Here is a 54,921-nt window from a genome sequence, read left to right on the forward strand (position 1 = left end):
CGGCGAGACCGGCAAAAAGCCCTGTACTGGTACCGCCGGGCGGCCGGACATGGCGATACCGACGCGATGACCAACCTCGGTCATGCCTACTATCTGGGCACCGGTGTGCAAAAAAACCTGAACCACGCCATCCAGTACTACCTGATGGCGGCGGAAAAGGGCCATGCCAAAGCCCGGTATCTGCTAGGGGACGCCTATGAGACAGGGCACGGCACCGCAAGGGATTGCGAGCGTGCCCTCTTCTGGTACAAAAAAGCGGCCGAAAACGGCGAGATCATGGCGATGGACCGGCTCTCCAAAATCTATGGGACCGGCTTGTGCGATCAGGCCGAAAACCCTGAAGAAAGCATGAAGTGGCTGAAAAAGTCCGGCGCCATCAAACGCGACATTCTGAAACATTCCGCCCAAAAGAAGTGACGCGCCAGCCAACACCGGTGTGCGTCAACCCGGTATCCTGAACTGGGATATCCGCCACCCTTTTGTCCTCGCAACTCAATGCCGGCATCATCCGGGCAAAAGGAAAAGGCGACCCGTACACAGCGGCCATGTATGGAGTGCCGCTGGGATTGATGGCGCTTTTGAACATCCCGTTCAAGGCGCCGGTTTCCATCCAGACCCCGCAGGAACTGAAAGCCTGGCTTCAGTCGGTAATGGTCGATTTCGGGGTGGGCACGTTGCAGCAGACGGGGGTCAATAACGCGATTAAAGGCCGTAAAGATTTGGATCAGGAGGATCAAAGGTCTTTTCAGTAATTATCGTTTTATCTTGACCGGACAAAACAGGACTAGCCATAATGGTCTGGCCTTGTTTTCTTATCCTCAAATGATGAAACCCTGTTTCAAAAACCATTTTGTATTTTCCCTTTTTCTCTTTTTTTTGTGCGGTCAGGTCATTGCTGACCATCTTGAAGAAGGAAACAGACTTTTTGATAGCGGGAAATATCAGGAATCCATGAGTTATCTCATGAAACCGGATACCGTCACTCATCCGAAAGCGATGACTCTGATCGGATACATGTATGATGAAGGTCTCGGTGTTGAGAAAAATCCCGAAACAGCCAACACGTGGTATCTGAAAGCAGCTGAACTCGGTTCTCCTGTTGCTCAGTTCAATCTGGGATTATCGTATGAATACGGGAGCGGGACACCAAAAAACATGGCTGAAGCCGTCAAATGGTTCAGAAAAGCGGCTGAGCAAAAATATGCCAAAGCTGAATCGAAGATGTGGTATTTGACAGTAACTGGTAATGGAGTCAAAAAAGATTATCATGAAGCGATGAAATGGTACCGTCGTGCAGCCGAACATGGCGACCACGGTGCTTATGCCGATATCGGCCTTTTTTACGACAAGGGAGAAGGCGTCAGAAAAGACCCGAACCGGGCTGTTCAATACTATATTCTGGGGGCGGAAAAAGGCAACGGCAGAGCCCAGCTTTTTCTGGCGGACTCTTATGCCAAGGGCAACGGCATCCGGCAGGACAATGAACGCGCGCTCTACTGGTATCGGGAAGCGGCAAAAAACGGCAATGTCATGGCCATGCAAGAACTGGCGGCCATTTACGCCAAAGGCCGGTTGGGCGTTCGGAAAAATGAAGCGGAATCGCAACGCTGGCTTGAAATGGCACGGGAAAAGGAAACGCACTCGTAACGGTCCTGTCTCGCCCTTTTACCCGGAAATGAACGTTTCCTTTAAACGCGCTTCCTGATGAAATCCCTTCTTAAAGTCCTCTTTTTGCTTTTTTTCCTGACGGGGTCTTCCCTGTCGCTGGCTGATAATGTCAAGGAAGGCAATCGGTTATATAACGCAGGAAGATATGAAGAAGCCATGCGCTACTGTCTGAAACCGGATTTTCGGAATTTCCGGATGCCTGAGCGTCATCGGGCCGGGCATTTTTCCGCCTTTGCCGGCGGAAGACGGCTCTCTGGCCCTGCCGGTGCCGCGGCATCCGTTCGTTCCGTTGGCAGCCGGTAACGGCGGCTTTTTCCGGGCAAACGGAAGCCTGTGCCTTTGGCGCGGCGTCATTGCGCCGCTTCGGTCTCGCCTTTTTCCGTGCGCGCTTTTTCTCCCGCATCCACGTCGGCCCAGTATTCACGGGCGATTTTGAAGAGGACGGGCGAGAGCAGGAGCAGGGCGATCAGATTCGGAATCGCCATCAGCGCGTTCAAGGTATCGGCAACCAGCCAGAGCGCGCCCAGATCAATGAACGGCAGGGTGCCGACCGGAATTAACAGCACCCAGATCATGCGGAAGGGCGTAATCGCCCGCACGCCGAAAAGATATTGCGTGCATTTTTCACTGTAAAAACTCCAGCCGATAATCGTGGTCAGCGCAAAGAGCGCCAGTCCGATACTGACGATGTACTGGCCGACTCCGGGCAAGGCGTTTTCAAAGGCGACAGCCGACATGGCCGCGCCGTTCTTGCCGCTTTGCCATGCGCCGGTAATGATAATGACCAGTCCGGTGATCGTACAGATGACGATGGTATCCAGAAAAACGCCGAGCATGGCAATCGTCCCTTGCCGGGGCGCGCTGTCGGTCTTGGCGGTGGCGTGCGCGATCGGCGAGCTGCCCATGCCCGCTTCGTTGGAAAAAATGCCGCGCGCAATGCCGAAACGCATGGCGGCCCAGACGGAAGCCCCGGCAAACCCTCCGGCCGCCGAAACCGGTGTGAAAGCGCTTTCGACGATCAGCGCGATCGCCGAGGGAATTTCCGAGCAGTTGAGAACCAGAATGAGGAGACCGGCGGCGAAATAGCAGATCGCCATGAACGGAACGAGCCGCCCGGCCACTTCGCCGATCCGTTTGATGCCGCCGAGCAGGACAAGACCGACCAGAACCGCCGTCACAATGCCGGTCAGGATCGGATCAATGCCGAAGGTATGGCTCATGGCGTCGGCGACCGAATTGGACTGGACGGTGTTGCCGATGCCGAAACCGGCGAACATGCCGAAACCGGCAAAAAGGAAAGCGAGCCATTTCCATTTTTTCCCGAGGCCGTCCCGGATATAGTACATGGGGCCGCCGATATAATTGCCGAGGGAATCGCGTTCCCGGAAGCGCACCGCCAGAACCGCTTCGGAAAACTTGGTCGCCATGCCGGCAAGGGCAATAAGCCACATCCAGAAAAGCGCGCCGGGGCCGCCGAAAAAGATAGCGGTCGCCACACCGGCGATATTGCCGGTGCCGACAGTTGCGGACATGGCGGTCATCAGGGCGTTGAAAGGGGAAATGTCGCCGGCCTCATTGTTTTTCCGCCGGCCGCGCCACATCATTTTGAAGGCATAGGGAATGCGGCGCTGCGTCATGAAACGGTAACCGATCGTCAGGAAAAAGCCGGTGCCGGCCAGAAGCGGCAACAGAATCGGGCCGCTGACGATGTTGTTGAATTGCTTGACCAGTCCGATGAATCCGTCCATCCCTGTTTGACGCTCCCTGTGCCTGTTTTGGAAAACTGCGGGAGAAACTTCCGCATGCCCGTTTTTCGCAAAAGCCTGTTTTGCAAAAAAGAAATCATTGTAACAAGTTGAAGGGTAAAAGGGGGGATTTCAAACCGGGCAAGCGCAAGGGGAGACGCGTCAATATCCTGAAAACGGTGAAATTTGCCCTGTCCGGCGAACGGTCTTTCCGCAGGGGGAGACCCTTGTTCGGGCCGCCGGCGACTGTCCCGCTGTCTCCGCCGGAGACGCAGCCCCCCGCCGTTTCCGGTTAACGCTTTTCGCCGTTTCCGGCTTGAAAGACGAAAACGGGGTGGCAAAACGCGTTTTCCTGACCGCGCCGGGGATGAGGGCAGGGAGAGGCAAGCTGTCCCCATCCCCTTGTCGCCAAAACCGGGCGGCCCTGAATTGACCGGCCTGTACCGGACAGAACATCGCCCGCAGAAAAACAGGCGGATCCGGCGCCTTAGACCCGACAGGCGATGCGCACGGCATACCGGCGAGGGCGGCTTTCCGGACAACGCGTGAAATATCGCCCCGGCGTTTGCCGTCAGGACGTCCAATGCAGGACAGACAGAGCCGGACAGGGCCTGGGAAACCGAGGCGGATTTTACGCCAGAAACCAAAACCGGCCGTCGGGACAGAAAACCGGCCGGGCTTCCGAAGCGGAAGCGGCCCCGCGCAAGGGAACGGCCAGCCGGAACGCCTTTCATGCCGGCAAGGAAGCGGAACGGGAAAGCGCTTCCGAACGCGCCGGATCCGGGGAGACGGTTCGAAAAACGGAGAGGACGGTAAAACCCGGTATGGCGAACCGCCTTGCCGTTGAAAAAAGGGAAGACGGCGCCGGACTGGCCGGATATGTCTGCCGGGAAACCGGCGCTCCCGTATCGGAAACCGGCACAAAAACAGCCGTTTTGCGGCGTTCCATTAATGTCGCTCCTGAAAACCGTTTTTGCGTTCTCCGCGGTTTTGCCGTCCGGTCTTCAGACCGCCCCCAAAGCCGGCCTGCGCGGAAAACGCCTGTTTTGCCGTGTTTGTCCCGAAAAACGAACCCCTTGCGGGAGCCGGATACGGCCTTTCCGCCTTTGCCGTTTGCCGGTGAAAGACATGGCTTACCGGCGTTCTTCTGCCGGATGCGGTTTTTCCAGACGCGTAATCCGCACGGTAAGAATACGACGGCCATCCATTTCCGTCACTTCAAAGCGGAAACCGCCGTATTCAAACGACTGTCCCGTTTGCGGAACCGACCCGAACCGCTCCAGCAGGAAACCGTTCAATGTCGTGTATTCCTGCTCTTCATCGACTAATCCATCCATTTCCAGCGTTTGCTCGACGCTGTACAGGTCGGTCGCGCCGTCAATGTCCCAGACGCCGTCTTCCACTTCCTTGACCGACAGCTGCTCGTCCTCATCGGGGAATTCCCCGGCAATCGCTTCCAGAATGTCGATCGGCGTGACCAGCCCCTCGATGGAACCGTATTCATCGACAACCAGCGCCATCTGGCCGCGCGACGTCTTGAAAAGGTCCATCGCCTGAAGAACGCCGACCGATTCCGGCATGACAATGGCTTCGCGAATGCTGTCGTCATTGATTTTGCCGTAAATGTGCAGATCGTCCATCAGATCCTGCGCCCGGGCAATGCCGCGGACATTGTCCAGTTGGGAACGCGCGATCGGAAAGAAACTGTGCGGCGTATGGCGGAGCTGCTCCTGGATTTTTTCGGCCTCGTCGTCCAGATCGACCCAGGAGACGTCGTTTCGCGGCGTCATGATCGACCGGATCGACCGTTCGCCCAGCGTCAGCACCCCGGAAACCATATTGCGCTCTTCCTCGCCGAAAGCGGGCATTTCGTCGATTACCGTTTTTTCTTCCGGTTCCAGTTCGCGCGGTTCGGTACGGGTTTTCCCGCCCAAAAGCCTTAAAACCGCGTCGGCCGTGCGGTCTCGCAGCGGAATCTGCGCCATGTGCTTCATGAAATTGTGCTGCGCGATCTGGTTGAACAGTTCAATCAGCACCGAGAAGCCGATACAGGCGTACAGATAGCCCTTCGGAATGTGGAAGCCGACCGATTCGGCAATCAGCGACAGGCCGATCATCAGGAGAAAAGCCAGACACAGCACGACAACCGTCGGATGCTTGCTGACGAACTCGGTCAGGGGGCGCGAGGCCCAGGCCATAATGCAAACGGCAATGACCACCGCGGCCATCATGACCGGCAAATGGGTGACGATCCCGACGGCGGTAATGACCGAGTCAAGCGAGAAAATGGCGTCCAGCACGACGATCTGCGTCACCACCATCCAGAAACTCGGGACGATTCGCTGCTCGTCCTGATGGGGCGGGCGTCCTTCCAGCCGCTCATGCAGTTCCATCGTTGCCTTAAACAGCAGGAAAACGCCGCCGATCAGCAAAATGAGATCGCGGCCGGAAAAGGAAAAGGTATAAATGAAGATGATTGGCCGGGTCAGCGTAACCATCCATGAAAGAAGCGAAAGCATGCCCAGCCGCATGAGCATGGCGAGCACCAGGCCGGTCAGGCGGGCGTGATTGCGTTCTTTGGGGGGGAGCTTGTCGGCCAAAATGGCGATAAAAACGAGATTGTCGATACCCAGGACGACTTCCAGGACGACCAGAGTCAAAAGACCGATCCAGATTGCCGGATCAAAAAGCCATTCCATAGATCAATGTAGAGTTGTCATAACGAAATACATTATCGCAAAAAACGGGGGAGTGTGCCCGGAATATTTGTTTTTTTCTTCAAAATCCGGCTATTTTTCATTAAAACAATGACAAAATCGTTTAAATTCCAATAAAACGATAAAAACGGCAAGGCAGGCCGGAAAAGTCCGCCCTGCGGAAAGGGGCATGGAAAACCCGTGAAAAAACAGGCCGCGGGCCATGCCGCGACAACGGGCAGATTAGATTTCGCTGAATTGTCGCACATTCCGGCTTTTCGCGTTTTCAGCCCTTGCCGGTCGCTATTTCCCGTACGGCACATTCGTTCGCGCGCGGCTGACGGTTTTGCATCGGCCGCGGGAAGACAGCTTGCGGTATGGGCGGCTCTGGCCTGCCGCACACGCGAAAACCGCCAGCGCTTGAATGCCGGCAGTGAAAAATGCTCTAATGCGAGACAGGCACAGGCATGGTGCGGGCAAAAGGCCGCGAGCGGCCGCGGGAAAACGCCCGGTCTTTGTTCCGGCCGGCTCGTTTCAATCGGTCAAACGGCCGGGAAAACAGGACAAGGGCATGACAGAAGAAAAAAACAGGCATGTAAAAACACTCATCGAACAGTTCGGCCTCACGCCGCATCCGGAAGGCGGACACTACCGGGAAACCTATCGCAGCGAGGGAACGATCCCGGCCAGAGCGCTTCCCCCGGCCTTTAAAGGCGACCGGCACTATTCCAGCGCCATCATTTTTCTGCTGGGACAAGGCGATGTTTCCAGGCTGCACCGTATCCGTTCCGACGAAATATGGCATTTCTATGGCGGAGGCCCGCTCCGGCTGGCCATGATTTCGCCCGATGGCACGGCCAGCGAAGTCGTTTTGGGCAGCGATATCGCGGCGGGGCACCATGTCCAGTATGCCGTTCCGGCCGGCGTCTGGTTCGGCGCGAAGCCCTGTGCGGGCGCCGGTTTTTCTCTGGTCGGCTGTACCGTTGCGCCCGGCTTCGATTTCGCCGATTTCGAGCTGGGGGAAAAAGAAGCCCTGAAAGCGGCTTTTCCCAAAGCGTTGGCCTGCATTGAAACGTTTGGCTGACAGGCCAGGCCGGCGGCAGGCGAAGTGACAGGCCGCCTCAGGGCCGGTCGCCCCGTTTGCCGGGAAAGCGCCCGGAAAACCGGAAAAAAAGCCTCACCGCCATCCCTCCTTTTCAGGCAGGACGGGAAAGACCGAAAACCCGAAAAATCCCGTTGGCGAAAACGGCAGCCCGGCCCCCGATGTTGCCGCAGGCCGATGCTCCAGCGACTTCATCGCCCTGACGCCGGAAGAGGCCTTGCGGATTGCCCCCGCCGCCTTCCCGACAATCGGCGAAGACCCGCCGGAACCCGCTTTGCCACAGGGATTGTGGCAATCGTCATCCGGCGGACCCTGTCCCGGACAACGGAAAAAAGGAGGGCGGCCCGGCGTGTGAACGCATTGGCTGAAAAAGCGAAAACATGGAATACGGCGACAATGGACGCGTGAACCGGGGAAAAATACCCCGGAAACCCGGTTTTTTGCCTGTTCGCGATGCCTCCATGCGTCCGCTTTTGCCGGCATGCGAAGCGGTATTTGAAAAACAGGGCCCGGCACAATCGGCTTGCCGGGATTGCCCGGCGGCTCCCAAAGGCGTCGTCTGCCGTGCCGACCCGGCGCGATAGGCCGGTTTGTCTTTCCGTTTTGGCCCCGATTGGCCGGGGTTTCGTCCGAAACCGGCGCAGACGCGGAAAAACCCGTGACAAACTGGCATAATACCGTTTTGCCGGCCAAAGCCGGTCTGGCCGGCAAAGGCCCTTTTTGAAAGAAAACGCATGAAAAGAATCGATCTGGAAAACTGGAGCGGGCGCGGCATGTTCCGCCAGTTCGCCGGTATGGATGTGCCTTTTTTTTCCGTTACCGTGCCGCTGGACATCACTTTCCTGCTGGAAAAGGCCAGGGCGGAAAACCTGCCGTTTTTCGGACTGTCCCTCTTTGCAATCGCCCGTGCCCTCAATGCCGTCGAAGCCTTGCGCTACCGCCTGCTTCCGGACGGGGAAATCGTCCTGTACGAAAAAATCGATCCGGTTTATCTGGCCCTGCGGGAAGACGAGGCCATCACGGCTGTGCGCGTGCCGTTTGCCAATGATTTCGCCGCCTTCGACGCAGCGCGCCGGGAAGCGGAAAAAAGAACACTGGCGATGCCCGAACCCTGGTTTTACCGGGGAGACGAACGGGACGTCTTCTTCCTCTCGGCCGTACCCTGGTTTTCCTTTTCCGGCATGAGCCATCCCATCATGCTTGGCAAAAAATACGATTCCATTGTCCGGCTGACGCTCGGAAAATACCGCTGGCAGGACGGAAAAGCCATCATGTCCCTCGATATCCAGAGCCATCACGGCTTTGTGGACGGTTTCCGGCTGGCGCAATTCTTCAGGGAAATCGAACGCTTCGGGCAGGAAAACTGACGGGCTTTTGGCGGCATACCCGCCGAAAGAAACGGCAATCGGCCTCTGCCTTGTGCCATTTGTCCGGAAAAAACGCAGAGATGGTCAGGGAAAGAACTGAAAAAAGCCGGAGGAAAAGCGAAACAAACGGCGACTCTTCCGTGATGGCAAACAGGTCAGGCCGACAAAAACCGGGCTTTTCGCCGGACAGGAAAGCGGCTTCAACGCTTTCCTTGCGCCTGTTTCGCCCCGGTAGTCCGGCGCCGGGTTTCCTCACAGCCTTTTTTGGACGCCAGACCGGCCTTGACGCAGACCGTTCCCCGCTCTTTCACGACGCCGATACGCCCGTTTCCGGCCGCTTTCCTGTCCCCGTACAGGGCTTTTTCGTTGCCCTGTTTCATGCCTGTCCGGGTGCATATCTTCTAACGCGCCCACCCCGGAATCGGCCGGCGCCGGCCCCGCCGTTCCTGTCAGTTTCCAAACCTTTTCCGGTCTGTTGCGGCAAACGCTTTTTTCGCTGAAATGAGACGGAAAAAGCGTTTTACAAGCTGTCCGAAGTCGGGATTCGCGGTATCATGAGCTGTCGGGAAAAGCCGTTTATGGCTAAATCCGGAAAGGCCTTTAAAGCGTAGCGGAAGGCCGGCAACAGCCGGATACCGACAGGACAAAACTGGAATAAACCGGAATGTTTGAGGAAGAGACATGAAAATTGAACAGGCGGATGCGCTTCTGGAAGAATGGTACGACTGGTCGCAGCAGTGGCGGCCTCATCTTGGCATGCCCTCTGCCGCGCCTTATTGCCGGGAAGTACGGCCGTGCGGGGAATATGAAGAGGACGACGAAGAACAGAGTGAATGGGCCTTTAACCGTACCCTCATGGAAACGGTCGATTATTGCGTGAACAGCCTGCCGCCCGATTACAGCCGGGCTATCGGACTGGAAATGCGCAAACGCCGCGGCGCGGCGCGGGAATGGAAAAGCGGCTGTACCGGCGTCAGCTACAAAAGAGCCGTCATGGCGCTTTTGCCGAAAATGGCGGAACGGTATCTGGTCTGAACGGCCGGCGAAAGGGCGAGGCCGCTTTGGCAAGGAAGCGGCCATCCGGCGACGGACAGGAAACCGTCTGTTTTTTACAAGTAAGCGCGCGTTGACCTGACTCAATTTATGTGCAACAATTTGTATATACAATTTTTCATGTAAGTAAAATATGAAGAACTTGGTTATATCTCAAAAGATAGAAAGCAAACTCGCGGAAAAACACCAGGTTCGACCAAGTGAAGTCCGGCAGTGTTTTGAAAACAGGGAAGCCGGTTTCCTGGAAGATGACAGAGAAGACAACAAAACGGATCCTCCAACAAAATGGTTCATATCCTGTACAAACCGGGGCAGAAAATGAAAAGTTGTTTTTGTTTTCAAAAAAGGAAAAGTTTTCCTGAAAACGGCCTATCCTCCTAATTCTGATGAAATCAGTATATACAATCAAAAGGCTTGAAGAAGGGCGCTTATAAAGAGGAGCGTACTCATGAGTACAAAAAAGAAAATTAAAGGGACATGCGAAGCCTGGGAAGACGGATTTCTTGGACGCGAAGCAGAGCATGCAGTAAAAATCAGCAAAGAGAAAGAAAACGACATTGAAGAAGCGCTGGGAATGAAAATGATTTCCATCCGGCTTCCGGCAGATCTCATTCAGGCATTCAAAGACATTTCTGAATTCCGGGGTGTTTCGGGTTATCAACCCCTGATGCGAGATGCGCTGAAACGTTTTGCCGACTCGGAAATGAAAATTATCCTGGCTGAATTGGCTGAAGAAAAGAGAAAAAGCCCCTCGAAAAAAGCGGCGTAGGCATTCAGCCTCCCATAAAAAGCCGGAGCATTCCGGCTTTTTATTTTCGGAAAAATGCGCAACATAGCTGACAGAAAAAAAAATATCATTAAAATAATGACTGTGGTGGTTCCGCTCGCCCGGAGATGTTGAAAGATAGCCGGATATGTCCGGTTCGGGACAAAAACGGCGCGATAGCGGCCATGACGAAAATGTCCGGGTTGCCGCCTTTTCTTCTGTTTCGGCTGGCGGTCCGGACAAATCGAAGCCTCGCGTTTGCGGGGCTTTTTTTTATGGCCGTCGCCTTTTGAAGAGCGCCGTGCAGAACCGCCACACGGGTGGCCGGCCCGCGCCTTGCGGGGAGGCCGGCTCACTTCGCAAACCGGCAGCCCTGCCTTTGGCAGGGCTTTTTTTGTGTGAAGGTGACCGATGTCCGATCGGAAATATCCGAAGAAAGACCGGGATGAAAAAGAAGCCGTATTCGACTGGATCTGGAAACTCGACGATGCGTTTTATGAAAGCGACCGATTGAAGCGCTATCGCCGGAGAGCCTGGAAAAGAGACCGGTACGGGCTTGGAAAAAAATCAAATCGAATGGATGGAAACGATGAATATACAAAAGGAATTTGAAAACCGGGTCAGGGCATGTTGCGAAGACCGCGTTTATGCCAATACAGCGCCGGCCGGGGCGGAAAAACCCTATCTGACCTACTTCCGCCTGTCGGCTTCGCCCGCCACGCTGGACATGGAAGGCCAGACCGCCATGACCCAAACCGTGTTGCAGGCGGAAGCCTGCGCCGATACCTATGACACGGCCGTGACGCTTTCAGACAGCGTGAAATCCGCGTTGAACGGATGGGAACGCGAATACCGCATCCGGCTGGAAAAGGATGTTTTTGAAGTCGAGACCGGTTTGCATCATATTGTCATGGAAATTTCCGTCTGGCATGCCTAGGCGGGCGGAACGCTTTGTGACAATCTGGTTTTTTGTTGCCGCCTTCGGGCGGTTTTTTTATTTCAGGAGACATTTATATGGCAAGTACCGCAATTTCCGCACAAGGTTCCAGTATCGCAATCAACACCGCCGAATCCGGCGAAGCCGTCTGGACCAAAATCAAAAACGTGATTTCGTTTACCGGCTTTGATGGCGCGGCTTCCGAAATCGACGTGACCGATCTGGAGAGCACCGCGAAAGAATTCCGCCTCGGTTTGCAGGATCACGGCAAGTTTTCGTTTGAAATGCACATCGACCGCACTGACGCGGGCCAGCTGGCACTGGAAGCCGCCCGCCGATCCGGCAAGGTCGTAAAGCTGAAACTGACCTTGCCGAATGCCGAAGCGGCGAGTTTCAGCGCGCTGGTCAAATCGACCCCGATTTCCGGCGGCATCGACGCCGTACTGAAAGGTTCTGTCGAAACCCGCATCACAGGAGACATTGAATGGGCGTAAGGCTTTTGAGCAAAGCGGCCATTCTGGGCGCGAAAGACGCGCATCAGGAAGTCGTGCATGTCGGGGAATGGGGCGGTTCCGTCTGCATTCGCGCCATGAGCGGCGCGGAACGCGACGATTTCCGTGCCGCGATCGACGGGATGGAAACGGCTCTGGTCGGCAAATTCGAAGCGCCTCTTTTAGCGCTGACACTGGTCGATGAAGAAGGGAAACGCCTTTTCTCCATCGACGATGTGGAAGCGCTGCGCGCCAAATCCGCTACGGTACTCGACAGGCTGGCCCGCATCGCGCTCCGCGTGAACGGCATGTCGGACGAAGCGCAGGAGGAAGCCGCAAAAAACTGAAAGCGCGACCGGAACTCCTGATGTGGTTCCGGCTCGCGCTGGCGCTGGGCATGTCGGTAAAACGGGCCCAGCAGGAAATCGACAGCCATGAATTCGGTTACTGGCTTGCCTACTACGGACTGGAGCCGTGGGGCGAGAAAGTCGCCGACATGCGGCATGGCATTGCTGTGGCGACACTGGCGAACATCAACAGGAATAGCGAGGCAAGACCGGACGCGTATTTACCGGCGGATTTCATCCCCTGGCTGGAAAGCGACCGGCAAAAACCCGAAGAGAAGGGGCCGATCCTGCTTGATGAACCCGGTGCGCAGACACGGCTTATCAAGGCAGCCGTTTTCGGTTGCCGCCCGGTATGAGGCATGCTCCTCCCGAAACGGGAGGAGCAAACCTTATCCGCTTTACAACAGACAAATCGGACCGGCCTAAAGCCGGCCCGGGAGGTAAAACTTATGGCACTAGCATCTGATCAGGTCATGCAAAAGATGGAGTCGGGAATAACCGACATGCGCCGGTGCGTGATTTCGATGGAATTATCGCTGCAAAAACTGGTGAACGATTCCCGGTCGTTCCAGCAGCTTTACAAACAGGCGCAAACGAAAGACAAACAGACAGCGGCAGCGGGAGCGACAGGGGCGGCGGGCGCCAAAGCGTCCGCTTCCGACACGACCGTTGCCAATCTGTCCAGACAACTGGCGTCCGGCATCGGAAGCGCGCTGCTCAAACTGCTTTCGGGAAAAACCGGAAGCGAAACCGGGCCGGCCGACAAGGCTCAGGCATCGGCCGAAGGCGCTCAAAACGCCGAATCGAAGGAGAAAAACAAACAGAAAGAGCTGGCCAGGAAGCTGGACGGCAAATCGTCGATTGACATCATGCGGCAGGCCATCGAGGATTTCGGGGGGACTGCCGAAGCCGCCAACCAGCGGATGTACGAGTCCATGTCGGTCGCGCTGAAGGCTTCTTCGGAAGCGCTGGTCAAATTTGTCACAACCGGCAAATTTTCATTCAACGATCTGGCGAAGACCATCATCAGCAATATCCTGAAAATCCAGGCGCAGGCGGCGGTAGCCGGACTGGCGAAATTTCTCTTCGGAACCGCCACGTCCTTCATCGGTGGCCTGGCGTCTTCAGCGAGTTCGGGAGCGGCGTCGATGGATGGGATGAAAGTCGATATGCGGGCTCCGATGGCCGGCGATATCCGCTATGCCGCCGGGGGCTTCGACGTTCCGGCCGGGATGAATCCCCTGACCCGGCTTCACGAAAAGGAAATGGTCCTGCCCGCACGCTATGCCGACGTCATCCGCGGACTGGCCGGCAACGGGGCGGCATCAGGCGGCGGCATCAACATCAACACCAGTATTTCGGTGTCCGGTGACGGGACGGCAAGCCAGCGAAGCGACGGGAACGGTTCCTCGCAGCGCCAGCTGGCCGATATGATCAACAACCAGACCAAAGCCATCATCGCGCGCGAAATGCGGCAGGGCGGCCTGATCTGGAACATGAGAATGGGTGTGGCATGAGTATCAGAGAAACTTTCAGCTGGACGCCGCTTGTCGGCATGAACGGGAGCGCGAAATACCGGGTGCTTTCCGCGCAGTTCGGCGACGGTTACCAGCAAGTGGCCGCGGACGGCATCAACAACAAAATCGAATCCTGGCCCGTCTCCTTTACCGGCACGGAAGACGAAATCAGGCCGATCAGGGACTTTCTGGACCATCATGCCGGGTACCAGTCGTTTTACTGGACGCCGCCACTGGGCGAAAAAGGCCTGTACCGTTCGTTCGATATCACCATAACGCCACTGGGCGGCGATATCTATACCTTGTCAACCGTATTCGAACAGGCATTCTGATCATGATTAAAGAGGATATCCAGGGTCTTGAACCCGGTGAAAAAGTCGAATTGTTCGAGCTGGACGCAACGGGCATCGGCGGCGACTATTTCCGTTTTCACGGTTACCAGACCGGTGAAATCTGGTGGCAGGGCAAGGAATACTCCGCCTGGCCGATTCAGGCGGAAGGCTTTGCAAGAACGGGCGAGGCGCAACAGCCCGCGCCCGTTCTCTCGCTGGGCAACGTGGACGGATCCATCTCGGCGCTTTGCGTCTATTTCGAAGACCTGGTCGGCGCGAAACTGTATCGCCATACGACACTGGGCAAGTATCTGGACGCGAAAAACTTCCCCGACGGAAATCCGTCGGCCGACCCGAACGAGGCGTTTCCGAGCGAACTGTGGTACATCGAGCAGAAAAAGGCGGAAAGCAACGATGTGGTGCAGTTCGAACTGTCGTCCGCGCTGGACTTTAACGGGGTGCAGCTGCCCAGACGCCAGATCGTCGCCAACGTCTGCTGGTGGCTATCGTGCGGCGGTTACCGCGGGCCATACTGCGGCTATACCGGAGAAGCCTGTTTCGACAAAAACGACAATCCGGTGACCGACCGCGCCCTCGACCGGTGCGGTGGACGCCTGTCGTCCTGCCGGTGCCGTTTCGGCGAGCATAACCCCTTGCCCTTCGGCAGTTTCCCGGCCGCCGACCTGATCAGGACCTGACATGACGCCACAAACGACTGAATCCATCCGCCAGCATGCGATCCGGGAATTTCCGCGCGAAGCCTGCGGATTGCTGCTGATTGTGAAAGGCAGGGAGAAATACCTTCCCTGCCGCAATCTGGCCGGCAATACGGAACATTTTATCCTGTCGTCGGAAGATTACGCGGAAGCCGAGACGAAAGGCGAAATCGTCGCCGTCGTGCATTCGCATCCGAACGGGCCTGCCGTCCCCAGCGAGGCGGACAGGACAGCCTGCGAGGCGAGCGGTCTTGTCTGGCATATCGTGCTGGTGACAGACGCGAACGGCGAACCGGAAGCGGGAGAAATCGTCCGCTTTGCGCCCTGCGGCTATGAAGCGCCGCTGGTGGGACGGGAATTTTCCCACGGCGTAAACGACTGTTACCAGCTCGTTCGCGACTGGTACAAACGCGAGCGGGGCATCGGGCTGAAAAATTTCATGCGAACCGACGGCTGGTGGGAACGGGGCGAAAACCTGTACCTGAAGCATTACGCCGAAGCCGGTTTTTATCCGGTGGAAGGCGAACCGGAAGAAGGCGACATGATCGTCATGCAAATCCGGTCTTCGCAACCCAACCATGCCGCTGTTTACCTCGGCGACGGGCTGATCCTGCACCATCTCTACGGACGGCTCTCCAGCCGGGACGTGTACGGCGGCTACTGGAAAGAAGTGACCCGGCTGATCCTGCGGCATAAAGCGATACGCCGGGGAAAGCGCGGGGACGGATGGAAAGGCAGGGTCGGGTAAAGGGTGCGCAACCGGATGGGAAAGGAAACAGGCGACCGGCTGTCCGTCTGGCGGATACCGGTCTTCCGGGACGGTTGCAAAAAACAGGGACAGCCTGCCATAGGGCAGGCTTTTTTACAGGTGAACGATGACTTCATTGAAAACAATAAGATTGTATGGAAAGCTCGGCGCCCGGTTCGGACGCATCCACCGGCTGGCGGTTGCCAGCGCGGCCGAAGCCGTCCGCGCGCTTTGCGCCCTGAAACCGGGATTCGAGCGGGAACTGATGACCAGCCGGGACAGGGGAATCGGCTATGCCGTCTTTCTGGGAAAAAAGAACCTGAAAGCCGAGCAGCTTGCCGAAACAGCGGACGACCGGGATATCCGGATTGCGCCGATGCTGCGCGGCGCGGGACTGGGCGGAATTTTTCAGGTGATTGCGGGTGTCGCCCTGATTGCGGTGGCCTGTATTATTACCGGCGGCATGCCCCTGGCTTCCATGATGGCCTTCAATCTGGGAATCATGCCGGGTATCTTGTCGAATATCGGCTTCATGCTGATGATGAGCGGCATTACCCAGATGCTCTCTCCGCAACCGAAAGGCCTCTCGGCACGGAACAGCCCCGCCAACGAACCCTCCTACACCTTCAACGGCGTGGTCAATACGACCGCGCAGGGTGGCCCGGTACCGCTGGGATACGGCCGGATGATCGTCGGTTCCGCCGTGATCTCCGCCGGCATCTACAGCGCCGACCGGTTGTGAAACGCCGGACTGGCCGGTTTGCCGGCACATGAATAACACTGCCCGCTTCGGCGGGCTTTTTTTACGGGTGAATGATGACACCACTGAAAACAGTACGTTTATACGGAAAGCTGGGAACGCGATTCGGACGGGTACACCGTCTGGCGGTGGCCAGCGCCGCCGAAGCCGTGAGAGCCTTGTGCGCCATCCGGCCCGGTTTCGAAAAGGAACTGATGAGCAGTCGCGACAGGGGAATCAACTACGCCGTTTTTCTCGGAAAAAGAAACATTGCGGAAGAGGAAATGCTGCATCCGGCCGGACGGGACGAAATCCGGATTGCGCCGGTGTTACAGGGGTCGGGGAGGGGAGGACTGTTCCAGACCATACTGGGGGCGGCCATGATGGTTTTCGCCATGTGGGCGGCGGGCGGGTTTTCCAGTCTGGCCAGCCTCTCTTCCACGCTGGCGACAGAAGGCTGGATCGGCGCGACGGCCATGATGGGCATGTCCATGATGCTGGGGGGCGTCATGCAGCTTCTCTCTCCCCAGATGAAAGGCCTTTCCGCCGGAGACGGCGTCGAAAACGGAGCGTCGTACCACTTCAACGGCGCGGTCAACACAACGGCGCAGGGCAACCCGGTTCCGCTCGGTTACGGGCGCATGATAGTCGGTTCGGCAGTGATTTCTGCCGGCATTTACGCAATGGATCAGAAATGAATATTATCGGATACAAAAAAGGGGGCGGCAGCAGCCACACGCCCGTCGAACAGTCGGATAACCTGCACAGTACCGCCTATGCGCGCGTGCTCGACCTGATTTCGGAGGGCGAAATCGTCGGGCCGGCCAACGGCTTGCAGTCGATCTATCTGGATGAAACGCCGCTGGCCAATCCCGACGGTTCGCTGAACTTCCAGGGGGTTTCGGTCGATTTCCGGCCGGGCACGCAGGATCAGGAACACATCGCCGGATTTCCGAGTGTCGAAAACGAAATCGGCGTCGGCATCGAACTGACCTCGAAACAGCCCTGGATACAGGCCATCAACAACCTGCAATTGTCGGCCGTCCGCGTCCGCCTCTCGGCAGACGGCCTGTCCAAAGCCAACATGAAAAACGGCGACATCAACGGTTACCGCGTTGAATACGCCATTGACATTTCGACCGACAACGGCGCTTTCGTGCCCGTACTGCAAACGGCGTTCGACGGCAAGACGACCAGCAAATACGAGCGCACGCACCGGATCGACTTGCCTAAAGCGACGTCCGGATGGTCGATCCGCGTGCGCCGCCTGACGGCCAACGCCAACAGTTCGACCACCTCCGACAGAACATCCATTATGTCCTATACGGAAGTGATCGACGCCAAATTGCGCTATCCGATGAGCGCGATTGTCGGCATCCAGGTCGATGCGGCCCAGTTCCAGAGCATTCCGGTGCGGGGCTACGACATGATGCTGAAAATCGTGAAGGTGCCCAGCAACTACGATCCCGAAAAAAGGTTCTACAACGGCGACTGGGACGGCACCTTCAAACCGGCCTGGACCAACAATCCGGCCTGGGTGTTCTATGATCTTGTCCTGAACGACCGTTACGGGCTGGGCCATCTGGTGTCCGAAGAACAGATCGACAAATGGTCGCTGTACCGTATCGCGCAATATGCCGACCAGAAAGTGCCGGACGGAAAAGGCGGTTTCGAACCGCGTTTCACCTGCAACGTCTATATCCAGTCGCGGAAAGAAGCCTATGCCGTCCTGCAAGACATCGCGTCGATTTTCCGGGGCATCGCCTACTGGGCAGGCGGCAACATCACGGCGTCGGCCGACATGCCCGTCGAACCGGTCTATACCTACACGGCGGCCAATGTGATCGACGGCAAATTCACCCGGATCGGCAGCAGCAGGAAGACGCGCTACACCGTCGCGCTGGTCAGCTGGAACGACCCGGCCGACTTTTACCGCGCCAAGGTGGAATACGTCTCCGACGACGAAGGCATCAGCCGCTACGGCGTCCAGCAACTGGAAATCACGGCCTTTGGCTGCACTTCGCAGGGCGAGGCGCAACGCCGGGGACACTGGGCGTTAATGACCTCCCGGCTGGAAACGGAATCCATCACCTTTTCTGTCGGGCTGGATGGGGCCATCGCCTTGCCGGGCCAGATCGTGCGCATCGCCGATCCCCACCGCATGGGAAGACGCAACGCCGGACGCATCAAATCGGCAAACGGGCGCGTGGTCGTCCTGGACAAGGCGCCGACCGTTGCCGTCGGCGACAAGCTGACCGTCATTTTGCCGACTGGCGAAACCGAAACGAAAACCGTTGCCCGCGTCAAAGACGACAGCGTGACCGTCAGTACGGACTGGAGCGTCATGCCGGTGGAAAATGCCGTCTGGTCGGTGGACAACATCGATCTGGCCGCTCCCCTTTACCGGATCGTTTCCATTAGGGAAAAGGAGGGCATGACCTATGAAATTTCAGCCGTCCAGCATGAACCGGGCAAGTTCGACTATATCGACAAGGCCGTAAAAATCGAATCGCGGCCGGAAAGCGTCAAGGAACTGAAACCGAAAGAAGTGACCCATATCGACGTCAACGAATCGCTCTACGTCGTCGGCATCCGTTCGTTCGGCATTCGTGCGACCGTTTCCTGGACAAGCGACGCCCACCGGTTCGAGTTTGCCTACCGGAAAGAAAACGGCACCTGGACGACATTGAACACGCGCGATCCGTCGATCGACATTTACGGGCTGGACGAGGCGATCTACGAATTTTCAGTCGTCGCCATTTCCAGTACCGGCATGCGTTCCGGCGCGGCAACGCTGACGAAAGAAATCATGGGGCTGAAACTGGTTCCGGCCAACGTGCCCTGGTTCGTCATCGAAGGCAATACCCTGAGCTGGGGCGAAGTCGCCGATCTGGACGTGGACGGTTACCTGATCCGTTTCCATTACGGCCACAACCGGAACTGGGAAGACGCCAGCCCCTTGCATACGGGCGTTTTGACCCAGTGTCCGTTCACGCCGGAAAAAATGCCGCAGGGGCCGATCACGCTCATGATCAAGGCCATCGACACGAGCGGAAACGAATCGGCCAAACCGGCCACGATCGAAACGCAGTTCGGCGACGCGCTGGTCGGCAATGTGATCGAAACCATTGATTTTCAGGAACAGGGTTATCCGGGCGTCGTGACCGGTGCGACAGTGTCGGACGGCATGCTGAAAGTGGCGAATGTGACCGACTTTTTCAGTGACGACAATACTGCGGCATTTTTCGGGGAAGATGAAAACGCCGGTTTCTTCAATGAAACCTACGACGGCATGTCGTATGAAACGACCGTGGTCACGCCGAACGAAGCCGTCGTCGGCAGCACCATGACCTTCGACGTGGCCATGACCGGCGACGTGATGAAAATCGCGTACCGGGGCTACGGCGGCACGAAAATGTACGGCAAGGACTATGAAAAAATGTATGGCGACGACGAGGCGCTCTTTTATCCCTCGCCGGGCGAATACCAGCCCTGGCCCGGACAGGTCACAACGCAATACATGCCGTACCAGTTCCGGCTTGATATCGGCAGCGGCCATACCCGGCCGACCGTCGGTACCTGCCGGGTCGTCATTGATGTGCCCGACATTATCGAACAGATGAACGACGTCGAAATCGCCGCCACCGGCACGCGACTGCCGATTAACGAGACTTATCACGTTATCGAAAACGTGCAGGTCACCCTGCAGGACGACGGGGGCGAGGCCATCAGCGTCAAGGTCGTGGACAAGGACCCGAAACGCGGGCCGCTTGTCGCCTGTCTGGACGCCGCGGGCAACTGGGTCAGGGGCATCGTGGACGCCACGCCGCAAGGCTACTGAAGCCGTCTCCATGCGCGTTCGGGAAAGCCTTCTCCGGAAGGCTTTCCCGGCCCTGAAACGGCGCGTCTGAAAGAAACCGGCCGGGATAACACAGGAAGGGAAACATTTAAGATAACAAATATGTATCCAACAGATATCAATACAGATTTTCCGGAAAACCGGAAAAGGCGTTCCGTCAGAAACGGTTAAAAGACCGGATGAAACGGCCGCCTGAAAGAAAAGGCGGAAACCGTTTCGGGAACTGGCGCGCCTGTTCCGGAGACCGTATCGGCCTGAGAGCCGGAGTCGGGCAAGCGGAAAAAAGCGGGCAAGGGCTTGTTGCCGTCAGGAAAAACGCGATGTTGCACAGTAAAAAGATTTTCACGCCATGCTATTGGCGAGGGGGGGAACTGAATGTAAAATTCCCGCATCGGTGAAACCGGCCTGACAAGGCAGAGCGGAAAACCCGGAGCCGGATGTTGAAACATACCGGTTTCCGGATAACGTCCTGTTTTGGCCTTCAGGCGCGGCAAACCGGTTTTTAATGGATTGAAGGCAGGGAATGATTGCACCCAAATAGCTTCCCTGCCTTCTTTCTCATTAAAAACGGAAACCACCCCAAGACGGCCGGAAACCGTTTGCGAACCGTTTTTTTCATGAGCGGCTTGCCTCCGGAACCGTCGAACAGACCTGGAAGACCTCGCGGGAAAACCCCTGCGGGGTCTTTTTTCATGGCTGGCCGGACAAGCCCCCTGCCAATAAGGATACGGCTGTTTCACGCGCCGGACAGGGAAAACGGTCTGGCCTGTTTCACCCCGCAGACCGTTCCCGTCGTCCCGACACACCGGCGACCCGGAAAACCGTGACCGGACAGACAGGAGCCGGTACCGGACTGGCTGCCCCAATGCCGCCCTGTCACGCAACGCGCGCAAGGCCATGCTCGACAACAGGAGAGCATGCCAGGAAATCGTCGCCTTGCCCGAAGGCCGGAACCGGCGACGGACAAAGCCGGACTGCCGGACTTTCTGAAATCGGCGGGACAGGCGACCGCTTCCTGAACCACGCCGTCAGCCTGTGCCGGAAAACAAAAAAACCGGCCTTCAGCCGGCAAACGGAAAAGGAAAAAACATACCGGGCAGGCCGCATTGCCGAAGAGACGCCCTTTCTGCCTGCGCCGGAAGGGCACGGCATGGCGCCGGACGAACTTGTCGTCCGGACGATAGCCGGACGCCGGACGTTTTCAGCCCTGTCCGGAAGCCTGATCGGACGCCGGCTTTGAGACCGGCCGCCGGTATGAGCGGGGAAGGCGTCCGGTTATGGACCGTCGAAATCGCCGTACCGTACTGAAAAGGGACGGCCATCCTGAAGCGGCAAACGGTCTTTCCCTTGGGGGAACACCCTGCCGTTTCACACGAAAAGCCCGCATGGCGGGCTTTTTTAATGCTTTATTTTTCAAAACGAACATTCGGGAAAAGGGTTTCTTTTCGCTGTCCCCGCTGGCGGAAAAGCTTTTCCCGCCAGAGACAGGAGCTTGTTATGAGCGGATACGAATTGCCGGAAGAACCGGAAGCGCTGCGAGCGGTTTTATCCGAAAAACTGCAAAGCGGCGCAAAGCGCATGAACGCGCACGACGTACACATTTCCATACTGAAAGACGAGGTGATTGCCTTGAAAGAAGCGAACAAAATGCAGGACGAGCGGCTTGCGCGAATCGAAAAAAACACTGCCACCCTGGTCGATATCTTCCGGGCCGGCGACGGAACGCTCAAAACCGCCAAATGGTTCGGAAAACTCCTGATCTGGGTCGGGAGCCTCTCGTCCGCCCTCTATGCCCTCTGGTACGCCATCATCAACTGGCCGCACAAGGGAGGCTGACATGGCAGGAAAAAACCTCCGTCTCGGCATCGGCGCACTGGGCATCAGCGCGACCGTACTCGTTTCCATCGCCCTCCACGAAGGCTACCGGGATAAAGCGTACAAAGACGCCGTCGGCATACCCACCATAGGCTATGGAGAAACCGCCGGCGTCAAAATGGGAGACCGAACCACGCCGGAGCGGGCGCTGGTGACGCTTTTATCCAGCGCCAACCGGCATGCCGATGCGATTCGCCCATGCATCCATGTCCCGCTCCATCAGCATGAATTCGATGCTTACGTCAGTCTGGCCTACAACATCGGGGCGGGCAACTTCTGCCGTTCCACGCTGGTGAAAAAACTGAATGCCAAAGACTATGCCGGGGCGTGCGAAGAAATCAGACGCTGGAATAAAGCGGGCGGCAAAGTGCTGGCCGGACTGACAAAACGCAGGGAAAAGGAATATCGCCTGTGCAAAGGAGAAAAAACATGAACAAAACCCCGGAAAAAGCGGTCAAAAACCTTCCGCAGGAAATACGCCGGCAAGCCGAAGACCGGACGCGCCTTTCGGATCGCCACGGCTTTCCGAAGCGCGTCAACCCCGACAAACGGGCGGCATATGAAACCCGCCGGGCGTTTCCGGAGCTGAAATGAGAGGAACCGTCATCGCCACCCTCATTGCCCTGATCGCAGGATTTTTTTCCGGATACCGGCTTTGCCATCTCCGATGGGAAACGGAAACGGAACGCATGAATGCCTCACAGGCGCAACAGGAAACCGAACGGCTGAAAAAAGCCATGAACGATAACCGGAACTTGCAGGAAACCGTCGGTCGCTTGCAAGCGAGAATAAAGAAGGAAAACGACCATGCCAAACGAGAACATGCTATTTTGCTTGATCGTATCCGTCGCGGTGCTCTACGGGTGTCAGTCCCAACCCGTGCAAGTGGCGGAGTGCCCGCCGGTGGATGTGCCGCCGATGCTGATCGAAAAGCGCGAGCCGAACTTGACCCGGAAACTGTTGAACGCATTCTGGCTGTGGGAAGAGAAGGAGATACCGCAATACGGGACCTGAACCACTGCATCGACCAGTATCATGCCGTCGCGAAAATATGCGGCAACCCGTCCTGATTTTCCACCCGCACCACTCGCCTTGACCCGCTGGAACCGCGTCCTCTTTGAAAAGCAGCGCAATTGGCGGGAAAGGAAAAATAAACCCCGGCCCCCTTCCTCTGGAAGCGGGGTTTTTTCATGGAAAAAGCCGGACTCAGAAAAAAACGGAATGGCCTGACCGGCAGGAATCGGGCCGTGCCGGAGTCGGCCAAAACAAAAAAGGAGAAGAAATGACCGAAAACAATCCGTTCGGCGCAGCCTACAGCCAGCCCGAAGAAAACAGGACCTCCACGAAAAAAGCGGCTCTGCCGTCTATCCGTTCCGCCATAACGGACTGGACAAAAAACGTTGCACGAAACCTGACAGACCTGATGGAGAACACGGGCGGAGGAGAGGGCGGCGCCTTGCCCGCGCGCAAGCCTTCCCCGGCGGTACCGTCTGCCTCCGCGGCAGCCGGGCTGACCCCGGAAATCCACAACGACAAAGAAGCCGCCATGAAATGGCCTTCCCCAAACGCCCGGAGCGGGCAACAGCCCGGTGAAATCGACCTGTCCGCCTTCGACTTTTCCGGCCCGGAAAAGCGCGACACGCCGGAGGTGGAAAAACCGGCGCCCCGTCTGGACCCCGGAAAAGGGGAACGTCGCGCCCAGGCGTTCGGCATGACCGTTACCGGTGCAGACAGCCAACCTGCGCCGCAAGCGGCCCTGCCGGAAACAGGCCAGTCCATCAGGGAAAACGGAAAAACAGCCGGAGACGACAGCGCAGACGCCACACCGTACAAGACGGCCGAACCCTTGATCGGCCTTTACAAGACAAACGGAACCGTTCCGCCAACATCCGGCGCCGTCTCCGGTGCGGGAAAAGCGGCCCTGCCCGAAAAAGCGCAAGCGGAAGCCGGTCAGCAACCGGGCGAACCGGCCGCCACACCGGGCGCCATCCTGAGCCGAATCGAAAGCGAGCAATTTACACGGAAAGCAAAAGCCGCGCTGAACCCCTTCTTCCAGACCAGTGCCGACATCGCGCAGGGCATCGCCGGCTGGCGGCAAGCCCGCTTCGACCCCGAACCGCTGACCCGGTACGGCAAGGAAGAAAGGGAAACCTTTAACTGGCTTTTCAATAGCATCCGCGACCTGTACGACGGCTGGCGATTCGATCCGAACATGGCGAAAAAACAGGCTTATACCTTCCTTGACCGGATCAACCCGGCCTTTTACGAAGGCACCGTCGGATTCGACCGGATTGGAGAGGGGCGCTTTTCCCTGGACGAAGCCACCGGGCAAATCCGGGACTACCTGAAGACCGGGACAGCCCCGACACTTGCCGTGGCCGAACAGACCGCCAAAACCATGCGGGACCTGGACGACACGGCCTATGGCGAAACCGTCAGAAACTTCGTGGCCAGCGTCCACATGGGCGCGTTGAACTTCACCCGCAACACCGTCGAAACCGCCCTGACCGTCATGTCGTCCGCGCCGCCCATCGAAATCGCCATGTTCCATTACCAGCAAATGTACCTGGCCCACGGCAACGACACCGCCGGCTTTGCGCACGAACTGGAAAACATGGTGCATTTCAGCAACCGCGTCAAAGACAACACCGTCAACTGGGCAGAAGACGCCAAAGAGGCCTACCGCGCCATCCGGACAGACGACTACAACCGGCTCAAATGGCTTACCCTGAACCCGACCGAAGCGGCCTGGATGCGTCCGGACAAACTGACGGGAGACTTCTTCGAGAAACTGCTGCCGGCAGTATTCGGCATGAAACTGGCGGGGAAAGCGGCACAGGGAATCGGGCTTTTACAAAGAGGCGAACTCTTCGTCAAAGGCGTACAAGCCGTCAAGACAGCCTACTCCCACGCCTACTACGCCATCAGGCGCCAGTACGGTCGGAATCCGGAGAGGCTTGACTGGGACGGAGAATGGCTGAAATACCGTCAGGAGAGCCGTTTGCCCCAATCGCAGGCAAGGGAACTCTACATCGAAGCCAAAGCGCGGCAGGCGGGGGTGCAGTCGGGCATGCTGTCCTTGGCGACCTTCACCATGGGCAATGCGTTCAGGTCAGTAACCGGAACAGGATCGGAAGGGGCAGTTTTAAGCCATCTCCAGCAATTCATCATCACGCAGGGCGCTTTCATGGCGAAGGAAGCGGTTCAGGGGGCAATATGGACTATATATAACAGTTCTGATGAAGATGAAAGTAAAGTAGAATGAGATGGAAAAGTGAGTACTAGGAATGAGTACGCGAGTTTTTGACTGATTAGAGAAAATATTTCTGGGGTTGCTTATGTCTTTTTTAAAGAAATTGTTTTTTATTTTTTTGTTCTCTCTGTTGTATTTTCCTGTTTTTGTAAAATCAGAAAATATAGAAAAGGGAATAAAACTTTATAAAAACAAAGAATTTAAAGAAGCACTTCCGCTTATCGAGAAAGAGGCGAAATCAGGAAACGCTGAAGCTCAATTTATATTGGCGAAAATGTATGATTTTGGAGAAGGCGTTAATAAAATGCCTCAAAAGGCTCTTTATTGGTATGAAAAAAGTGCAGAACAGGGTAACCCTAAAGCTCAAAATAATCTGGCTTATATGTACTCGAATGGTGAAGGAGTAAATAAAAGTATAAAAAAAGCTTTTATACTTTATTCCTTGTCTGCTAATCAAGGACTGAGTGCTGCTCAATTCAATTTAGGTCTGATGTATAGTAAGGGAAAAGGAATTGATCAAGATTATAAAAAAGCATTATTCTGGTACAAAAAATCTGCTGAACAAAACTATACTAAGGCTTTTCATGCTCTAGGGGTTGCCTATCAAAACGGCGAGGGCGTCCCGGCCAACCGGGACGAAGCCATCCGATGGTACAAAAAAGCGGCTGCCCAAGGCTACGCCCGATCCATGGCCAATCTCGGTAGCCTTTATTACCCCGAAGACGCCGGCGACCTTGAAAGCTGGGACGAGGCTTATAAATGGTACAGCATGGCCATCGACCACGGTGACAGGAAAAACGCCCCGTTGGGTCTTGGCCTGATCCATCTTTTCGGCAGCGGTCGCTACCCGGTTGACAACGCCAAAGCCTATTCCCTGTTCACACTGGCCGCCGAAAACGGCCGTGCTGACGGCTGGTACTGGCTGGGCGTCATGGAAGAATACGGCTTCGGGCGACCGCAAGATGAAGAAAGGGCCATGGAACTCTACAAAAAGGCGGCAAACGCTGGTGTGGAGCCCGCCATCAACCGTCTGGAACACGGCCATCAGGACTGGTCGTTGCATCTCTTCAAAGCCATCCGCCCTTTGTTTACGCCGTATTACTGACTCCTTGAACTTTGCCAATCTTATACCGGAACAGGATCGGAAGGGGCAGTTTTAAGCCATCTCCAGCAATTCACCATCACGCAGGGCGCTTTTATGTTTAGGGAAGCGGTTGGTGGAGCGTTGAAAGAATACAGTGAGAGAAAATATACTGAATATCACAAGTCCGATTTTTAAAGTTGAGAAAAAAGGTTTTTACAGGCACAATCGTTCTGGACAAACTGAAATAAAGGCAATACATGTTAATGAGGAAAAACAGTGCGGTTATTCTTCTTCTTATTTTCATATTTGGCATACTGGGAAAGGCAATAGCTTCCGATATTGAAAAAGGAAACCAACTATATGAACAGGGGAAATATAATGAAGCCTTGCCGTTAATTAAAAAAGGCGCGGTATCCGGCGATGCGGAAGCCCAGTTCAATCTGGGCAGAATGTACAGTAAAGGGCACGGTATAAAGCAGAATTTAGAGCAGGCGATGTACTGGTATAAAAAAAGTGCAGATCAGGGCCATCTTAAAGCCACCTATAACCTCGCTTATATGTATTTGCAGGGAAAGGGAGTTAAGGAAAATCCTGAGAAAGCGTATAAATTGTATCTTGAATCCGCAGAAAAAGGATTACCGGCGGCACAGTTCAATCTGGCTCTCATGTATTTTAAAGGAAAGGGCGTTAAAAAAGATAATCAAAAAGCGTTTGAATGGTTTTATAAAGCAGCCCTACAGGGGGACAAGGAAGCTCAGTTCAACGTTGCGTTGTCATACACTGAAGGGAATGGAATAAAGCAGGGCTATGCCAAGGCTTTGTACTGGTATAAAAAAGCGGCCGAACAGGGCTATGCAAAAGCCATGTTTGCATTGGGCCTTGTCTATCGACAAGGCGAAGGCGTCCCGGCCAACCGGGACGAAGCCATCCGATGGTACAAAAAAGCGGCCGCCCAAGGCTATGCACCGGCCATGGCCAATCTCGGCAGCCTGTACTATCCGGAAGACGCCGGCGACCTTGAAAGCTGGGACGAGGCTTATAAATGGTACAGCATGGCCATCGACCACGGCGACAGGAAAAACGCCCCGTTGGGCCTTGGCCTGATCCATCTTTTCGGCAGCGGTCGCTACCCGGTTGACAACGCCAAAGCCTATTCCCTGTTCACGCTGGCTGCCGAAAACGGCCGTGCTGACGGCTGGTACTGGCTGGGCGTCATGGAAGAATACGGCTTCGGGCGACTGCAAGATGAAGAAAGGGCCATGGAACTCTACAAAAAGGCGGCAAACGCTGGCGTGGAACCCGCCATCAACCGTCTGGAACACGGCCATCAGGACTGGTCGTTACATCTCTTCAAAGCCATCCGCCCTTTGTTTGCCACGCCATACTACTGATTTCTGAACTCCCCAAATCGTGTCGGTTGGTTTCTTCGGAACCCGACCGAAGCGGCCTGGATGCGTCCGGACAAACTGACAGGAGACTTCTTCGAGAAACTGCTGCCGGCCGTATTCGGCATGAAACTGGTGGGGAAAGCGGCACAGGGAATCGGGCTCTTACAAAGAGGCGAACTCTTCGTCAAAGGCGTACAAGCCGTCAAGACAGCCTACTCCCACGCCTACTACGCCATCAGGCGCCAGTACGGTCGGAATCCGGAGAAGCTTGACTGGGACGGAGAATGGCTGAAATACCGTCAGGAGAGCCGGTTGCCCCAATCGCAGGCGAGGGAACTCTACATCGAAGCCAAAGCGCGGCAGGCGGGGGTGCAGTCGGGCATGCTGTCCTTGGCGACCTTCACCATGGGCAACGCGTTCAGGTCAGTGACCGGAACGGGCGCGGAAGGGGCAGTTTTAAGCCATCTCCAGCAATTCATCATCACGCAGGGCGCTTTTATGGCGAAGGAAGCAGTCGGGGGAGCGTTGGAATCAATAAATGCGCAAGAAGCTATAAACAGAAAGGATGAAGAAACACAATAAATAAGAAAGATGCACCTGTATTTTAGTAGGTGCATCCGTTCTTTGCCGGTAAAATTAAGAAAGGTTAATAAAAGGAACGGGTTCATGCGCTTGTTGGGAAAAAAACATTTAGTTGTCGTAAATTTTCTTTTGTTTATTGCCACATCGGTAGCATTGGCAGGCAACCTTGAAAAAGGAATCGAATTATACGATCAAAAAAAATTCAGCGAAGCCTTCCAGATAATCAAAAAGGAAGCCAAAACCGGTGATGCAGAAGCCCAGTATTATTTAGGGAAAATGTATAGAAAAGGGGAAGGTGTTCAACAGGATAATAGGCAGGCTGTCTATTGGTATACCAAAAGTGTAGAACAGGGAAATCGAAAAGCACAAAACAACCTGGCTGTTATGTACGATAATGGTTTTGGAGTTGAAAAAGACCTTAAAAAAGCTTTTGAATTGTATTCTCAGTCTGCAGCACAGGGAACAACAGCGGCCCAATTCAATCTGGGAATGATGTATCGTGACGGTCAAGGCGTTAAAAAGGATTACGTGAAAGCGTTTGAATTGTTTAGTCTGGCAGCGGATCGAGGAAATATTCGTGCCCAAAACGCGCTTGCTGTATTGTATACACAGGGCAAAGGAATCCAACGAGACTATGCTAAAGCACTTTACTGGTATCGAAAATCAGCTGAAAAAGGATATGATGAGGCGCAACATGCTATGGGCGTTGTCTATCAAAAAGGCGAAGGCGTTCCGGCCAATCGCGATGAAGCCATCAAATGGTACAAAAAAGCGGCCGCCCAAGGCTACGCCCGATCCATGGCCAATCTCGGCAGCCTTTATTACCCCGAAGACGCCGGCGACCTTGAAAGCTGGGACGAGGCTTATAAATGGTACAGCATGGCCATCGACCACGGTGACAGGAAAAACGCCCCGTTGGGCCTTGGCCTGATCCATCTTTTCGGCAGCGGTCGCTACCCGGTTGACAACGCCAAAGCCTATTCCCTGTTCACACTGGCCGCCGAAAACGGCCGTGCCGACGGCTGGTACTGGCTGGGCGTCATGGAAGAATACGGCTTCGGGCGGCCGCAAAACGAAGAAAGGGCCATGGAACTGTACAAAAGGGCGGCAAACGCTGGTGTGGAGCCCGCCATCAACTGTCTGGAACACGGCCATCAGGACTGGTCGTTGCATCTCTTCAAAGCCATCCGTCCTTTGTTTACGCCGTATGACTGATTTCTTCCACGTATGGCCCGAACCGGGGCTGTCCGGCAACTCCTTTTTTGCCGGTCAGGACATTTCCTGAAGAACACCTTTTGGGACATTTCGTCCCCGGCAGGCCAAACAGCCCCGGCTTTCCGTTTTCAGACGTATCGTCGTTTTCATGAAGCAAGGAGAAGCCAGACAGCGCTTCTTTCAAGCCCGTTATCCGTTCACCGCTCCCTTTCCGGGGCGTGTGCCGGAAAACGCGTTTTTCCTCCGGTTTCCCTGCCGTATGTTGCCAGTTTAAAACACTATACTTGAAACAGTCTATACGATTTAACTGTATCGACAACTTCAAGTTACAATACATCCCTAAACCGGACTTATCCTGAACAGCCATGCCGCCTCCCGAAACCGTATCGCCTGACACGAAACCGCCCTCCACCGGAAGCCGGCTGGCCCGGACGGGAGTGGGAGGGTGGCTGGCCGTACTGATCGTCATTCTCGTTGTCGTCAGGCCGGTACTGGAAGGCGCGGCCCAGTCAGTCATTTTCACCCTGGAGCTTCAGGCAGACCCTTCACTTTTGCATAACGTCGTCTGGAACCGTTACCGGCAAATCATATGGGCGGTATTCGTCGTGAGTTCGCTCCTTTCGGTGTCGGCCGGCCTCCTTCTGTGGAAACTGCATCGTCCCGTATCGGTCAGATACGCCATGGCCGTCCTGTGGGTCATCTGGCCCGGTTCCTACATTGCCGTGGCGCTCGTCTGGCTTTGTCTGGGAAATCCGTTGATGGCCTTGAGCGCCATTGTACTGGAATGGCATGGCCTGCTGGTTTCGCTGGTCGCTCCGCTGGTCTGGACACTCTATTTGCGCTATTCAAAACGCGTCAAAAACACCTACTCTTATGATGAATTCTGATATGAGCGAGACAAGGCCAAACGCTTCACCGGACAAGCCAGTGGCAAAACACGCTTCAGAACACCCGGGCAATGCCAGTGACGCGCCGGCTGCGGCCATGCCGCTTCCCGGATGGACAAGACTGCTGGTCTTCGTCTTTATGATCGGCAGCCCGGCATTCGATATCCTGTACTTTGCCAGCCAGCTCCACAGGTATGAAAACCTGCCGTTCGGATTGGCGCTCCCCGACTCGTTTGCCCTTTACCGTTCGCTTGGCTGGAGTGTCGTGATCCTTTCCTCGCTGATCAGTTTTCTGGCCGGACTCTGTCTCTGGAAAAAAAGAAAATGGTCATCCGTGCGGTTTGCGAAGTGGGCGCTCTGGCTGACAGGGCCTTTATACGTGTTGGTGAGGCATATACTGGATTTCTTCTTTTTGTTTAACCCCTCAGGCTTTTACAGGGGGCCGGAATCCATCGTGCCAATAATGTACATGCTCTTCGGTTACCTGCTGCTTCCGATGGCACAATCCCTTGTCTGGGCGATTGGATGGACAATCTATCTGGGCAAGTCGCAACGGGTCAGACAGACCTTTGGCGGCGAAAGCGCAGCCGGCCAATTGCCATACACCGGAAACATCCCCGGAAATCCCGAATACGGGGGAAAAGACGGAAAATGAAGGGCACAACCGGCAAAACCATGACGGACACAGGCGCGCCGCTCCTTTTCCGGATGCCCCCAAAGGCATAGTGGAGAGTGGCTGGCCTTTCCGGTTTCCCTTTTTGCGACGCCGACTCCGCCGGCCCCATCATCCTGCCTGCGTCCAGTCTTTACGGTATGGAAAAAACGATCCGGCGCTGCTCGGTCATCCCGCTCACCCCGAACCCCGGATCGGGCCGGGCCGTCCTGCCGGCTTTTCCGGCAACCGGCGTGACAGCCGCGTGTCAATCAGGAAAAAACTCTCTGGAAATCGGCCGGATGGGCAATCGTCTCCACAGGGATCACGGGATTGTTTTTTGAAGGGGCGGACTGGTTCATACGGGTTTGCGCGGGTTCGTTTCAATCCGGCTTCAGCGACAATCCGGGCGCCATGTTTTCAGATCGCTTTTATGGACGGTTCTGTTAAGTCTCGTCCGAAGAAACCGGAACGTGGCGGGAATACCGGTTCCCGTAAAAACCCCGGCAGCAAAGAACCGGCCTCTTTTTTCCGTAAGGAAACGGCAGGGACTTGTGGTGAAAAAAGAAAGTCCGCTCCCGAAAAACAGGACTGGCGGCCGGGCCGGCTTCCCGATCATGAGAGAGCGGTTTATCCGCGTCCATCACGGCGGAACGCCTTTTCTTTCCGGACGGGTTCCAGACGACCGTAAAGAACCTTTGGGGCAGGCATTGCCCGGTTCGCCGGCTTTTTAGGGGTTAGGGAAGCGGGACGGTAGCCTTTTTCAACGGAGAATTCTTATGTACCATATCACTCCCGCAAAAAGGCAAAATCCGGCCGGCGCACGGAAAAGGGCCCGCCACTTGCCGCAGGTGGCCATGCACAGGTGCAGCCGCTTTCGGTGAGCATGGCCGGCTAGGCTTTCAGCTTCCCTTCGTGTCCGGAAAAGGCCGCGCCGGATTCGCGCAGCCGCTTTCCGGACAGCTTATTTGGGCAAATCTCAACGGGTCGTGCAAATTTACGGGTATAGTGGACAATCAATTGAACGGAAGTCACTGAAAAATGTCCCTGAATCCAGAGGGACAACAAAAGAGGGCCTGACAAATGAATATGGAAACCGACACACCGATCTCCCCGTCTCCCGACAGAAGCGGCGACCCCTTCCCGGATGCGCCCAAAGGCGTCGGCGGGTGGCTGATTTTCCTGATTATCGTCCTGTCTGTTCTGAACCCGCTGGCCAATATCGGCATGCTGGCGGCGGAACTGCGCAGAGTCGAACAGGAAACCCCCTATCTTCTGCAAATTCCCGTCTTCATCCACTACAAATGGTTCAGCTGGGCGCTCGTGCTGATCTGCTCGGCGATCGGCATTGCGGCCGGTTACATGCTCTGGAAAAAACACGTCTGGAAATCCGTCAGGCAAGCCATCGTCGCCATCTGGATCATGGGGCCGCTGGCCACCGTTTTCGTCGCTTTATACATCTACATGAATTTCGGTTCCATGGCAGCTGAAGCGGGAGGAGAAATCATCGGAAGCCTGATCAGATCGCTTCTGTTTGCCGGCATCTGGACAGCCTACCTGCTGAGATCGAAAAGAGTCCGGAACACCTATGTCCGGGAAGCGGCCAGTCCGCTGGCCGCCCACTAGATTCTTTTTTCGGGATAATACGTGTTTTTGACGCGAACCGATTTGGGAAGATAACCCGTCCATATCGCGCTTTGCGCCGCGGTGGCGGCTATGGCGGGATAAAACGGCTTGATGGTTTGCGAAAAACCGGAAAGAAAAACCGCGGCGGCTGTCGCGGCATACATGACCGGAACGAAAGGCCCGGCCAGCCATAGGAGCCGACAGTGAACTGAACCGTCGCCGGCTTGTGAATCCGCCGCAAGGCATGGCCCGCGGCGAAACAGAACAGGCACACCACCCCGAAAACGATCCAGACCGCCGTCCGGTACCGTACCCGGGCCGCATTCGATTCCGGAACCGGCAAAACCTGTGCGGAAACGATGAAATTGTAATACAGCTCGCGAAATCCCGTGACAGGCGTATAAACCGCCAGCACGGCAATCAGCAGCAACAGCCAGCCGCCGACGCCTTTCGGCCCGGAAGCAAAAAAGCGCGTTTATTGTTCATCTATTCTCCGAAAACCGCCATGACACCGCCAGAAAGGGTATCGGATCGACTGTATGCGTGAAAGCGGGCGTGCCTGACGCTGCCAGAAAAACGGTTTTCATCCGGCGGAAAAAACCGCTCAATGCCCGGGAAAAACATCCACATACTGAATGCGGAGATCGGGAAACGTATCGACAAACCGGATCCGGAAGTCGGGAAACGTATCGACGAACTGCCAGCGGCCGCAACGGTCCGGGAACACATCGACCCGCTGTACCCGGAGATCGGGAAACGCATTCACCACCTGAACCCGGAAATCCGGGAACACATCGACCACCTGTACCCGCCCGTAAAGCGCCTTGCCCTTCAAGGTGCAATCCGCGCCGACATGGCCCGCGCTGGCGCAAACCGCTGGCGATACCAGCAGGACGCCTGCCAAAAAAGACCGTACCGCTTGCCGGAAAAACATCATCACTCCGCTGAAAACAGCCGGCGCAAAGCCGGAAAGCCAAATGGCGACAAGGGAATTGTGCAACAGCTTCGACCGGAAAAACAAGCCTTTGTTCCGGCTTTGGTATCCGGCTGTTGCCGTTTCCGCGTGAAAAACAGGGCAGGGCGCCTTGTCCGGCGACAGCGGGACGAAAGCGCCTGATCCGTTGCCGCCTTTCTGCCGTCCCGGAAATTCCGTGTCGGCATCCCGTTTTTCCCCGGACTGGCCGGCTCCGGGACACACGTTGCCGCCGCGGCAAACCGGACTGTCACATGGCTACGCAAATTGCCGGTTCCGGTGGTTTTGCCCTTTTTCGGGCAGTCCCGCTGACAGCAAAACGCCGAACGCACGCTTTTGCCGGAGTGCGCGCCGCCAGCCGGGGAAAACGGGGAAACGTCACCTTTCCGCGGAAAACGGAAGACGGAAAGCGGAAAGAAACGGGTCAACCCGGCTTTGCCCCGCCCTGAAAAGCCCCTTTGGCTCCCCGCTGGCCGGTTACGCGGCAGGCGATGGCGAAACGGATCGCCGCGCTGCCGGAAAGACCCGGCTGTTCCGGCTGCAAGCGCCAATACCGGCATCGCCCCCGGCTTGCCCCGATACCTGTCTTGTCGCCAGCAATGGCAGGCAAAAAACCGGCCGGCCGACACGTCCCTTGTTGCGCTCCCTTGCAAAAACGCAAGCGCAATGCCGGAAAAACAGGCCGGCCCGGCGGAAACCGCACAGAAGAAAGAGACGGGCCTTGCCCCACCGGACAGAAAAGAAACCGCTTGTCCCGAACCGCTTGCCCCGGTCTGGCCGGACAGGAAAAGTTCGTCCGGATTCCCGCTGAAAAAACCTGTTTCCCGACGCGGCCTGCCCTTAACCGCACCGCCAGCGCATCGCTGGCGGCAAATGGGAAATTGCCACGGGAAAAGCCTGAAACAGCGCAGCCGGCGTGTCGCAAGCCGGTGAGAAAAACGCCGGAACCCGGCAAAGCCGGCAAAAATATCTTCCTTTTCCGACATCCTTTTTCAGCGCAGACCCTGCCGGCGTCAGTAAAACCATCCGGAAAAAGCGACTCGAAGAAAATACGCCGGTATGCCCGCCTGCCTCGCCGCCCCCGGAAACCGGCGGCATTGCCGGCCCGGCTAAAGGAAGCGGAACGGCCGGACAGGAATCGGCGGCGGAAAGATCACAACCAGTAAATCTCGTTACCGCTTTCATTCTGCCTCTTTTCCAGTTCTTCGCGGCTGATCGCGCATCGCGGCCTGCCGTCATGGCGACGGAAGAGGAAACAGAACACATGATAAAAAAAGCACAACATCCCGGTTTTCCCGTATTTCCTTATTTTGAAGAGCGCATAAGGCCCGTTTTTTCGCCCTGTTGAAAGCGGCGTTTCCATATTAATCCTTTGGGCGTTTTGCGTCATCTTTTTAAAGTCACCCAAAGCGCAGGCTTTTCAGGCCCCTGTAGACAGGCCGCCGAAAAATAAAACGGCAGGGATGATAGGGCGGCACGGCAAGACAGGGGGCAAACGGAAAACCGATTTTTACCGAAATAAACTCTTTAAAATCAATACATAAAACCGTTTTATGAAAGGGTTTTCATACCGGGAAAACGGGCAGTATCCTACCGTCCATCGGCCTTTCTCCGGCCGCCGTTTGCCGGAAACCTGCTGACAGAAAGTCGTTTTCCCGTTCGCCCGCAAGGGCAAGCCGCGCGAAAACCCATCCGGGAAAAACCGTGCCATCGCCGGAACCCGTTTTGCCGAAAAAACAGGCAGACCTCATCCGTGACGCGTGAATGCTGGGCCGCTCCGGATTTATGCACCGGGTTTTCCACAGGATTCGTGCACAACTCCACAGCCCTTGTTTCCCGGCTGAAATCTGTTAAGCTTCGCACTTTGCCGGCTTGCGGGATGTGCTGTTAGCCGTTTCAGCAACTGGCAGACGATTTCTGCATTCACACGCATTCACCGCTCATGACCTTGCCCAAAAGAACGCTTTCCGTTGCCCCGATGCTCGACTGGACAGAACAGATAGTATTCATGCGGGTTGCAAGACGACTTGATGCAAATTTGATGCACGAAAAATACTAATTTTCATCGGATTTCGTCTGTCCAGTTAAATAATGAAGTAAAAAAATGCCCCGTCAAAAACGGGGCGGACGGTAAGGTAGATATCAAATCACTTCGATGATTGTCTCATATCATCCAGAGTCGCGGCGACATCCCTGATGTCGGCGCTTAAAGGGTTCCCAGCCATTGGAACTGGAAAAACGCCCAGAGATCTTTGTGTATATGCGGTGTTTTCTTTTATTCCCAGTGCATGGCACACTTCTTTAAAATTCAGCCTTGGTTTGTTATATATCGCAAGTAGCATAAATTCTGTTTGCATCGCTGTCTCCTGCACGACATTTGCGTGAAATATCCCAGGCTTTGGTCATTATTCAACGGCATTCCAGACCAGGCGACCTTGTAACACAACCTTTACCGTTTTTTCGCTGACCTTCACTTCATTGAATTTCTCCTTCAGCTGTTACATAGCGATGAATCCCGGATAATTCTTCTTTAATCCGGAAATCGCGTAACATCTCATCTGCATAATTCCAGGTCATCCCCATTGTTTCGGTCCGTATGCGATCCAGCGCTTCACGAGCATGTCTTGTATCAGATGGGGTGATCATTTCTCCATTTTTGATGAGAGCAACAAGATGCCGCAATGGATCCATGTGAAGGTTGCGTCCGGTACGGCGTTCATGAATTTCGTATCCCTCAATAAATCCAGTTACTGCAGAGACAGTTTCGTAAAATCGTCCGTCTTTCCGGTTCAAAAATAACGGGACATCATCATTGGCGACGTAAATGGTTCCATCTTCTTCGAGCTGATCAATGATGCTGTACAGTGGTGAAAAGACAGAATCGATTACCCAAGGGAGTGTTTTCAGCTTCACGCAACCGGGATCCCGTGGACGATATGTTTTATTTCTGCGTTTATTTTGTCTAGACACGGTTTCCTCCTTAATTACCATAACCAATCAAAGGGAGATTTTTGCTGGATAAAGCGAAATTGCAGTTTCCACGAAAATACTTTTCTGCATCTTTTGCAAGATTTTCAGGAAATTCTTTCTGAATATCCTCTGCCGATTTAATCCAGCCGAGAAGCCGGGCCGCCTCGACATTGAGTGCCTTGGCAAATTCCTGGTTCATCTTGATGTGCATATTGCCATTCTTGTAATAGCGATATTCCAAAAGGGGTACATAATCCGTGAGATAGACGACACCTTTTTCTCCGGTATCTAATGCGTATTCGCAATCTACGACATGAAAACCCAGGTTGGTCGCAATCGTGCAAATATCATCAATTCCACTCTTAATATTGTCTCTGGTGTAGTACGAGTACTGTCGATAGAAATAGGAAGTGCTGCATACAATGCGGTAATCAAGGGTATAGTGCGTCAAATCGTCACGGTTGTATCGCCACCCAGAACCTTTGAATACACGCTGATTAGATTTATAGGGTGTAACGTTATCGCGTGTCGATAGGCTTTTGTAAAAATCAGTGAGTTGTGCATCGTAATACGTATTGGCATTCTTGATGACCCAAATTACCAGAGAATAAATATTGCTTACCGTAAAATCGGCCGATGTCAGACCAGAAAACCGAGACATCATTTTGTTCCGAGTATCGTATGTCAGGCGCGATGTAATGGCGTCAAGGTTATCAAATACCAATTGCCAATACTTGGTTTTCAAACCTTTCAAACGAGATTTCAAACTCTTTTTTACAGCATCCTTGGTAATACCAATACTTTTTAGTATGTCGGCGGACAGAGAAGAAATAGCCTTAAAATGATTGGAAAGGATCTTTTGCTCATGCTCGTAGGCATTGACGAGTATTTGTGCCTTGTCTTTTCCGGCAATAAGCTGATTTTTTAAAAGTTCTTCCGAATTTTCTTCTTCCGCATCCGCCTTTATCGGAAACATCTGATCAAACCAGGCATCAAAAGCCTTATCTGATGAGGTCTGTTTACTTATATAGAGGACATTAACTTTGGCGCGGGCAACACGTTCGGCGTCAAAAAAATCGAAATTACCAAGAATATCTACCTTGCCACCAACGGTTTCCAGTAGAGCCTGAATTTCCTCGTTTTCTTTCCAACGTTCCGGAATAACAAGGTAAATATGATGCGCAGAGGTTTCGAAAATAATACGTTTTGTCCAGGCTACATATTCGGAATAGGGCGGATTGCAAAAAACAATATCAATATCCTTGTCAATCAACATGCATTCATGAAAATCTGTTCCGACAATAATGGCATCTGCCGGAAGGCGATCAATCAATATTTTGCTTTTTTCGATGACGTAATAGTCAATCCAGGCTTTTCTGTAATCGCTGGTTTCTTTACTGTTGTACTCATCGAAATATTTCTTGAAATTACAAGTGCCACATCCAATATCAAGGACTTTAAAAGTCCTGGAATAGCGCATTAGTGACATATGCTGATATATTTTGTCGAGCATTTCTCGGGTTGTTGGATAAAGCTCGAAATCCTGATCGTTTTCTTTCAGTTTTTTAATAAGGGCTTTCATGCAAACAATCTCTTTTGTGATTTTTTTTCCAGTGCGATTTGGCAGGCAGGATTGATCCAGAGGCATTCTTTACGCATTCCTGTACCGCGATGAGCCGAAATGCGGGCAATAGTCTGATATTGCGTCCACCCAGTGAGATGATCGTTGTATATCTCGTTTTCGTAGCCTGACAACACGACAAACCCGGAAAGTGCTTTCAGCGTATCCAGCAATTTGACGTGTTCTTCATCCGTCATTTCGTGTTTGTAATAATTGCGAGCAGATGCACTCTTGTCTCTTGTTTCGTGGACATAAGGCGGATCAACGTAATGCAAGGTTGTCGGTGTATCGTGCTGCAGCATGACGCGGACAGCAGGACGGTTTTCAATCAAAACACCGGAAAACCGTTCACCAACTGATCTGATAGCATCGGGGTAGGCTTCCCAGAGATGTTGAGCTGTGGCGTAGGCGCGTTTGGAATCGATGCGGAAACCGGTTATCCCCTTTGTTGCCCCCGCGGAGCCAAAGCCCATTTGCGCCCTAATAATTGTTTTTCTGGCCCTTTCCAGCGGTTCATCAGTTTCTTCAAAAGCCAGATAAAACTCGTCACGGCAGTAGGGGGTCAGAACGAGCGACTCAATCAATTTTTTTCGTGCGATAGGATCTCTGAGAACAGAGAAAAAATTGACAATATCACCGTCCAGATCGTTATAAACCTCGGCGTAAGAGCGTGGTTTTCGAAGCAGAACACCGGCAGCACCTCCGAACGGTTCCACGTAACACTCATGCGTAGGGAAGAACCCAATAATCCAGGGTGCAAGACGGTATTTCCCGCCGTGATAACGAAGAGCAGGATGCCTGATAGTCATGCCGCAACCTCTATTTCTTGATCGACGAAATTGGCACGGATGATCGCAGCCGCAATAGGTGGGCAAACAGAATTGCCACAAAGTCTCGTCTGGACGGTTTTCGATACAGGTCTGTCATTGATTCGGTCAAAAATGTAATTGGCCGGAAATCCTTGAGCTTTGAACAGTTCGTGAGGCTGGAGCATCCGCATGCCGATATCGGTAATGACATGCGTTTCGCCCTGTATCTTTACCGTTACCAGTCCAAAACGGTCTTTCGTCGGAATGGTATGCATTGGTTCCCGGATATCCACTCCGTCTTTCTCATTGCCGTAATACTTGACGAGCAATGCAGCCACAAGGCCGGCATGCCGTCCGCCGGCAGTCACCGTTCGCATAGGATCGTCCGCAGCACGGGCGACACTTTCCTCTCTCAGAGTCACGATGTGTGCCGTGACAAGTGAATGATGATCTGCAGTAGTTACCGTACCAAGCGGCTTTCTGACATCGTGACCGACCACGCCGCCGTAATGTTTGGCGATGAATGCGGATACTAGGGAAGACTTGTCGAACCTTTCGATTTTCGGGACAACGATCGCATAACCATGATGTGATGTGATCGTCTTGAGAGGCTTGTTGATGTCCTGTCCCCTGAAAGCGTCGTACCAGGAAGCGGTATGGTTGCATTCGACAATATACGGATCAGCCGAGTTGACGACATAGCGCATGATTCCCTTTGCAATCCGCCTTAATGTTGCCTCTTTAAGCGGCCTCTTGCGCTCGAAAATGGACGGGCAGGGCAATGACCAGTCGATACATTCAGCCGCCGTGCGCCACGGCTTCAGCTTCCTCGTCTTCGTCTCCAGTTTCTTTGGATCACCATGCGTAGGAGCAGGCCAGACAATCGGGATACCATCGCAACGCGCAATCAAAAAGAGGCGTTTACGGATAGTGGGAGCGCCATAATCGCATGCCCGTAATTCACGCCAGTCCACGGCATAGCCCAGATTTTTCAGGCTGCCGATCCAGCGCCGGAATGTCATTCCTTTTTTTGCTGGGTCGGGCTTGCCATCGACCAGTGGTCCCCATGTCTGAAACTCCTCGACATTTTCCAAACAGATAATTCGCGGCCGGACCAGTTTGGCCCATTTGACCACCACCCAGGCCAGAGACCGAATTTTCTTGCTGACAGGTTTGCCGCCTTTTGCTTTTGAGAAATGCTTACAATCCGGACTGGCCCACAGTAGCCCGACAGGCTGGCTATTCGTTGCGGAAACAGGGTCAATCTCGAAAACATCAGTACAGTAATGTTTCGTCTGCGGGTGATTGGCAGCATGCAGTGCAATCGCTTCGGGATCATGGTTGATTGCGATATCGACATGTCTTCCAATGGCCTGTTCAATACCGGTCGAAGCGCCGCCACCGCCGGCAAAAAGGTCCACAATCAGTTCGTTATCAAGAGGTAAAATATATTGCGGTGTCAGCATTATTTCATCTCCCGTTGAGGTTTTTCTTCGATCAAGAGACGTAGATTACTCGCACGTTTTCTGAGGTCGTAAGCTGCTGAATTCAGGCCCTTCCAGTAGTCTGAGACTGTATCGTTAAGTCCATCCAAGTTTTCTTCATCTTCGGATTGTTCAGCCTTCCATAGATCATTGAGAGCGTCCTTGAGGTCTTTTCCAGTTTTAGCCAGATGCTCAGCATCAGTGAGAACAGAAACAATGGCCGATCGTGGAACCAGTACATAACCTTCACGCATGTCACCTTTGTGGCCACTGCCATTGCAGGCCGGACAGTTGTTTGATGGATTACCCCAATCTTCTCTTCCGTCATTGATGTGCGCGAGTTTTCCGTTTATCTCCCTGTAACCATGTCCACCGATTTCTTTTATTTTTTGCATGAACTCGGGATCTGGAAGAAAATCGGACTGTGCTTCTGCAACGAGTGTAGCGGCGGTATGTCGTGCATCTTTGTGTCCAATGCGATACCAGTAATCAGCAAAACTATCACTGGTTCTCCAAGGACTTGTACACGGTAAATTCATGATCTGGTCATGTAATTTGTCTAATTTTCTATTCAAGTTCATTATTGCTCCAGTCCAACCGCTGACCGCACCTAGAACAGCATTCGTCCCGGATACCATAAGAGGAAAGAAAACCGTTCCCACAGGTTGGGCAACATCTGTCTTTTAATGGTTTCGGATTGTCCTTCTCACCAATTGCTTTGAGCTCGCTTATCCGCGCATACATCTGTGTGATAACCCGCTTGCACTGGGATTTATCCAGCGGTTCGCCGGTGATGGGATGAGTGATATAAACCTCTGCACGGGTGTGCCATTCTTCCGCGGTATACTCCTCGTTAATACTCGGCGGCAGCGATGCACCACAGTCTTCGCAAACCGGGCACGGTTTTAATTCAGTCGTTTTGCTCATACGGCCTCCGGCTTATCAAGTTCAAGTAATCCATTTGTCGATGCATGATCAAGGATAGTGCGTCCATCACCAAGAAGAATTTGTCCAAGAAATGCACCCTCAAAAGAGAGAATTCCAACTTCAATAGCAGTGATCTGGCCTTTTATCCAGTCCCGCAGAACAGAACAAACGCTTATCTTTGCCTGATCTGTTGCCCTCGCTTCGTGTTGAATTCTGGTTCGACGGTGACGAGATGGGTTATATGGATGTTCCTTCAGCCAAGCCGCTGCGTAACCACGATAACTCGCCTTAACTGACACGTCCTTGCCACGATATGTAAACTGAACGAGTAGCTCTCCTTTTTCGTTGTCCGTCATCGTCCCAAAACGGGCGCAGCCGAATCGCGTGAGAACTTTGTGGATATCGTCCAGTGCTGCTGTTCCGCTGGAGGCATTTTCATATGGCAGGCTCATAAATCTCCCGTCCTTGTGTTCCATTTTTTAATCATGTCCTCTTTACTCCCACCCGAAAAAGAGGCATCACAACGTGGACAATAAGCGTTATAAATATATTGCGTGATCCTGTATAAGCGCGCTCTTTCTCCGCAAAACGGGAATGGCAGCAATTCAGTCTTGGTTCCCATACGCCTCCTTATAAAAAGACTCTCTCGCAAATGCGTTCCCATGCTGGATCGTTTCCATTGACTGCGTTATAGACTGCTCCACATTTCCGGCAGCCGAGTCCCCACATATCTCCGCATGTGTATCGCTGTGGTTTTGTTCGGAATTTCTTCCCTCGCTTACCGGCTTTGCTGATCATCACCCGCTCTTCTAGTACGAATTCTTCCCATGCGTAGAGCAGACCTCCGCATTCTGGACACACGCACTTGTCGTTATTGTTCATTCCGGTACCCCGTCCCATGTTTTGCCGTCCAGCATGCGGCCAGAAGCTTTTTTGCCAAACCTGAAAGCCGTAAATGTATCGTCAAGGTTTGTTGTTCTGCATTTCAGAAAACCATCGTGCGGGATGGTATTCTGGTCGCAAAACTCAACATTTCCGTATTCGTCCCTTTCGGCTGGGAGCCATTCACCCCATTGCTTAAAGAAAAACGGTACGCCAGCAATGGCACACTGATCACGTAAAGACCGTACCCAATCCGGATGCATCGGTCTCGCGTTTGGCCCACTCTCGCCTCCGCAAATAACCCAGTCAATTCCTTCCGAAAGTTTCCACAACGAAATAATTACAGGGCCAAGCAGGGGCTCTATACTCAAAAATCGTTTTGCCGCGGGTATATCGAGTAAAACGGGGATTCTTTCATCGGCCGTTGTCTGGTTTTCGACTGTTACGCCAATCCAGACATTTGGCAAGATCATAGGCAAGTCGGATAGATATCCTGACATTCGGTCCGGACGTTTTGTCAGAATCTGAAAGGTATGCTGTTGAGCATAAGCCATCACTTCAAATATATCGTTCAACCATTCATCAGAGACGTTTTCGTGAAACAGATCACCATGTGCACAAACAAAAATCTTCTGCGGTTTTTCCCACTGTAGTGGTTGACTCAGCCATTCTCGGTTAAACCGCACTTCGCCAGTCCAGACATGGCGTCCATTTACTTCTTTCGTCAGACCTGCTCGGGAAGGATGATGTTTCAGGCGTGTACCGGCAAGCTGGCTTGCATAACAGTTTGCGCAACCGGGAGATATGGGAGTACATCCGGTAATGATGTTCCATGTTCCGTCAGTCCAGTTGATATGTGATTTTTTAGCCATGGCATGATTTGTTTTCGGTTTTCAGTCATATTTCATCAAGTATTTCTTCAAGCCTTTTTTCCTGGGGGGCTTTTACAGTTTTCAGGTAATCTGCTGCCTCAATTAATGCCTTTCCAAAACCCCTCATAAAATCCGCGTCTTCTTTTGTAAACAAAAATTGAGTTCCTTCCCGATTGCTTGTCAATTCCAGCCGAATTTCATCTAATCGGTCAGTTAAAAGATATACATGCATTCCGGATTGCTTAATAAATCCTCTTTTTTCAAAACTTCCCATGTCTTATTCCTTATAATTTTTTAAATGCCAGTGACAGATTGCGTCTCTGTCTTGACGTCGGGTTCGAGCGGAAAGAGAACACCCATCCGATGCATCCGTTATTTCCCCACGGGGTTTGCTTGGGTCGCCAACATGAGAGCTATGCTGCAAATGGATTTCCAAAGAAGAACGGCTGACCGCATTCGGCCTTGATTCGCTCGATAATCGTATCCGTCGCGGCTTTCATGACCAGATCGGGACGGACAAGCTCGTACCAGAACTCAACCTTTCCTTCGCGGTGTCGATAGCGGAGGCGTGCATTGATCTGATAGGCGTCTCCTCCGAAATAAACCGGGATGCCGATTGCAAACTTGTCGAACACCTTCATCTGCTCAATCGTGCCTTTGTCGTCGTCCTGGATGAATGTCATATTGACGCCACCGTTTTGCAGGCGAACCGACGATTTGAAACGGTAGTCCTGCTTCGCCTCGAAATTGAGGGCCATATTGAGCATTTCCGCGCTGGACGGATAGCCTTCCGGACTGGCAATATCCGCTTGATTGTTGTCGATAAATTCTGCGAAATCGACTTGAGACATGACAGAGCCGTTTTTACGTATCCAACACCGATATTCCTGCGAAAACTGTGGCGTATAGCGGGCAACGTGGTCGCGCCACGCCTGCTCATCCTCTTTTTCTCCGTGGTCGTTGATGATCGACCGAAATTTCGCCTTGCCCTCCGAATAATCGATGTCTGCCCAGATCGTGCAGGAGGTCGATGAGCCGTGGCGTTTCACGTATCCGATAAAGCTATCAGTGTCGATTAATTCCACGGCAGCCTTCTTGCGCCTCGGTTTTGCGAGTAATTTTTCGTCATTACAATCTTGTACTTCCCATCCATTCGGAACAACGACTTTCCGGAACTGGCTTTCCTTATCCTCAAATAGGGTTATTGGCTTTGGTGCATTCTCAAAAATCGTTTCCGCGATGTTCTTGTTTTCTTCGTCCATGTAAAAATCCTTTTAGATGAGAGTGGAGGGGTTATTGAGCGTTTGCCGTTTTCAGTGGAACGGCTGACACGTCAACAGTTTTAAGGTTGAGCTTCTGCTGGTTCGGGTTATCCGGTACCAGATTGCCTTCCGGAGTGACGAACAACAAAGCTTCCATCGGGGCTTCTGCAGGTTTGGATAAGGTGGCTTTTCCTGTTACAGTCATGGCCCCGTTTGCCGTGGCTCTCTTGACCGTGATCTTCAAGGTAATAGAACCTTGCCCACCTTGCTCATCAACGGCTTTCGTAAGCTCGACCATCATGTCGCTGGCTTTGTCGATAAACTCGCCACCAGCGATCTGGCGTAAAACATCGGTTATTGGTCTTGCAGACATACAGTTTCCTTTCATAAAAAGTGGTATCCGCTTTTGCTTCAGACATGTAAACAGACTGGTTTCAATCTGCTTTCGTGTCTGAGCGGTCTGTCCCGCCGTCAACCGTCTTTCCGATTTGCCATGCAAAAGCTCGCGACAGCAGTGCAAGCAAGAACGGGCGGTCTCCGCCATCCTCTGAGCTGAGGTCAGATAGACCCAAGGTCTCTTTGCCTTGGTGCAAACCCGCTTGTGACGGGCTTGCATAAAGGCCCTTGTTTGTAAACAAGGAAACCGGGCCATCGTTTGTTCTCGACTCCGTAAACGTGGAAATCGTGCCGCTATTTTCTTTTGCGCGAGAGCGGTGCCCGCTTTTGTCGCAGCAAGATCAATATGCTTGAGCACAACAGACAGCAGGATCACTGTCTGACGGAGGAGCCTGAATTGCTTCGGCAACTTTCAAAAGATATTGAGAAGTTACGCCACAGAGGACTTCGTTTAGTGCTTCTTCACATACTCGATCAAAAAAGCGATAAAAGTATTCGATATCAGGGTTTTGACGAACGCCGAGCTTTACCTGAATGTATTCGTTACAAGGTACGTCAAGATTTTCTGAGTAATGGATAGCGGCATCAGATGAATCTTCTACAGAGGCAAACGGCATACCAAATTTATCGGCGGTGTGTTTTGCTACTGCGTAGGCGTATTTTCCGGTAATTACTACTCCACGTGGTGTGTCAAACATTTCCCTGTGGATCAGCAGCGAAATGGCGGCCATAAACACATTGGCAATACCAATATATGGGATGCCCAATGCCCTGTCCATTTGACTCGATTTATTAAAAACGGCTGACATGTCTCGCGGTCCCGAAACGATTGTTGCGTAAGATAGTGCTGACATTTATTTCTCCTGTTGGTTATCCATGTTTTTATCCGGAACATGGAAACCGGCTTATCAATACAATCTATATGCGTGGTCAGTATTACCCTCACGCCGTAGCCGTTTTTTTTGGTAACCCCTCCACGACTACTGGGAAGGGGAAGAGTAATTGCTCGGCTTACTCAAAAAATGAATCTTTCGGGGATGGTTCAGGTTCTTCTTTAGGCGCCGGATCTTTTTCAACATCAGATACCGATCCATCAGGGAGATCAATCAGATCGTTATCCTCGTATTGCGGAATTCCGTTTTCATCGATAATCGTCATGTCTTTTTCAATGGCCGACTGCATATCGATAGACATCACGCCCCATTTGGAAATCAGGTGGCGGAGCAGGGTCTTGAAAGCCATCTGGTCAAAATCCGCATACCAGAATGACGAGTATTTCCACATTTCGCTTTTCGGAATCTTGCCTTCCTGAATTTTTTTAAAAGACTCGAGACTGAATGCTGGTGAATACCTGTCTGCGTGCTGTTCCATCTTTTTCTTGGACCAGTACACGGATTTTTCAAACCCGTTGACCAGTTCGAACATGGCGTAATATCCAACGACAGGTAATTTTTCCCGCTTCTCGTCATCTTCAATGATTTCAACAGAAATTTTCTCGGCAAACGGATTCCACCCAAGCAGTTCGCCTTCCCTGATTTCTAGTACGTTGATACGCCGATACTGACCAGAACGGATCGCAAGTTGTATATATCCTTTATATCCGAGCTGGAACTGCGCTTTATCCTTATACGGAACAATGTAAAAATGGCCGAGCACAGGGGAAGGTGAGAGATCAAGCGCGGCACCTTGTAACGCCGCCGATACGATGGTTCCCCTGGAACAAACGGACAAATTAGGATTTATCGTTACGGCGGAAACAACTGATGTGACAAAAGCATCGCGTTTTGTGCCGTTGAGAATGTTGGAGACTTTATTATTTACAAACGCTGCAAGAGAAACATCCTGTTTCTTGGTTTCAGCAAGATTTCTTCCAATGCTTGACATGATTAAACCCTTTCGTAATGGATATGGTTGTCTTTCAAAAATGCTTTCAGGGCACTCAATTGGTCAGCGGTTGCAACGACGCGAAATTCAAGCGTGTATTTTTCAGCGTTCTGTACGGGTTCCCGATAGCCGGGTTCGCCTTTTGATGGCGAATGGCATTGCATCAGTCCTTCCGGCCTTTGTTCTGGCACCGTTTTTTTCTCGACCTTCGCCTTCAGCTCTTCCAAACGCGTTTTTTCATTGAGCGCATCCGACAGATTCAGCGTCTTGAGATAGACATCCATGCATTGCAATGCCATTTCACCGCCGAATCCCTTGATTGTTTCCAGCTCTTTCCTGATCTGGTTGACCGTATTGGTAATCACGGCTTCGATCGCTTTCGGCGATACGGATGAATTTGTCCATTTGTCCTGATAAATCCGGTCAAACGGCACCATATCGACAATATCCTGGGCGATACCCAGATAGAAATTCGACAGTTGTACCTTGCGGTAAGCCCTTTTGGTCTCGTCGAACTTTTTGATCTGCGCGTCAATCTCCAGCACCGGTTTATCGACCATGGCAATCAGTTCTTTGGTCTTGCGTTCGAAATCTTCAAACGGTGCAAGGCATACCGCTTTCATGCGTTTACGTTCCGCGTCAATCGCGGCTTTCAATTTGTTCAGAGCAGCCCGGTCAGCCTTGGCGTTTTTGATTTCATCCTCACCGTAAACCAGTCCCTGATACTTCATCAGACTGTTTTCCAGTACACCTTTGAGTTCCGGATAATTGAATTCGATCAGCTTCGGAAAGCTGTCCAGATCGGTTTTAATGACAAGTTCCATTTTCAGATCCTTGGTAATTTCAGGGCAGGGCGAATGTCTTTCCGGACGAATTGCCAGAATTCAAGTTCGTTTTTCAGCAATTCATCGATTTGTTCACGGACTTCAGAGCGATCGAAACGGTAATGGCGGGTTTCTGTCCGGTTGCTCTTGAGTTGCGCTTTCAGGACGACAAACTCATAACCGGTCACCAGCAGGTAATGCAGAACCTGATAAAAATAGTTCATCGGAATTCCGCCTTCCCATTTATCCCACTGGGCATGGTTCATGATGGTTGCCGTCTTGATTTCCAGAATGCCCTTGCGGCCGGTTGTTTTTTCCGTCAGCTCGCCGTCGAGCGAACCGAGCAGAAACGGATGTTGGGGATGGACACGCAAATCGAAATCCTTGTGCACAACGTCATATTCCGGATAATCCAGAGCGAACAGACTGATCAGATGCCGTTCCGCCTGTTGTCCGTACTGCACAAGAGGATTTCCCGACAGATCGGGTTCGCCTCTTTTGCCGGTCTTGAGTTCCCAGTACTCGACATTGTTCAGATAGCCATATCCCATGATTGCACTGGCGCCGGTTCCTGTAATGCCGGATTTTCGCTTTTCAAGCCATTCCTGCTCGGTCATTTTCAGGATCCCTTCTTGATCAGAGCGCAGGCTTTTTCAAATTTTCTGCCGGCGCTTTCAGCAACAAGAGCGACTTCATCGCCACAATTATTTGCTTCGTCTATAGAGACTTGATGCATGCACATTGCGAAGTAATGAGCGGCAACTGACATGGCAATAATTTCTTCCTGTGTCAGAAACAGGAGATAAGATTGGCCGTTGACTTCATTTGGTTGCGCCGACCTTGGTTGCATCGACATGTCACCAATATTTGGCCATATGTTTTTCAGAACATTCGGTTCGGCATAAACAGAGTGATGTCTGTTTTTTACGGCATCGTACTGGGGATGAAGAACATAATTTTCTCCAAGTTTTTTGAGCGCTTCTTCCCGTTTTGCCTTGATATAAGCGGTCTGATCACGGAATTTCATTACCAGCTCCTTTTCAAAAAACCGAACAGGTACAAAAGGAAAGGAAGAAAAATGATCAATCCAGCCATCATTCCCCCGATGAGATCACAACATATATCGCCGATTTTTCGCTGGCCCATCGTGCTCAGAATTTCTGTATGTTGAAATGTTTTCATCGTTGTCCCTTTGAATTTATTAGATGAAATTAAGCATAATATTAGATATGCCTAACTAACAAGTCAACAAAAAATTAGATAAATTTAAAAAAATTGTTAGGCGAACTGGTTTTTGGGCAATAAAAAACCCGTCAATGACGGGTTAGTTGGAAGTTTATTTTATTGATGTTGTTATTTTGCGAAAACTTTAAAATCCATAGGAAGGGCGCGTATCACTTTACCAACGATCTGTGTGTCATCCGGTTTATCTTTCCAGTTCCAGGAACCGTAAAACTTGTTGTCAGAGGAAACGATCAAGTCTTTACCTAGTAGCGATAACCGTTTGCAAATCAGTTCCCCGCCATGCACCAGAATATAGACAGCTTCCCCTGAATATTGAGTTACAGACGTATCGACAAAAAGAATGTCACTGGGTTTTATGGTAGGAACCATGCTGTCGTTTCCTGCCGTGATGATCTTGATTTGACCTTGTGTATTCCGGGTACCAATGAGGTTATAGGCTTCGGTGATAGGCATGACGATTGATCTGATGATTTCTGGGTAGTCCGGATTAATTCTTCCGGGGCCGCATACAGCAACAACATCCAATACATCAAAAACAGCTTCTTCATCCGGATTGCGTATTGCAACTGCCTGTTCTGCAAAGGTTGGCAACTCTTCCTCGAGTCCACTTTTACCTTTACCGAACATCAACCACCATGGCGAGATACGCAAGAAAGCACAAACGAGCATAGCGTTATCTGCCTCAATCATTTTTGTTTGGCCGTTAAGCCATCCGGATATCGACGCAGCACTCTTTCCTGTTGCCTTAACCAGGTCAACAGGCTTTTTGCTTCGGGCAATTAGCGCCTTGCTCAGTCTCTCATTCCAGAATTCCATGAGGTAATCCTAACAATAATATTTTTAGATATGCTTTACTTTTGTATTTGATATGCCTAAAATAAAATTAATGTATATCTAAGTTTTAAAAATATGGACTACGACCCGAACATCATCATCGATCGCTTGGGAGGCACAACAAAGGTGGCAAAAATTTGTGATCTCAAGCCTCCCTCTGTCTCCGAATGGCGAAATAGTGGAATTCCAAAAGGTTGGCTCAAGTACTTTCAAGAAATACGACCGGATGTGTTCGTGTTTCATGATGGTGCTCCAAAAAAACAGAAGTAAACAGAGCGTAACTTTAAAAAAATTTTGTTTTGTGCAGGAACACAAACGGATTCAAAAAAAATGGCGCGAGTTGAAATTGTCAAAAGAAAGTCGTCTTCAGCGATTCAGGTTCCTATCGAACTGATACGTGCAAAAAAGAGTGCAGGCGCTGCATTTACCTTTGCTTGTGATTCATCCGGACTGGAAGACAAGGAAATCTATTCAGAGCTGGGCATTGATGCCGGTTATTTCTCGAACATCAAAAAATCAAAGGCTACATTGCAAGGCGATCTGATCAAGCCGTTTTGCAAAATTGTCGGTAATACCATTTACCCGGAATGGATAGCTTATCAGGTTGGTTGCACGCTCGTCATGACCAAATCCGAAGCGGAACAAAGACTGGAAGAAGCGGAAAAACGGGCGCGTGATGCGGAAAGAAAGTTACGCGCTTTGTCGGATATTATTTCCAAGGCAGGAATCGAATGACTGGATTAAAAATTGACGAAGAACTGAGAAGCTATATTCCAAAACTCAGCGATGAAGAATATACGCTTCTTGAAGAAAGTATCTTGTCCGATGGATGCCGGGATCCGATAGTGACATGGTCCGGATTGATCCTTGACGGTCACAACCGGTATGAAATCTGCTGTAAGCACAACAAGCCGTATGCGACCATTGAAAAAAACGGCCTCAAAACAAAAGACGACGTCAAGATATGGATGATCCGCAACCAGATGGGGCGCCGTAATCTGACGGATTTCCAGCGTACCGAACTGGCCTTGAGACTGAAGCCATTACTGGAAAAGAAAGCCAAGGAAAACCAGAATTCAGGCCTTGAAACTTCAGGAAAACGTCATGAAGGAAAGGTTTTGCAGAATTCTGCAAAACCTATCGAAAGAATTAACACAACCGAAGAGATTGCCAAATCTGCCGGTGTCAGCCGCGATACTGTTCAGAAAGTACAGAAAGTATTGAGCAAGGCTGAACCGGAAATTATTGAAAAAGCTCGCTCTGGCGAAATCTCGATCAATGCAGCTGCCAAAACAGTCACACCACCCAAACCGGTATCGCCACAGGACAGCGATATGGGAAATCCCATATCAGAACCCGCGGATGAAGTAACTGCGGAACAACCTGAAAAAATCATCGATCCGGAACCAGCAGGAGAAATAACTGGTTCAGTTAATCTGGACGATGCGTTTTCTGACGGGCCGACGCTGGAAGAACTCATAGACGAAACCCAGCGGGAAAACGAGCAGCTGCACAGAAAAATCGAATCACTGACCAAAGACGACAAAGACGCTGAAATTGTCCGTCTGCAAGACCTGAATTTTGCGTTGAGCCGCCAGATTGACACGTTGACGGCAGAAGTCGGTGCAGCGAAAAACCAGGCACGCTATGTTACCAGCAAATTGCGTGAAATCGGCAAGATTGTCGAAACGGAAGACTGGAGTGAAATCGTTTCCGCGGTCAGGAGACTGAAATCGTGAAAGTGGACATTCAGCTCAGGCCATACCAGGAACGCGCAATCGAGCAGTTGCGTGATGGTATTCGCCGTGGGCTGAAAAATCAGCTGCTGTGCGCACCTACTGGATCGGGTAAAACGGTTCTGGCGTCTTATCTGGTCGATGAATGTTCAGGAAAAGGCAAACGTGCCGCATTCGTCTGTGACCGTGTCAGTTTGATCAATCAGACATCCGCCATGTTCGAACGATACGGCATCGCACATGGTGTGATCCAGTCGAACCACTGGAGGTGGCGTCCATATGAGCGAGTACAGGTCTGTTCTTCACAAACTCTTGCAAGGCGTCAATGGCCGAAATCCGACCTTATCATCATTGACGAGTGCCACACCGTCACGGAAACAGTCAAAAAACGCATCAGTGAACGCGATACCGTTGTCATCGGCCTGACGGCGACTCCATTTACAAAAGGCCTCGGGAAACTCTACGACAATCTGGTCAACGTCACATCAACCCAGTCCCTGATCGACGATGGTTTTTTGTCGAACTACCGCATATTTGCTTGCAAGGAGCCGGACATGAACGATGTCAAGGTCGTGGCAGGCGAATGGGAAGAGAAAGAGACTTCCAGACGTGCCCTGCAAGTCGTCGGGGATTGCGTCAAGGAATATGTCGAACATTGCAATGGTAAGAAATTTATCTGTTCAGCGGTGGACACAGTACACGTGGAAGAGCTGCAGCGTCAATTCATGGCGGCGGGAATTCTGTGCGCAAACTATACCTACAAAACGTCCGAAGCCGAACGCGAGGAAATCGTCAACGAATTCAAGAAGCCAGGTAGCGTCTATCGCGGTCTGATTACCGTGACCGCTGCCAGCAAGGGATTTGACCAGCCGGATGTCGAGTGCATCATCATGGCCCGACCGTTGCGTAATTCGCTGGCGGAACATATCCAGCTTTTCGGGCGAGGTTTGCGGATTCATCCGGACAAGAAAGAGTGCATCGTGCTGGATCACTCCGGCAATTGTTTGCGCTTCATGGATGAGATGCAGGACTTTTTCCAGCATGGCGCGGCCGAACTGGACGATGGCAAACCGAAAAATCGGAAAAAGAAAAAACTGGAAGACATCGAGGACAAATACACGAAATGCCCGGTATGCAAGGCCTTGCACGCCTCAGCACCATATTGTCCGAATTGCGGGCATGAGTACCCGCCAAAGAAATCCAAAGTCATACACAAAGCTGGAACCCTCAAGGAACTGATTACATCAGGAGCCAGACAGGAACTGACCATTGAACTATGGCCGCAGATCGTGCGGTATGCGCAGTTGCATAAACAGCCTGAAAAGGCCGAGAAATATGCCTTGGCCGTGTTTCGCCGTATAACCGGTGTCTGGCCGACTAAACGATATGGCAACACAACGCCGTCTGACATCGTTACAGCGCCTGTCCTAGGCAAAATCCGGGCCATGAACATCGCTTATGCCAAATCAAGGAGAAAAGCGGCATGAGCATGGACTTCATTGAATTCTGCCGGGATTGTGGAATCGTCATCGATACATTGCCGCCCTATGGCGTCTGGAGTCGTTATCCGACAGTAGACCATCCCAGAAAACGCAATGGTGCCGTGAAATGGATGGAATCGCATGGGCTTGTCCAGAACCACGCCGTCATGAGCGAACCGCGACGATGGGTCCGGAATGAGCGGACAGAAAGACCACTGTCACAGGATGAGGTCAGACGGGCCAGAGAACGTGCGCAAATTCAGAAAAGGAAAGAACAGAACGAGCGTGCTGCTGCAATAGGACAGATGCGGGAGTGTTGGAAACGCTTGCCGGCATTGAGGGATAACCATCCTTATCTCAACAGAAAAGGATTGTCCATGCAGGGGTGTGGGCAATTACGGATTGACCGTGACTTGCTGGTGATTCCCCTTTACAGGAAGGGTGAACTGGTCAGTCTGCAGACAATTGATCCAGAAGGCAACAAAAAATTCCGGCACAACTGTCCAGTCAAAGGTGCGACATACTGCATACAGCGGCGCAACAGCGTCGTGACGTGCTTTTGCGAAGGTTTTGCCACAGGTTTGGCGATATACCAGAGCATTCCTGGTGCATCAGTCGAGGTCTGTTTCAATGCAGCCAATCTTGTTGAGGTTGCAAAACAAAGAAAAGTTTCCGGCATGACCGTGGTCTGTGCCGACAACGACTGGCAAACGGCAAAGAAAGCGCCGTTTGTGAACCCCGGCATCGAGAGAGGAACAGAAGCGGCAAAGCTAATGAAATGCGGTCTTGCTTACCCGGAAGGCATCGAAGGTTCTGACTGGGACGACGCAAGGCGGGAATGGGGAGAAAAAGGAAGCATGAAAGTGAAAATGGAAATCATGAGGAAGGCGAGGATGGTAATCAGGTAAGGAGGAACGCTCACGGTATATAGGGAGGGACAACCGCCGACGCCCGTGAGTGTAGGAGTGTAGGCAAGAACGAGCGCCAGGCCGAACGTGGGGTGGAAGAAGTAGAACGGGGCGCGGCAAGAGTGAAAACTCTTGAAAGTCTGCTTGACGCATGAATGGGCCGTAGGGAACTCAGGGAAATGCGCCACCGGGGGAGGATCGTTGATCGTCTCTTGGGGGTGTTACGCCTTTTGAACCGAGAGAATCTTGGGAAATACCTTTAAAGAGATAAGTAAACAGCGAGATAGAGGGGACAGAAAAGATGGAAAACAGGGCGGGAAAAGGATTCCGGCAAAGCGAACTGAACGACTACATGAGACGTCGTGGTTTGTTCGACGAATGGAAAAAAACAAAGATGTCGCATAACGACGCGATCATGCTTTTGCGGGTGGGGGCATTATTGCCGACCGAAAAAGCATGCCGCAAAGATAAGAGGGCATTGTTGCGGGATCTCATACATGGCGTGAGCCACGGGGTTTAGAAGATGATTGCACAGGAAAACCACACGGGCTATACTGACCCTGCACCGGAAAAAGACGGTGCCGGGTTTGGCGACCTGTTATTGTGCGGCGGACAACCGCCATCAGTGCGGTTTTTTAATGTCCGTATGTCTCCGTCTATGGGCGGAGCTTGTGGGGCATCTTCGGATGCGCCGATAGTACCGCACAATCGGTTCGCCAACCCGCAAGCTCTTGCCCGCCCTGTTTGGCGACAGGAAAGGCAAGGTTATAAACCTTATGTGCGGAGACATATTATGTCTAATCAATCCATTGCTACGTCCGTAGCAACCGAATCCTTTAATTTCGATAACTTTCCTGTCCGTGCAATCAACCGAAACGGCGATATCTGGTTTATCGCTGCTGATGTTTGCGCTGCAATTGATATCGGAACAGAACAGATAAGGCGTCTTGACGACGATGAAAAGGGTCTGCATTTAACGCAGACCCCTGGCGGTAAGCAGGAGATGTCTATCATCAACGAATCCGGTCTGTATGCCCTAATCCTGCGTTCTCGCAAGCCCGAAGCCAAACGCTTCCGTAAATGGGTCACATCCGAAGTCTTGCCCGCCATCCGCAAGACCGGGAAATATGCCGTCAACAGCCTTCCCCCGTGGGATGATGAAAAAGTT

At 52.9% G+C, this 54,921-nt stretch carries 65 protein-coding genes (1 of these 65 cut by a window edge); 38 read left to right on the forward strand and 27 right to left on the reverse strand.

Going from position 1 to position 54,921, the window contains the following annotated elements:
- The 3 genes from OFAG_RS07520 to OFAG_RS07530 form a co-directional block, all read left to right on the forward strand.
- On the forward strand, positions 1-417 hold a 417-nt coding region (locus OFAG_RS07520), incomplete at its 5' end, for a tetratricopeptide repeat protein (RefSeq protein ID WP_020995072.1).
- 62 nt (positions 418-479) lie between these two features.
- A complete protein-coding gene (locus OFAG_RS07525) occupies positions 480-752 on the forward strand; it encodes a hypothetical protein (protein ID WP_005876928.1) in 273 nt (90 codons plus the stop codon).
- 199 nt (positions 753-951) lie between these two features.
- Positions 952-1,647, forward strand: a complete 696-nt coding sequence (locus OFAG_RS07530) for a tetratricopeptide repeat protein (protein ID WP_231371681.1) — start codon at positions 952-954, stop codon at positions 1,645-1,647.
- Between the two features lie 371 nt (positions 1,648-2,018).
- Here OFAG_RS07530 and OFAG_RS07540 read toward each other — a convergent pair whose 3' ends face one another.
- From OFAG_RS07540 to OFAG_RS07555, 3 genes are all read right to left on the reverse strand, one after another.
- Positions 2,019-3,416 carry an alanine/glycine:cation symporter family protein gene (locus tag OFAG_RS07540; protein WP_005876926.1) on the reverse strand — a complete coding sequence of 466 codons (1,398 nt, stop codon included), beginning with the start codon at positions 3,414-3,416 and terminating at the stop codon, positions 2,019-2,021.
- Positions 3,417-4,143: 727 nt separating this feature from the next.
- Positions 4,144-4,362 (reverse strand): hypothetical protein, encoded by a 219-nt coding sequence (locus tag OFAG_RS13845; RefSeq protein ID WP_147617661.1) that lies wholly within the window; start codon positions 4,360-4,362, stop codon positions 4,144-4,146.
- A 184-nt stretch (positions 4,363-4,546) separates the two neighbouring features.
- Complete coding sequence (locus OFAG_RS07555; protein ID WP_005876925.1) at positions 4,547-6,112, reverse strand: TerC family protein; 1,566 nt, start codon at positions 6,110-6,112, stop codon at positions 4,547-4,549.
- A gap of 568 nt (positions 6,113-6,680) precedes the next feature.
- Between OFAG_RS07555 and OFAG_RS07565 the strand changes: the two genes are divergently transcribed.
- The 3 genes from OFAG_RS07565 to OFAG_RS07580 all read left to right on the forward strand — a co-directional run bounded on the left by OFAG_RS07565 (position 6,681) and on the right by OFAG_RS07580 (position 8,578).
- Positions 6,681-7,193, forward strand: a complete 513-nt coding sequence (locus tag OFAG_RS07565) for a cupin domain-containing protein (protein ID WP_005876924.1) — start codon at positions 6,681-6,683, stop codon at positions 7,191-7,193.
- 398 nt (positions 7,194-7,591) lie between these two features.
- Positions 7,592-7,795 carry a hypothetical protein gene (locus OFAG_RS13850; RefSeq protein WP_147617660.1) on the forward strand — a complete coding sequence of 68 codons (204 nt, stop codon included), beginning with the start codon at positions 7,592-7,594 and terminating at the stop codon, positions 7,793-7,795.
- 150 nt (positions 7,796-7,945) lie between these two features.
- Positions 7,946-8,578, forward strand: a complete 633-nt coding sequence (locus tag OFAG_RS07580; protein ID WP_005876923.1) for a CatA-like O-acetyltransferase — start codon at positions 7,946-7,948, stop codon at positions 8,576-8,578.
- A 200-nt stretch (positions 8,579-8,778) separates the two neighbouring features.
- On the opposite strand, the gene OFAG_RS07585 is transcribed toward OFAG_RS07580, so the two are convergent.
- Positions 8,779-8,958, reverse strand: a complete 180-nt coding sequence (locus OFAG_RS07585; protein ID WP_005876921.1) for a hypothetical protein — start codon at positions 8,956-8,958, stop codon at positions 8,779-8,781.
- Positions 8,959-9,259: 301 nt separating this feature from the next.
- Between OFAG_RS07585 and OFAG_RS07595 the strand changes: the two genes are divergently transcribed.
- Positions 9,260-9,613 (forward strand): hypothetical protein, encoded by a 354-nt coding sequence (locus OFAG_RS07595; RefSeq protein WP_005876919.1) that lies wholly within the window; start codon positions 9,260-9,262, stop codon positions 9,611-9,613.
- A gap of 136 nt (positions 9,614-9,749) precedes the next feature.
- Here the strand turns inward: OFAG_RS07595 and OFAG_RS13855 are convergent, their stop codons facing one another.
- Complete coding sequence (locus tag OFAG_RS13855; RefSeq protein ID WP_155979196.1) at positions 9,750-10,640, reverse strand: hypothetical protein; 891 nt, start codon at positions 10,638-10,640, stop codon at positions 9,750-9,752.
- Positions 10,641-10,808: 168 nt separating this feature from the next.
- On the opposite strand from OFAG_RS13855, the gene OFAG_RS13860 reads away from it, so the two are divergent.
- From OFAG_RS13860 to OFAG_RS07665, 12 genes are all read left to right on the forward strand, one after another.
- Positions 10,809-11,009 (forward strand): hypothetical protein, encoded by a 201-nt coding sequence (locus tag OFAG_RS13860; protein WP_020995077.1) that lies wholly within the window; start codon positions 10,809-10,811, stop codon positions 11,007-11,009.
- The gene (gp17, locus tag OFAG_RS07615) at positions 10,987-11,334 is read left to right on the forward strand and encodes a tail completion protein gp17 (protein WP_020995078.1); all 348 of its coding nucleotides are present in this window, start codon (positions 10,987-10,989) and stop codon (positions 11,332-11,334) included. The genes OFAG_RS13860 and gp17 overlap by 23 nt, the downstream gene beginning before the upstream one ends.
- Before the next feature lie 77 nt (positions 11,335-11,411).
- Positions 11,412-11,828: a phage tail tube protein gene (locus tag OFAG_RS07620; protein WP_005876913.1), complete on the forward strand. Its 417-nt coding sequence runs from the start codon at positions 11,412-11,414 to the stop codon at positions 11,826-11,828.
- Complete coding sequence (locus OFAG_RS07625) at positions 11,819-12,172, forward strand: hypothetical protein (protein WP_005876911.1); 354 nt, start codon at positions 11,819-11,821, stop codon at positions 12,170-12,172. Before OFAG_RS07620 ends, OFAG_RS07625 begins: the two co-directional genes overlap by 10 nt.
- A gap of 20 nt (positions 12,173-12,192) precedes the next feature.
- Positions 12,193-12,528: a phage tail assembly protein T gene (locus tag OFAG_RS07630; RefSeq protein ID WP_147617659.1), complete on the forward strand. Its 336-nt coding sequence runs from the start codon at positions 12,193-12,195 to the stop codon at positions 12,526-12,528.
- 93 nt (positions 12,529-12,621) lie between these two features.
- Positions 12,622-13,689 carry a phage tail tape measure C-terminal domain-containing protein gene (locus OFAG_RS07635; RefSeq protein ID WP_040721204.1) on the forward strand — a complete coding sequence of 356 codons (1,068 nt, stop codon included), beginning with the start codon at positions 12,622-12,624 and terminating at the stop codon, positions 13,687-13,689.
- Positions 13,686-14,021, forward strand: coding sequence for a phage tail protein (locus tag OFAG_RS07640; RefSeq protein ID WP_005876907.1), 336 nt, complete (start codon positions 13,686-13,688; stop codon positions 14,019-14,021). The genes OFAG_RS07635 and OFAG_RS07640 overlap by 4 nt, the downstream gene beginning before the upstream one ends.
- Positions 14,022-14,023: 2 nt before the next feature.
- Positions 14,024-14,719 carry a phage minor tail protein L gene (locus tag OFAG_RS07645; RefSeq protein WP_005876904.1) on the forward strand — a complete coding sequence of 232 codons (696 nt, stop codon included), beginning with the start codon at positions 14,024-14,026 and terminating at the stop codon, positions 14,717-14,719.
- Between the two features lies 1 nt (position 14,720).
- Positions 14,721-15,485 (forward strand): C40 family peptidase, encoded by a 765-nt coding sequence (locus tag OFAG_RS07650; protein WP_005876902.1) that lies wholly within the window; start codon positions 14,721-14,723, stop codon positions 15,483-15,485.
- A 127-nt stretch (positions 15,486-15,612) separates the two neighbouring features.
- Entirely contained in the window at positions 15,613-16,227 is a 615-nt protein-coding gene (locus OFAG_RS07655; RefSeq protein WP_020995079.1) for a tail assembly protein, read from the forward strand.
- Between the two features lie 74 nt (positions 16,228-16,301).
- The gene (locus OFAG_RS07660) at positions 16,302-16,922 is read left to right on the forward strand and encodes a tail assembly protein (RefSeq protein WP_390621823.1); all 621 of its coding nucleotides are present in this window, start codon (positions 16,302-16,304) and stop codon (positions 16,920-16,922) included.
- A complete protein-coding gene (locus OFAG_RS07665; protein ID WP_005876896.1) occupies positions 16,919-20,065 on the forward strand; it encodes a TipJ family phage tail tip protein in 3,147 nt (1,048 codons plus the stop codon). The genes OFAG_RS07660 and OFAG_RS07665 overlap by 4 nt, the downstream gene beginning before the upstream one ends.
- Positions 20,066-20,250: 185 nt before the next feature.
- Here the strand turns inward: OFAG_RS07665 and OFAG_RS13865 are convergent, their stop codons facing one another.
- Positions 20,251-20,532, reverse strand: a complete 282-nt coding sequence (locus OFAG_RS13865; RefSeq protein ID WP_147617658.1) for a hypothetical protein — start codon at positions 20,530-20,532, stop codon at positions 20,251-20,253.
- 374 nt (positions 20,533-20,906) lie between these two features.
- On the opposite strand from OFAG_RS13865, the gene OFAG_RS07675 reads away from it, so the two are divergent.
- From OFAG_RS07675 to OFAG_RS07745, 13 genes are all read left to right on the forward strand, one after another.
- Positions 20,907-21,323 carry a hypothetical protein gene (locus OFAG_RS07675; RefSeq protein WP_040719976.1) on the forward strand — a complete coding sequence of 139 codons (417 nt, stop codon included), beginning with the start codon at positions 20,907-20,909 and terminating at the stop codon, positions 21,321-21,323.
- A gap of 257 nt (positions 21,324-21,580) precedes the next feature.
- Complete coding sequence (locus OFAG_RS07680; protein ID WP_040721210.1) at positions 21,581-21,919, forward strand: hypothetical protein; 339 nt, start codon at positions 21,581-21,583, stop codon at positions 21,917-21,919.
- A gap of 1 nt (position 21,920) precedes the next feature.
- Complete coding sequence (locus tag OFAG_RS07685; protein WP_020995082.1) at positions 21,921-22,391, forward strand: lysozyme; 471 nt, start codon at positions 21,921-21,923, stop codon at positions 22,389-22,391.
- Positions 22,388-22,552 carry a hypothetical protein gene (locus OFAG_RS13870; protein ID WP_020995083.1) on the forward strand — a complete coding sequence of 55 codons (165 nt, stop codon included), beginning with the start codon at positions 22,388-22,390 and terminating at the stop codon, positions 22,550-22,552. Before OFAG_RS07685 ends, OFAG_RS13870 begins: the two co-directional genes overlap by 4 nt.
- Complete coding sequence (locus tag OFAG_RS07690) at positions 22,549-23,028, forward strand: lysis system i-spanin subunit Rz (RefSeq protein WP_005876887.1); 480 nt, start codon at positions 22,549-22,551, stop codon at positions 23,026-23,028. The genes OFAG_RS13870 and OFAG_RS07690 overlap by 4 nt, the downstream gene beginning before the upstream one ends.
- Before the next feature lie 212 nt (positions 23,029-23,240).
- A complete protein-coding gene (locus tag OFAG_RS14350; RefSeq protein WP_020995084.1) occupies positions 23,241-25,223 on the forward strand; it encodes a hypothetical protein in 1,983 nt (660 codons plus the stop codon).
- A gap of 73 nt (positions 25,224-25,296) precedes the next feature.
- A complete protein-coding gene (locus OFAG_RS07700) occupies positions 25,297-26,316 on the forward strand; it encodes an SEL1-like repeat protein (RefSeq protein ID WP_020995085.1) in 1,020 nt (339 codons plus the stop codon).
- A 365-nt stretch (positions 26,317-26,681) separates the two neighbouring features.
- Positions 26,682-27,686 carry an SEL1-like repeat protein gene (locus tag OFAG_RS07705; RefSeq protein ID WP_231371682.1) on the forward strand — a complete coding sequence of 335 codons (1,005 nt, stop codon included), beginning with the start codon at positions 26,682-26,684 and terminating at the stop codon, positions 27,684-27,686.
- A gap of 60 nt (positions 27,687-27,746) precedes the next feature.
- On the forward strand, positions 27,747-28,265 hold the full coding sequence (locus tag OFAG_RS14355) for a hypothetical protein (RefSeq protein WP_020995086.1): 519 nt from the start codon (positions 27,747-27,749) through the stop codon (positions 28,263-28,265).
- A gap of 129 nt (positions 28,266-28,394) precedes the next feature.
- The gene (locus OFAG_RS07715; protein WP_231371683.1) at positions 28,395-29,480 is read left to right on the forward strand and encodes an SEL1-like repeat protein; all 1,086 of its coding nucleotides are present in this window, start codon (positions 28,395-28,397) and stop codon (positions 29,478-29,480) included.
- Between the two features lie 365 nt (positions 29,481-29,845).
- Positions 29,846-30,367 (forward strand): DUF2569 family protein, encoded by a 522-nt coding sequence (locus OFAG_RS07725; protein WP_005876880.1) that lies wholly within the window; start codon positions 29,846-29,848, stop codon positions 30,365-30,367.
- Position 30,368: 1 nt separating this feature from the next.
- Complete coding sequence (locus OFAG_RS07730) at positions 30,369-31,022, forward strand: hypothetical protein (protein WP_005876879.1); 654 nt, start codon at positions 30,369-30,371, stop codon at positions 31,020-31,022.
- Positions 31,023-32,102: 1,080 nt separating this feature from the next.
- Entirely contained in the window at positions 32,103-32,645 is a 543-nt protein-coding gene (locus OFAG_RS07745) for a DUF2569 family protein (RefSeq protein WP_005876878.1), read from the forward strand.
- On the opposite strand, the gene OFAG_RS13875 is transcribed toward OFAG_RS07745, so the two are convergent.
- The 21 genes from OFAG_RS13875 to OFAG_RS07860 all read right to left on the reverse strand — a co-directional run bounded on the left by OFAG_RS13875 (position 32,642) and on the right by OFAG_RS07860 (position 49,610).
- Positions 32,642-32,809 carry a hypothetical protein gene (locus tag OFAG_RS13875; protein WP_005876877.1) on the reverse strand — a complete coding sequence of 56 codons (168 nt, stop codon included), beginning with the start codon at positions 32,807-32,809 and terminating at the stop codon, positions 32,642-32,644. The two genes, OFAG_RS07745 and OFAG_RS13875, sit on opposite strands and share 4 nt — an antisense overlap.
- A 440-nt stretch (positions 32,810-33,249) precedes the next feature.
- Complete coding sequence (locus OFAG_RS14165; protein WP_196806225.1) at positions 33,250-33,843, reverse strand: 7(1) septoil knot domain-containing protein; 594 nt, start codon at positions 33,841-33,843, stop codon at positions 33,250-33,252.
- Positions 33,844-34,042: 199 nt separating this feature from the next.
- Positions 34,043-34,228, reverse strand: a complete 186-nt coding sequence (locus OFAG_RS13880) for a hypothetical protein (RefSeq protein WP_147617657.1) — start codon at positions 34,226-34,228, stop codon at positions 34,043-34,045.
- Positions 34,229-36,093: 1,865 nt separating this feature from the next.
- A complete protein-coding gene (locus OFAG_RS07785) occupies positions 36,094-36,588 on the reverse strand; it encodes a hypothetical protein (protein WP_020995092.1) in 495 nt (164 codons plus the stop codon).
- Between the two features lie 10 nt (positions 36,589-36,598).
- Complete coding sequence (locus OFAG_RS07790) at positions 36,599-38,236, reverse strand: DUF4942 domain-containing protein (RefSeq protein WP_005876871.1); 1,638 nt, start codon at positions 38,234-38,236, stop codon at positions 36,599-36,601.
- Positions 38,167-39,018, reverse strand: a complete 852-nt coding sequence (locus OFAG_RS07795) for a DNA adenine methylase (RefSeq protein WP_005876869.1) — start codon at positions 39,016-39,018, stop codon at positions 38,167-38,169. The genes OFAG_RS07790 and OFAG_RS07795 overlap by 70 nt, the downstream gene beginning before the upstream one ends.
- A complete protein-coding gene (locus OFAG_RS07800) occupies positions 39,015-40,484 on the reverse strand; it encodes a DNA cytosine methyltransferase (protein ID WP_005876867.1) in 1,470 nt (489 codons plus the stop codon). Before OFAG_RS07800 ends, OFAG_RS07795 begins: the two co-directional genes overlap by 4 nt.
- Positions 40,484-41,083 (reverse strand): hypothetical protein, encoded by a 600-nt coding sequence (locus OFAG_RS07805; protein ID WP_020995094.1) that lies wholly within the window; start codon positions 41,081-41,083, stop codon positions 40,484-40,486. Before OFAG_RS07805 ends, OFAG_RS07800 begins: the two co-directional genes overlap by 1 nt.
- Positions 41,070-41,429 carry a hypothetical protein gene (locus OFAG_RS13885; RefSeq protein ID WP_020995095.1) on the reverse strand — a complete coding sequence of 120 codons (360 nt, stop codon included), beginning with the start codon at positions 41,427-41,429 and terminating at the stop codon, positions 41,070-41,072. The genes OFAG_RS07805 and OFAG_RS13885 overlap by 14 nt, the downstream gene beginning before the upstream one ends.
- On the reverse strand, positions 41,426-41,905 hold the full coding sequence (locus OFAG_RS07810) for a hypothetical protein (RefSeq protein ID WP_231371684.1): 480 nt from the start codon (positions 41,903-41,905) through the stop codon (positions 41,426-41,428). The genes OFAG_RS13885 and OFAG_RS07810 overlap by 4 nt, the downstream gene beginning before the upstream one ends.
- Complete coding sequence (locus OFAG_RS14535; protein WP_418003055.1) at positions 41,878-42,093, reverse strand: Lar family restriction alleviation protein; 216 nt, start codon at positions 42,091-42,093, stop codon at positions 41,878-41,880. Before OFAG_RS14535 ends, OFAG_RS07810 begins: the two co-directional genes overlap by 28 nt.
- Positions 42,094-42,307: 214 nt before the next feature.
- Positions 42,308-43,183, reverse strand: a complete 876-nt coding sequence (locus OFAG_RS07815; protein ID WP_005876863.1) for a DUF5131 family protein — start codon at positions 43,181-43,183, stop codon at positions 42,308-42,310.
- 25 nt (positions 43,184-43,208) lie between these two features.
- On the reverse strand, positions 43,209-43,457 hold the full coding sequence (locus OFAG_RS07820; RefSeq protein ID WP_020995099.1) for a hypothetical protein: 249 nt from the start codon (positions 43,455-43,457) through the stop codon (positions 43,209-43,211).
- A gap of 139 nt (positions 43,458-43,596) precedes the next feature.
- Complete coding sequence (locus OFAG_RS07825; RefSeq protein ID WP_005876861.1) at positions 43,597-44,445, reverse strand: DUF2303 family protein; 849 nt, start codon at positions 44,443-44,445, stop codon at positions 43,597-43,599.
- A 31-nt stretch (positions 44,446-44,476) separates the two neighbouring features.
- Positions 44,477-44,818: a hypothetical protein gene (locus tag OFAG_RS07830; protein WP_005876859.1), complete on the reverse strand. Its 342-nt coding sequence runs from the start codon at positions 44,816-44,818 to the stop codon at positions 44,477-44,479.
- A gap of 364 nt (positions 44,819-45,182) precedes the next feature.
- A complete protein-coding gene (locus OFAG_RS07835; protein ID WP_020995100.1) occupies positions 45,183-45,695 on the reverse strand; it encodes a hypothetical protein in 513 nt (170 codons plus the stop codon).
- A gap of 157 nt (positions 45,696-45,852) precedes the next feature.
- Complete coding sequence (locus OFAG_RS07840; RefSeq protein ID WP_005876857.1) at positions 45,853-46,725, reverse strand: recombinase RecT; 873 nt, start codon at positions 46,723-46,725, stop codon at positions 45,853-45,855.
- A 2-nt stretch (positions 46,726-46,727) separates the two neighbouring features.
- The gene (locus OFAG_RS07845; protein ID WP_005876855.1) at positions 46,728-47,549 is read right to left on the reverse strand and encodes a DUF1351 domain-containing protein; all 822 of its coding nucleotides are present in this window, start codon (positions 47,547-47,549) and stop codon (positions 46,728-46,730) included.
- Between the two features lie 2 nt (positions 47,550-47,551).
- Positions 47,552-48,166 (reverse strand): YqaJ viral recombinase family protein, encoded by a 615-nt coding sequence (locus OFAG_RS07850; RefSeq protein WP_020995101.1) that lies wholly within the window; start codon positions 48,164-48,166, stop codon positions 47,552-47,554.
- A 2-nt stretch (positions 48,167-48,168) separates the two neighbouring features.
- Positions 48,169-48,576, reverse strand: a complete 408-nt coding sequence (locus tag OFAG_RS07855; RefSeq protein WP_005876851.1) for a hypothetical protein — start codon at positions 48,574-48,576, stop codon at positions 48,169-48,171.
- 326 nt (positions 48,577-48,902) lie between these two features.
- A complete protein-coding gene (locus OFAG_RS07860; protein WP_005876850.1) occupies positions 48,903-49,610 on the reverse strand; it encodes a S24 family peptidase in 708 nt (235 codons plus the stop codon).
- 348 nt (positions 49,611-49,958) lie between these two features.
- Here OFAG_RS07860 and OFAG_RS07865 point away from each other — a divergent pair, with 348 nt between their 5' ends.
- The 6 genes from OFAG_RS07865 to OFAG_RS12950 form a co-directional block, all read left to right on the forward strand.
- Positions 49,959-50,363, forward strand: a complete 405-nt coding sequence (locus OFAG_RS07865; RefSeq protein ID WP_020995104.1) for a hypothetical protein — start codon at positions 49,959-49,961, stop codon at positions 50,361-50,363.
- Positions 50,360-51,367 carry a ParB N-terminal domain-containing protein gene (locus OFAG_RS12945; protein ID WP_005876846.1) on the forward strand — a complete coding sequence of 336 codons (1,008 nt, stop codon included), beginning with the start codon at positions 50,360-50,362 and terminating at the stop codon, positions 51,365-51,367. The genes OFAG_RS07865 and OFAG_RS12945 overlap by 4 nt, the downstream gene beginning before the upstream one ends.
- Positions 51,364-52,851: a DEAD/DEAH box helicase gene (locus tag OFAG_RS07875; RefSeq protein ID WP_005876844.1), complete on the forward strand. Its 1,488-nt coding sequence runs from the start codon at positions 51,364-51,366 to the stop codon at positions 52,849-52,851. The genes OFAG_RS12945 and OFAG_RS07875 overlap by 4 nt, the downstream gene beginning before the upstream one ends.
- Complete coding sequence (locus OFAG_RS07880) at positions 52,848-53,753, forward strand: toprim domain-containing protein (protein WP_020995105.1); 906 nt, start codon at positions 52,848-52,850, stop codon at positions 53,751-53,753. Before OFAG_RS07875 ends, OFAG_RS07880 begins: the two co-directional genes overlap by 4 nt.
- 301 nt (positions 53,754-54,054) lie before the next feature.
- Positions 54,055-54,273: a hypothetical protein gene (locus tag OFAG_RS07885; protein ID WP_005876841.1), complete on the forward strand. Its 219-nt coding sequence runs from the start codon at positions 54,055-54,057 to the stop codon at positions 54,271-54,273.
- A gap of 3 nt (positions 54,274-54,276) precedes the next feature.
- Positions 54,277-54,921: the 5' portion of a BRO-N domain-containing protein gene (locus OFAG_RS12950; protein ID WP_231371685.1), read on the forward strand. It continues 297 nt past the right edge of the window; the window shows 645 of its 942 coding nt (coding positions 1-645); it begins with the start codon at positions 54,277-54,279; the stop codon falls past the right edge of the window.

The organism is Oxalobacter paraformigenes, assembly GCF_000158475.2.
GTDB classification, from domain to species: Bacteria; Pseudomonadota; Gammaproteobacteria; order Burkholderiales; family Burkholderiaceae_D; genus Oxalobacter; species Oxalobacter paraformigenes.

Excerpts from the sequence above, each read along its gene's own strand:
- OFAG_RS07800 (WP_005876867.1), bottom strand. The coding sequence starts at position 40,484 with ATGCTGACACCGCAATATATTTTACCTCTTGATAACGAACTGATTGTG.
- OFAG_RS07835 (WP_020995100.1), bottom strand. The coding sequence starts at position 45,695 with ATGTCAGCACTATCTTACGCAACAATCGTTTCGGGACCGCGAGACATG.
- OFAG_RS07845 (WP_005876855.1), bottom strand. The coding sequence starts at position 47,549 with ATGGAACTTGTCATTAAAACCGATCTGGACAGCTTTCCGAAGCTGATC.
- OFAG_RS13845 (WP_147617661.1), bottom strand. The coding sequence starts at position 4,362 with ATGGAACGCCGCAAAACGGCTGTTTTTGTGCCGGTTTCCGATACGGGA.
- OFAG_RS07730 (WP_005876879.1), top strand. The coding sequence starts at position 30,369 with ATGAGCGAGACAAGGCCAAACGCTTCACCGGACAAGCCAGTGGCAAAA.
- OFAG_RS07585 (WP_005876921.1), bottom strand. The coding sequence starts at position 8,958 with ATGAAACAGGGCAACGAAAAAGCCCTGTACGGGGACAGGAAAGCGGCC.
- OFAG_RS13885 (WP_020995095.1), bottom strand. The coding sequence starts at position 41,429 with ATGAGCAAAACGACTGAATTAAAACCGTGCCCGGTTTGCGAAGACTGT.
- OFAG_RS14350 (WP_020995084.1), top strand. The coding sequence starts at position 23,241 with ATGACCGAAAACAATCCGTTCGGCGCAGCCTACAGCCAGCCCGAAGAA.
- OFAG_RS07650 (WP_005876902.1), top strand. The coding sequence starts at position 14,721 with ATGACGCCACAAACGACTGAATCCATCCGCCAGCATGCGATCCGGGAA.
- OFAG_RS12945 (WP_005876846.1), top strand. The coding sequence starts at position 50,360 with ATGACTGGATTAAAAATTGACGAAGAACTGAGAAGCTATATTCCAAAA.
- OFAG_RS13860 (WP_020995077.1), top strand. The coding sequence starts at position 10,809 with ATGTCCGATCGGAAATATCCGAAGAAAGACCGGGATGAAAAAGAAGCC.
- OFAG_RS07795 (WP_005876869.1), bottom strand. The coding sequence starts at position 39,018 with ATGACTATCAGGCATCCTGCTCTTCGTTATCACGGCGGGAAATACCGT.
- OFAG_RS07790 (WP_005876871.1), bottom strand. The coding sequence starts at position 38,236 with ATGCCTCTGGATCAATCCTGCCTGCCAAATCGCACTGGAAAAAAAATC.
- OFAG_RS07680 (WP_040721210.1), top strand. The coding sequence starts at position 21,581 with ATGAGCGGATACGAATTGCCGGAAGAACCGGAAGCGCTGCGAGCGGTT.
- OFAG_RS07595 (WP_005876919.1), top strand. The coding sequence starts at position 9,260 with ATGAAAATTGAACAGGCGGATGCGCTTCTGGAAGAATGGTACGACTGG.
- OFAG_RS07635 (WP_040721204.1), top strand. The coding sequence starts at position 12,622 with ATGGCACTAGCATCTGATCAGGTCATGCAAAAGATGGAGTCGGGAATA.
- OFAG_RS07620 (WP_005876913.1), top strand. The coding sequence starts at position 11,412 with ATGGCAAGTACCGCAATTTCCGCACAAGGTTCCAGTATCGCAATCAAC.
- OFAG_RS07865 (WP_020995104.1), top strand. The coding sequence starts at position 49,959 with ATGGCGCGAGTTGAAATTGTCAAAAGAAAGTCGTCTTCAGCGATTCAG.
- OFAG_RS07815 (WP_005876863.1), bottom strand. The coding sequence starts at position 43,183 with ATGGCTAAAAAATCACATATCAACTGGACTGACGGAACATGGAACATC.
- OFAG_RS07840 (WP_005876857.1), bottom strand. The coding sequence starts at position 46,725 with ATGTCAAGCATTGGAAGAAATCTTGCTGAAACCAAGAAACAGGATGTT.
- OFAG_RS07540 (WP_005876926.1), bottom strand. The coding sequence starts at position 3,416 with ATGGACGGATTCATCGGACTGGTCAAGCAATTCAACAACATCGTCAGC.
- OFAG_RS07645 (WP_005876904.1), top strand. The coding sequence starts at position 14,024 with ATGATTAAAGAGGATATCCAGGGTCTTGAACCCGGTGAAAAAGTCGAA.
- OFAG_RS07880 (WP_020995105.1), top strand. The coding sequence starts at position 52,848 with ATGAGCATGGACTTCATTGAATTCTGCCGGGATTGTGGAATCGTCATC.
- OFAG_RS07745 (WP_005876878.1), top strand. The coding sequence starts at position 32,103 with ATGAATATGGAAACCGACACACCGATCTCCCCGTCTCCCGACAGAAGC.
- OFAG_RS07580 (WP_005876923.1), top strand. The coding sequence starts at position 7,946 with ATGAAAAGAATCGATCTGGAAAACTGGAGCGGGCGCGGCATGTTCCGC.
- OFAG_RS07855 (WP_005876851.1), bottom strand. The coding sequence starts at position 48,576 with ATGAAATTCCGTGATCAGACCGCTTATATCAAGGCAAAACGGGAAGAA.
- OFAG_RS07555 (WP_005876925.1), bottom strand. The coding sequence starts at position 6,112 with ATGGAATGGCTTTTTGATCCGGCAATCTGGATCGGTCTTTTGACTCTG.
- OFAG_RS13865 (WP_147617658.1), bottom strand. The coding sequence starts at position 20,532 with ATGTTTCAACATCCGGCTCCGGGTTTTCCGCTCTGCCTTGTCAGGCCG.
- OFAG_RS07850 (WP_020995101.1), bottom strand. The coding sequence starts at position 48,166 with ATGACCGAGCAGGAATGGCTTGAAAAGCGAAAATCCGGCATTACAGGA.
- OFAG_RS07860 (WP_005876850.1), bottom strand. The coding sequence starts at position 49,610 with ATGGAATTCTGGAATGAGAGACTGAGCAAGGCGCTAATTGCCCGAAGC.
- OFAG_RS07530 (WP_231371681.1), top strand. The coding sequence starts at position 952 with ATGAGTTATCTCATGAAACCGGATACCGTCACTCATCCGAAAGCGATG.
- OFAG_RS07700 (WP_020995085.1), top strand. The coding sequence starts at position 25,297 with ATGTCTTTTTTAAAGAAATTGTTTTTTATTTTTTTGTTCTCTCTGTTG.
- gp17 (WP_020995078.1), top strand. The coding sequence starts at position 10,987 with ATGAATATACAAAAGGAATTTGAAAACCGGGTCAGGGCATGTTGCGAA.
- OFAG_RS14355 (WP_020995086.1), top strand. The coding sequence starts at position 27,747 with ATGCGTCCGGACAAACTGACAGGAGACTTCTTCGAGAAACTGCTGCCG.
- OFAG_RS13875 (WP_005876877.1), bottom strand. The coding sequence starts at position 32,809 with ATGTATGCCGCGACAGCCGCCGCGGTTTTTCTTTCCGGTTTTTCGCAA.
- OFAG_RS07810 (WP_231371684.1), bottom strand. The coding sequence starts at position 41,905 with ATGGAACACAAGGACGGGAGATTTATGAGCCTGCCATATGAAAATGCC.
- OFAG_RS07725 (WP_005876880.1), top strand. The coding sequence starts at position 29,846 with ATGCCGCCTCCCGAAACCGTATCGCCTGACACGAAACCGCCCTCCACC.
- OFAG_RS07625 (WP_005876911.1), top strand. The coding sequence starts at position 11,819 with ATGGGCGTAAGGCTTTTGAGCAAAGCGGCCATTCTGGGCGCGAAAGAC.
- OFAG_RS07660 (WP_390621823.1), top strand. The coding sequence starts at position 16,302 with ATGACACCACTGAAAACAGTACGTTTATACGGAAAGCTGGGAACGCGA.
- OFAG_RS07825 (WP_005876861.1), bottom strand. The coding sequence starts at position 44,445 with ATGGACGAAGAAAACAAGAACATCGCGGAAACGATTTTTGAGAATGCA.
- OFAG_RS13870 (WP_020995083.1), top strand. The coding sequence starts at position 22,388 with ATGAACAAAACCCCGGAAAAAGCGGTCAAAAACCTTCCGCAGGAAATA.
- OFAG_RS07830 (WP_005876859.1), bottom strand. The coding sequence starts at position 44,818 with ATGTCTGCAAGACCAATAACCGATGTTTTACGCCAGATCGCTGGTGGC.
- OFAG_RS07655 (WP_020995079.1), top strand. The coding sequence starts at position 15,613 with ATGACTTCATTGAAAACAATAAGATTGTATGGAAAGCTCGGCGCCCGG.
- OFAG_RS07630 (WP_147617659.1), top strand. The coding sequence starts at position 12,193 with ATGTGGTTCCGGCTCGCGCTGGCGCTGGGCATGTCGGTAAAACGGGCC.
- OFAG_RS07885 (WP_005876841.1), top strand. The coding sequence starts at position 54,055 with ATGGAAAACAGGGCGGGAAAAGGATTCCGGCAAAGCGAACTGAACGAC.
- OFAG_RS07640 (WP_005876907.1), top strand. The coding sequence starts at position 13,686 with ATGAGTATCAGAGAAACTTTCAGCTGGACGCCGCTTGTCGGCATGAAC.
- OFAG_RS07685 (WP_020995082.1), top strand. The coding sequence starts at position 21,921 with ATGGCAGGAAAAAACCTCCGTCTCGGCATCGGCGCACTGGGCATCAGC.
- OFAG_RS07565 (WP_005876924.1), top strand. The coding sequence starts at position 6,681 with ATGACAGAAGAAAAAAACAGGCATGTAAAAACACTCATCGAACAGTTC.
- OFAG_RS07820 (WP_020995099.1), bottom strand. The coding sequence starts at position 43,457 with ATGGGAAGTTTTGAAAAAAGAGGATTTATTAAGCAATCCGGAATGCAT.
- OFAG_RS07665 (WP_005876896.1), top strand. The coding sequence starts at position 16,919 with ATGAATATTATCGGATACAAAAAAGGGGGCGGCAGCAGCCACACGCCC.
- OFAG_RS07690 (WP_005876887.1), top strand. The coding sequence starts at position 22,549 with ATGAGAGGAACCGTCATCGCCACCCTCATTGCCCTGATCGCAGGATTT.
- OFAG_RS07805 (WP_020995094.1), bottom strand. The coding sequence starts at position 41,083 with ATGAACTTGAATAGAAAATTAGACAAATTACATGACCAGATCATGAAT.
- OFAG_RS14535 (WP_418003055.1), bottom strand. The coding sequence starts at position 42,093 with ATGGGAACGCATTTGCGAGAGAGTCTTTTTATAAGGAGGCGTATGGGA.
- OFAG_RS13850 (WP_147617660.1), top strand. The coding sequence starts at position 7,592 with ATGGAATACGGCGACAATGGACGCGTGAACCGGGGAAAAATACCCCGG.